At 54.0% G+C, this 56,637-nt stretch carries 55 protein-coding genes and 4 pseudogenes (2 of these 59 running past the window's edge); 36 read left to right on the top strand and 23 right to left on the bottom strand.

The window, feature by feature from the left end; translation table 11 throughout:
• The 12 genes and pseudogenes from KTE_RS39580 to KTE_RS39525 form a co-directional block, all read left to right on the top strand.
• Nucleotides 1–1,122, top strand: the 3' portion of a protein-coding gene (locus KTE_RS39580) for a glycoside hydrolase family 15 protein (RefSeq protein WP_201391692.1). Its footprint begins 735 nt before the window's first position; 1,122 of the gene's 1,857 nt are visible here — the last part of the coding sequence; its start codon lies off the left edge, out of view; its stop codon occupies nucleotides 1,120–1,122.
• A 645-nt stretch (nucleotides 1,123–1,767) separates the two neighbouring features.
• The gene (locus KTE_RS39575; RefSeq protein WP_201391690.1) at nucleotides 1,768–2,058 is read left to right on the top strand and encodes a hypothetical protein; all 291 of its coding nucleotides are present in this window, start codon (nucleotides 1,768–1,770) and stop codon (nucleotides 2,056–2,058) included.
• 11 nt (nucleotides 2,059–2,069) lie between these two features.
• A pseudogene (locus KTE_RS48405) lies at nucleotides 2,070–3,052 on the top strand (pyridoxal-phosphate dependent enzyme).
• 14 nt (nucleotides 3,053–3,066) lie between these two features.
• Nucleotides 3,067–3,564, top strand: a complete 498-nt coding sequence (locus tag KTE_RS39565) for a MerR family transcriptional regulator (RefSeq protein WP_201391688.1) — start codon at nucleotides 3,067–3,069, stop codon at nucleotides 3,562–3,564.
• Nucleotides 3,565–3,593: 29 nt separating this feature from the next.
• On the top strand, nucleotides 3,594–4,574 hold the full coding sequence (locus tag KTE_RS39560) for a zinc-binding dehydrogenase (RefSeq protein ID WP_201391687.1): 981 nt from the start codon (nucleotides 3,594–3,596) through the stop codon (nucleotides 4,572–4,574).
• A 137-nt stretch (nucleotides 4,575–4,711) separates the two neighbouring features.
• Nucleotides 4,712–5,002: a hypothetical protein gene (locus tag KTE_RS39555; RefSeq protein ID WP_201391685.1), complete on the top strand. Its 291-nt coding sequence runs from the start codon at nucleotides 4,712–4,714 to the stop codon at nucleotides 5,000–5,002.
• Nucleotides 5,003–5,052: 50 nt separating this feature from the next.
• Nucleotides 5,053–5,460 carry a hypothetical protein gene (locus tag KTE_RS39550; protein WP_201391683.1) on the top strand — a complete coding sequence of 136 codons (408 nt, stop codon included), beginning with the start codon at nucleotides 5,053–5,055 and terminating at the stop codon, nucleotides 5,458–5,460.
• Between the two features lie 954 nt (nucleotides 5,461–6,414).
• Nucleotides 6,415–7,347, top strand: coding sequence for a YafY family protein (locus tag KTE_RS39545; protein ID WP_201391681.1), 933 nt, complete (start codon nucleotides 6,415–6,417; stop codon nucleotides 7,345–7,347).
• A 74-nt stretch (nucleotides 7,348–7,421) separates the two neighbouring features.
• Nucleotides 7,422–8,324: a patatin-like phospholipase family protein gene (locus tag KTE_RS39540; protein ID WP_236600937.1), complete on the top strand. Its 903-nt coding sequence runs from the start codon at nucleotides 7,422–7,424 to the stop codon at nucleotides 8,322–8,324.
• Between the two features lie 40 nt (nucleotides 8,325–8,364).
• Nucleotides 8,365–8,637, top strand: a complete 273-nt coding sequence (locus KTE_RS39535; RefSeq protein ID WP_201391679.1) for a hypothetical protein — start codon at nucleotides 8,365–8,367, stop codon at nucleotides 8,635–8,637.
• Nucleotides 8,638–8,735: 98 nt separating this feature from the next.
• Nucleotides 8,736–9,611 carry a 5'-3' exonuclease H3TH domain-containing protein gene (locus tag KTE_RS39530; RefSeq protein ID WP_201391677.1) on the top strand — a complete coding sequence of 292 codons (876 nt, stop codon included), beginning with the start codon at nucleotides 8,736–8,738 and terminating at the stop codon, nucleotides 9,609–9,611.
• A 518-nt stretch (nucleotides 9,612–10,129) separates the two neighbouring features.
• A complete protein-coding gene (locus tag KTE_RS39525; protein WP_201391675.1) occupies nucleotides 10,130–11,071 on the top strand; it encodes a TIGR03621 family F420-dependent LLM class oxidoreductase in 942 nt (313 codons plus the stop codon).
• 71 nt (nucleotides 11,072–11,142) lie between these two features.
• Here the strand turns inward: KTE_RS39525 and KTE_RS39520 are convergent, their stop codons facing one another.
• A complete protein-coding gene (locus tag KTE_RS39520; protein ID WP_201391673.1) occupies nucleotides 11,143–11,649 on the bottom strand; it encodes a hypothetical protein in 507 nt (168 codons plus the stop codon).
• A gap of 875 nt (nucleotides 11,650–12,524) precedes the next feature.
• The gene (locus KTE_RS39515; RefSeq protein WP_201391671.1) at nucleotides 12,525–13,157 is read right to left on the bottom strand and encodes an IS4 family transposase; all 633 of its coding nucleotides are present in this window, start codon (nucleotides 13,155–13,157) and stop codon (nucleotides 12,525–12,527) included.
• Here KTE_RS39515 and KTE_RS39510 point away from each other — a divergent pair.
• The 8 genes from KTE_RS39510 to KTE_RS39475 all read left to right on the top strand — a co-directional run bounded on the left by KTE_RS39510 (nucleotide 13,126) and on the right by KTE_RS39475 (nucleotide 22,154).
• On the top strand, nucleotides 13,126–15,750 hold the full coding sequence (locus KTE_RS39510) for a tetratricopeptide repeat protein (RefSeq protein WP_201391669.1): 2,625 nt from the start codon (nucleotides 13,126–13,128) through the stop codon (nucleotides 15,748–15,750). The two genes, KTE_RS39515 and KTE_RS39510, sit on opposite strands and share 32 nt — an antisense overlap.
• A 504-nt stretch (nucleotides 15,751–16,254) precedes the next feature.
• Nucleotides 16,255–16,965 carry an alpha/beta hydrolase gene (locus KTE_RS39505; protein ID WP_201391667.1) on the top strand — a complete coding sequence of 237 codons (711 nt, stop codon included), beginning with the start codon at nucleotides 16,255–16,257 and terminating at the stop codon, nucleotides 16,963–16,965.
• Nucleotides 16,966–17,335: 370 nt separating this feature from the next.
• Nucleotides 17,336–18,163: an alpha/beta fold hydrolase gene (locus KTE_RS39500; protein ID WP_201391666.1), complete on the top strand. Its 828-nt coding sequence runs from the start codon at nucleotides 17,336–17,338 to the stop codon at nucleotides 18,161–18,163.
• Nucleotides 18,164–18,342: 179 nt separating this feature from the next.
• Nucleotides 18,343–18,969, top strand: a complete 627-nt coding sequence (wrbA, locus tag KTE_RS39495; protein WP_201391664.1) for an NAD(P)H:quinone oxidoreductase — start codon at nucleotides 18,343–18,345, stop codon at nucleotides 18,967–18,969.
• A gap of 68 nt (nucleotides 18,970–19,037) precedes the next feature.
• Nucleotides 19,038–19,316: a ubiquitin carboxyl-terminal hydrolase 14 gene (locus KTE_RS39490; RefSeq protein ID WP_201391662.1), complete on the top strand. Its 279-nt coding sequence runs from the start codon at nucleotides 19,038–19,040 to the stop codon at nucleotides 19,314–19,316.
• Between the two features lie 73 nt (nucleotides 19,317–19,389).
• Entirely contained in the window at nucleotides 19,390–20,364 is a 975-nt protein-coding gene (locus KTE_RS39485; RefSeq protein WP_201391661.1) for a ring-cleaving dioxygenase, read from the top strand.
• Nucleotides 20,365–20,385: 21 nt separating this feature from the next.
• Nucleotides 20,386–21,072: an alpha/beta hydrolase gene (locus tag KTE_RS39480; protein ID WP_201391659.1), complete on the top strand. Its 687-nt coding sequence runs from the start codon at nucleotides 20,386–20,388 to the stop codon at nucleotides 21,070–21,072.
• 527 nt (nucleotides 21,073–21,599) lie between these two features.
• Nucleotides 21,600–22,154: a GNAT family N-acetyltransferase gene (locus tag KTE_RS39475; protein WP_201391657.1), complete on the top strand. Its 555-nt coding sequence runs from the start codon at nucleotides 21,600–21,602 to the stop codon at nucleotides 22,152–22,154.
• Between the two features lie 13 nt (nucleotides 22,155–22,167).
• Here the strand turns inward: KTE_RS39475 and KTE_RS39470 are convergent, their stop codons facing one another.
• A complete protein-coding gene (locus tag KTE_RS39470; protein ID WP_201391655.1) occupies nucleotides 22,168–22,728 on the bottom strand; it encodes a TetR/AcrR family transcriptional regulator in 561 nt (186 codons plus the stop codon).
• Nucleotides 22,729–22,894: 166 nt separating this feature from the next.
• Between KTE_RS39470 and KTE_RS39465 the strand changes: the two genes are divergently transcribed.
• Entirely contained in the window at nucleotides 22,895–23,455 is a 561-nt protein-coding gene (locus KTE_RS39465; RefSeq protein WP_201391653.1) for a cupin domain-containing protein, read from the top strand.
• An 8-nt stretch (nucleotides 23,456–23,463) separates the two neighbouring features.
• Here KTE_RS39465 and KTE_RS39460 read toward each other — a convergent pair whose 3' ends face one another.
• A complete protein-coding gene (locus KTE_RS39460) occupies nucleotides 23,464–24,729 on the bottom strand; it encodes an MFS transporter (RefSeq protein ID WP_201391651.1) in 1,266 nt (421 codons plus the stop codon).
• A 189-nt stretch (nucleotides 24,730–24,918) separates the two neighbouring features.
• Nucleotides 24,919–25,686 carry an MBL fold metallo-hydrolase gene (locus tag KTE_RS39455; protein ID WP_201391649.1) on the bottom strand — a complete coding sequence of 256 codons (768 nt, stop codon included), beginning with the start codon at nucleotides 25,684–25,686 and terminating at the stop codon, nucleotides 24,919–24,921.
• A gap of 178 nt (nucleotides 25,687–25,864) precedes the next feature.
• Here KTE_RS39455 and KTE_RS39450 point away from each other — a divergent pair, with 178 nt between their 5' ends.
• Nucleotides 25,865–26,284, top strand: a complete 420-nt coding sequence (locus KTE_RS39450; protein WP_201391647.1) for an Lrp/AsnC family transcriptional regulator — start codon at nucleotides 25,865–25,867, stop codon at nucleotides 26,282–26,284.
• Between the two features lie 132 nt (nucleotides 26,285–26,416).
• Here the strand turns inward: KTE_RS39450 and KTE_RS39445 are convergent, their stop codons facing one another.
• Nucleotides 26,417–26,842, bottom strand: coding sequence for a WD40 repeat domain-containing protein (locus KTE_RS39445; protein WP_201391645.1), 426 nt, complete (start codon nucleotides 26,840–26,842; stop codon nucleotides 26,417–26,419).
• A 140-nt stretch (nucleotides 26,843–26,982) separates the two neighbouring features.
• Between KTE_RS39445 and KTE_RS39440 the strand changes: the two genes are divergently transcribed.
• The 5 genes and pseudogenes from KTE_RS39440 to KTE_RS39420 form a co-directional block, all read left to right on the top strand.
• Nucleotides 26,983–27,414, top strand: coding sequence for a MerR family transcriptional regulator (locus KTE_RS39440; protein WP_201391643.1), 432 nt, complete (start codon nucleotides 26,983–26,985; stop codon nucleotides 27,412–27,414).
• Nucleotides 27,415–27,437: 23 nt separating this feature from the next.
• The gene (locus KTE_RS39435) at nucleotides 27,438–27,950 is read left to right on the top strand and encodes a (2Fe-2S)-binding protein (RefSeq protein WP_201391641.1); all 513 of its coding nucleotides are present in this window, start codon (nucleotides 27,438–27,440) and stop codon (nucleotides 27,948–27,950) included.
• Nucleotides 27,937–28,920: a xanthine dehydrogenase family protein subunit M gene (locus KTE_RS39430; RefSeq protein WP_201391638.1), complete on the top strand. Its 984-nt coding sequence runs from the start codon at nucleotides 27,937–27,939 to the stop codon at nucleotides 28,918–28,920. The genes KTE_RS39435 and KTE_RS39430 overlap by 14 nt, the downstream gene beginning before the upstream one ends.
• Nucleotides 28,917–31,130, top strand: coding sequence for a xanthine dehydrogenase family protein molybdopterin-binding subunit (locus KTE_RS39425; protein WP_201391636.1), 2,214 nt, complete (start codon nucleotides 28,917–28,919; stop codon nucleotides 31,128–31,130). Before KTE_RS39430 ends, KTE_RS39425 begins: the two co-directional genes overlap by 4 nt.
• Before the next feature lie 77 nt (nucleotides 31,131–31,207).
• Nucleotides 31,208–31,495, top strand: a pseudogene (locus tag KTE_RS39420) (SDR family oxidoreductase); the annotation flags it as partial.
• Nucleotides 31,496–31,507: 12 nt separating this feature from the next.
• Here KTE_RS39420 and KTE_RS39415 read toward each other — a convergent pair.
• Complete coding sequence (locus tag KTE_RS39415) at nucleotides 31,508–32,200, bottom strand: hypothetical protein (RefSeq protein WP_201391634.1); 693 nt, start codon at nucleotides 32,198–32,200, stop codon at nucleotides 31,508–31,510.
• 502 nt (nucleotides 32,201–32,702) lie between these two features.
• Here KTE_RS39415 and KTE_RS39410 point away from each other — a divergent pair.
• Complete coding sequence (locus KTE_RS39410) at nucleotides 32,703–33,062, top strand: hypothetical protein (protein ID WP_201391632.1); 360 nt, start codon at nucleotides 32,703–32,705, stop codon at nucleotides 33,060–33,062.
• An 82-nt stretch (nucleotides 33,063–33,144) separates the two neighbouring features.
• Here the strand turns inward: KTE_RS39410 and KTE_RS39405 are convergent, their stop codons facing one another.
• Nucleotides 33,145–33,954 carry a class I SAM-dependent methyltransferase gene (locus KTE_RS39405; RefSeq protein WP_201391630.1) on the bottom strand — a complete coding sequence of 270 codons (810 nt, stop codon included), beginning with the start codon at nucleotides 33,952–33,954 and terminating at the stop codon, nucleotides 33,145–33,147.
• 554 nt (nucleotides 33,955–34,508) lie between these two features.
• On the opposite strand from KTE_RS39405, the gene KTE_RS39400 reads away from it, so the two are divergent.
• The 5 genes from KTE_RS39400 (at nucleotide 34,509) to KTE_RS39380 (ending at nucleotide 41,314) form a co-directional block, all read left to right on the top strand.
• A complete protein-coding gene (locus tag KTE_RS39400) occupies nucleotides 34,509–35,687 on the top strand; it encodes an MFS transporter (protein ID WP_201391628.1) in 1,179 nt (392 codons plus the stop codon).
• A 135-nt stretch (nucleotides 35,688–35,822) separates the two neighbouring features.
• Nucleotides 35,823–36,407, top strand: coding sequence for an IS607 family transposase (locus KTE_RS39395; protein ID WP_201387429.1), 585 nt, complete (start codon nucleotides 35,823–35,825; stop codon nucleotides 36,405–36,407).
• A complete protein-coding gene (locus KTE_RS39390; protein WP_201391626.1) occupies nucleotides 36,394–37,692 on the top strand; it encodes an RNA-guided endonuclease TnpB family protein in 1,299 nt (432 codons plus the stop codon). Before KTE_RS39395 ends, KTE_RS39390 begins: the two co-directional genes overlap by 14 nt.
• A gap of 184 nt (nucleotides 37,693–37,876) precedes the next feature.
• The gene (locus KTE_RS39385; RefSeq protein ID WP_201391624.1) at nucleotides 37,877–40,216 is read left to right on the top strand and encodes an RICIN domain-containing protein; all 2,340 of its coding nucleotides are present in this window, start codon (nucleotides 37,877–37,879) and stop codon (nucleotides 40,214–40,216) included.
• Nucleotides 40,217–40,411: 195 nt separating this feature from the next.
• Nucleotides 40,412–41,314, top strand: coding sequence for an NAD(P)-dependent oxidoreductase (locus KTE_RS39380; protein WP_201391622.1), 903 nt, complete (start codon nucleotides 40,412–40,414; stop codon nucleotides 41,312–41,314).
• On the opposite strand, the gene KTE_RS39375 is transcribed toward KTE_RS39380, so the two are convergent.
• The 4 genes from KTE_RS39375 to KTE_RS39360 form a co-directional block, all read right to left on the bottom strand.
• Nucleotides 41,311–41,910, bottom strand: coding sequence for a GNAT family N-acetyltransferase (locus KTE_RS39375; protein WP_201391620.1), 600 nt, complete (start codon nucleotides 41,908–41,910; stop codon nucleotides 41,311–41,313). The genes KTE_RS39380 and KTE_RS39375 overlap by 4 nt on opposite strands.
• Nucleotides 41,907–42,395 carry an SgcJ/EcaC family oxidoreductase gene (locus tag KTE_RS39370; protein ID WP_201391618.1) on the bottom strand — a complete coding sequence of 163 codons (489 nt, stop codon included), beginning with the start codon at nucleotides 42,393–42,395 and terminating at the stop codon, nucleotides 41,907–41,909. Before KTE_RS39370 ends, KTE_RS39375 begins: the two co-directional genes overlap by 4 nt.
• Before the next feature lie 108 nt (nucleotides 42,396–42,503).
• Nucleotides 42,504–43,046, bottom strand: coding sequence for an NUDIX hydrolase (locus tag KTE_RS39365; RefSeq protein WP_201391609.1), 543 nt, complete (start codon nucleotides 43,044–43,046; stop codon nucleotides 42,504–42,506).
• Nucleotides 43,047–43,104: 58 nt separating this feature from the next.
• Entirely contained in the window at nucleotides 43,105–44,751 is a 1,647-nt protein-coding gene (locus KTE_RS39360; protein ID WP_201391607.1) for a HEAT repeat domain-containing protein, read from the bottom strand.
• Nucleotides 44,752–44,989: 238 nt separating this feature from the next.
• Between KTE_RS39360 and KTE_RS39355 the strand changes: the two genes are divergently transcribed.
• Entirely contained in the window at nucleotides 44,990–46,279 is a 1,290-nt protein-coding gene (locus KTE_RS39355; protein ID WP_201391605.1) for a serine hydrolase, read from the top strand.
• Nucleotides 46,280–46,409: 130 nt separating this feature from the next.
• On the opposite strand, the gene KTE_RS39350 is transcribed toward KTE_RS39355, so the two are convergent.
• The 5 genes and pseudogenes from KTE_RS39350 to KTE_RS39335 all read right to left on the bottom strand — a co-directional run bounded on the left by KTE_RS39350 (nucleotide 46,410) and on the right by KTE_RS39335 (nucleotide 49,212).
• Entirely contained in the window at nucleotides 46,410–46,796 is a 387-nt protein-coding gene (locus KTE_RS39350; protein WP_201391604.1) for a VOC family protein, read from the bottom strand.
• A 110-nt stretch (nucleotides 46,797–46,906) separates the two neighbouring features.
• A complete protein-coding gene (locus KTE_RS39345) occupies nucleotides 46,907–47,287 on the bottom strand; it encodes a helix-turn-helix domain-containing protein (protein WP_201391602.1) in 381 nt (126 codons plus the stop codon).
• A pseudogene (locus tag KTE_RS50220) lies at nucleotides 47,217–47,531 on the bottom strand (DUF6597 domain-containing transcriptional factor); the annotation flags it as partial. The pseudogene KTE_RS50220 and the gene KTE_RS39345, both read right to left, overlap by 71 nt.
• Nucleotides 47,532–47,575: 44 nt before the next feature.
• Nucleotides 47,576–48,888, bottom strand: a pseudogene (locus KTE_RS39340) (RNA-guided endonuclease InsQ/TnpB family protein).
• Between the two features lie 63 nt (nucleotides 48,889–48,951).
• Nucleotides 48,952–49,212 carry a DUF6597 domain-containing transcriptional factor gene (locus tag KTE_RS39335; RefSeq protein ID WP_201391599.1) on the bottom strand — a complete coding sequence of 87 codons (261 nt, stop codon included), beginning with the start codon at nucleotides 49,210–49,212 and terminating at the stop codon, nucleotides 48,952–48,954.
• Between the two features lie 163 nt (nucleotides 49,213–49,375).
• Between KTE_RS39335 and KTE_RS39330 the strand changes: the two genes are divergently transcribed.
• On the top strand, nucleotides 49,376–50,173 hold the full coding sequence (locus tag KTE_RS39330; protein ID WP_201391597.1) for a hypothetical protein: 798 nt from the start codon (nucleotides 49,376–49,378) through the stop codon (nucleotides 50,171–50,173).
• Between the two features lie 64 nt (nucleotides 50,174–50,237).
• On the opposite strand, the gene KTE_RS39325 is transcribed toward KTE_RS39330, so the two are convergent.
• The 5 genes from KTE_RS39325 to KTE_RS39305 all read right to left on the bottom strand — a co-directional run bounded on the left by KTE_RS39325 (nucleotide 50,238) and on the right by KTE_RS39305 (nucleotide 55,128).
• On the bottom strand, nucleotides 50,238–51,032 hold the full coding sequence (locus KTE_RS39325; protein WP_236600935.1) for a D-alanyl-D-alanine carboxypeptidase family protein: 795 nt from the start codon (nucleotides 51,030–51,032) through the stop codon (nucleotides 50,238–50,240).
• A gap of 218 nt (nucleotides 51,033–51,250) precedes the next feature.
• Nucleotides 51,251–52,555 carry a hypothetical protein gene (locus KTE_RS39320; RefSeq protein ID WP_201391593.1) on the bottom strand — a complete coding sequence of 435 codons (1,305 nt, stop codon included), beginning with the start codon at nucleotides 52,553–52,555 and terminating at the stop codon, nucleotides 51,251–51,253.
• Between the two features lie 279 nt (nucleotides 52,556–52,834).
• Nucleotides 52,835–53,968 carry a WD40 repeat domain-containing protein gene (locus tag KTE_RS39315; protein ID WP_201391591.1) on the bottom strand — a complete coding sequence of 378 codons (1,134 nt, stop codon included), beginning with the start codon at nucleotides 53,966–53,968 and terminating at the stop codon, nucleotides 52,835–52,837.
• A gap of 45 nt (nucleotides 53,969–54,013) precedes the next feature.
• Entirely contained in the window at nucleotides 54,014–54,562 is a 549-nt protein-coding gene (locus KTE_RS39310; RefSeq protein ID WP_255553088.1) for a PadR family transcriptional regulator, read from the bottom strand.
• A 212-nt stretch (nucleotides 54,563–54,774) separates the two neighbouring features.
• Nucleotides 54,775–55,128, bottom strand: coding sequence for a hypothetical protein (locus KTE_RS39305; RefSeq protein WP_201391587.1), 354 nt, complete (start codon nucleotides 55,126–55,128; stop codon nucleotides 54,775–54,777).
• 108 nt (nucleotides 55,129–55,236) lie between these two features.
• Here KTE_RS39305 and KTE_RS39300 point away from each other — a divergent pair, with 108 nt between their 5' ends.
• Nucleotides 55,237–56,124, top strand: coding sequence for a haloalkane dehalogenase (locus tag KTE_RS39300; protein ID WP_201391585.1), 888 nt, complete (start codon nucleotides 55,237–55,239; stop codon nucleotides 56,122–56,124).
• Nucleotides 56,125–56,231: 107 nt separating this feature from the next.
• Here the strand turns inward: KTE_RS39300 and KTE_RS39295 are convergent, their stop codons facing one another.
• Nucleotides 56,232–56,637: the 3' end of a YafY family protein gene (locus KTE_RS39295; RefSeq protein ID WP_201391583.1), read on the bottom strand. 545 nt of this gene lie beyond the right edge of the window; 406 of the gene's 951 nt are visible here — the last part of the coding sequence; the start codon falls outside the window, past its right edge; its stop codon occupies nucleotides 56,232–56,234.

Below are 56,637 nucleotides of genomic sequence, written 5' to 3'. Positions count from 1 at the left end.
AAGCTGCTCACCTATGCACCAACTGGTGCGATCGTTGCCGCTCCGACCACCAGTTTGCCTGAAACACTGGGAGGAAGCCGCAACTGGGATTACCGCTATAGCTGGTTACGAGACGCTGCTTTTACGCTTGACAGCCTACTAAAACTGGGCTTTACAGAAGAGGGGGAGGCTTTCACTGGTTGGCTAAACGAACGCTGCCATGAGTTGAAGGAGAATGGGACGCTGCAACCGATGTATGGCATTACTGGAGAGCAGGATTTGAAGGAATCAACGCTCGATCATCTTGCAGGGTATCGAGGCAGCCGCCCGGTGCGCATTGGCAATGGAGCCTACACGCAAAAACAACTGGACATCTACGGTGAGTTGATGGATGCCATTTATATTTACAATAACTATGATGCGATCTCCTACAACCTGTGGCAAAACCTCTGCCGCTTGCTGAATTGGCTCAGCCGGCACTGGAAAGAACCGGACAACGGTATCTGGGAAGTAAGAGGAGGAGAAAAACCATTTCTGCATTCACGCCTGATGTGTTGGGTTGCGTTTGACCGTGCTTTGCGTATAGCGAGAGACTGGGGGTGGCCCGCGCCACTCTCCACCTGGGAACAAATCAGAGCGGAGAGCTATGATCAGATTATGCAAGAGGGCTGGAATGAGCAGAGAAACTGTTTCACGCAGTACTATGGCAGCGACGCAGTGGACGCAAGCGCTCTGTTACTGCTCTTAAAACACTTTACAGGACCACATGAGCCACGAGTTGTTGCGACAATAGAGCACATTAAGGAAGAGCTTACAGTCGGAACAACAACTGTACGGCGTTATGATCAGAAAACTGCAGCAGATGATGGCCTGGGGCGGAGTCCTGAAGGAGCATTCACCGCTTGTTGCTTTTGGATGATAGAAAACCTGGTGCGTATAAATAAATTGGAGGAGGCGCGCATGCGCCTGGAAAAGCTGTTATCAATGAGCAATCATGTGGGGTTGTATGCTGAAGAAATCAGTTCCGGCATAAATGCCGTGGGAAACTTCCCACAGGCTTTTTCTCATCTGGCACTGATTACAGCCTGCTATGCACTGGACGAGACGTTGAATACGCGAAAAGGATGGTATTGGCGAGAGTAGACAATGCAACACTACCCTTGCGCACATATAAACATGTCTCAGAATGCCTAAATGCATGGGGCCACTACAAAGGGGTCCACCTTAGTGCTCCTGCTGAGAAGTGATGAGTTCTTCAAGCATCTTGATGTGCTCCTGCTGCGCTTCAATGGCTTTGATCGCTTGCCTGAGTTCTTCACGTAAGTCGTGTTTTGCTTGACGTAGTTGGCTTCATTCCTCATCCATTCTCATGCATATACTCTAACAGACGCAAGGTGTTTCCCCAACTGCGTGACCCTTCTGAACAGTTACTATTTTGGAGCGTATCCTGGAGAAACCTCAAAAAGGGATGACCATGGATATACGCAGATTTGATGTGCGCTTTTCCAGGCGCAAGGAAGCCGAGAAGCCCAGGAGAAGTCACCTCGGCTGTGCGCTGACTATACTGAACAAAGGCATGTGCGACAGGATCAAGGAGATCCTCAAGAGAGACGAGTGAACGAAGTATCTCAGCGGAAAGTATTGGAAAGCCCATCATAGATTGTTCCTTTCGCTTTGACCGGGGGTCTGAGTATCTTGTCATTAGTATACCTGATAAGATATACTAATGACAAGATACTCAGAACAGGAGAAGCTTTATGACACAAAGCCGATCAACCGAGCTGATGGATGATCTCGTCCAATGGAATTATCGGCATTCTCTCTGAGGAAGAAATGAAGACAGCAGGGATATGGGCGTGGAATCGTTACCTTGCCACTGCCATTGGCCTCTACGTTGCCCATGAGCGGTTCACCTTACAACTCTGGCCTCGTCTGCCAGTGACCTTACAGCAGGAACTGATAACCCAGTTGACCGATCTGAGCAGTCGTATTGCTCTCGCTGGTCTTAGCCCGCAACAACCTTTGCGCCATTTGTTGGAAGAAACCACTCACTCCTTCTTTCGAAAATTTCTCTGTTGAGGAGTAGACTTATGAACTTGGATATTACACTCACTGATTTTCGTCTCGCCCAAGGCATGCTTGCCGGGCAGATCATGACCACGCCAATTGTGGCGACTCCATCGTTGACAACTTCCACAGGACATCCCATTCTGCTCAAAGCCGAGAGCCTCCAGCGTTCGGGATCGTTCAAAATCCGTGGCGCCTCTTATTGCTTAGCAAGACTGACCGATGAGCAACGGTTGCGGGGAGTCATCGCCTATTCCACCGGGAATCATGCCCAGGCGGTGGCATTAGCAGCTCAGCAACAGAGGATTCCAGCGACCATTGTGATGTCTCCAGACGCTCCTGCGCATAAGGTAGAACGAACTCATCGATACGGGCAACCATCGTTTGGGCAGAGTCCACCTCGAAAGCACGACAACTCATGGCGGAAGACCAGGCGAATGAACACGGATTCGTGCTCATTCCTCCCTATGATCACCGCGATATTATCATCGGACAGGGAACAATTGGACTCGAAATCGTGGAGCAGTGTCGCCCTGCCGCTGTCTTTGTCCCCGTGGGCGGCGGCGGGTTGATTGCCGGCATCGCTCTAGCAATCAAATCCACTGATCCCTCCATTCAAATCATTGGCGTGGAGCCCGAGTGGGAAAATGATGCCTGCCAATCCTTCTCTCAAGGAACGTTAGTGACCTTACCAGCCGCAAGTGCCAGTATTGCTGATGCCATTCGCGTCCAGTCTCTGGGTGCGCTTCCCTATGCCATCATTGGCCGCTATGTCGATGAGATGGTAACGGTCAGTGAGACACAAATTGCTGAGGCAATGCTCGACGCATTTGCCGAGACTCATCTGGTGCTTGAACCAGCAGGAGCTGTTGCACTAGCAGCAGCGCAGCGCTATCAGCGAGCGTTTTCTGTGAGCAAACCAGTCGTCGTCATCGCGAGTGGTGGGAATGCAACCCTGGAATCCCTCTGGTCACTTTCCATCTCATCAAAGAAACTGACACGATAATCACGAGATCCCCTTTGCAAGAAACACAAAGCTTTTTAAGACTGATGTCAGAGCATCCACACCTTAACGTACAGTTTTCATCTTTGGATGCGCTGACCCCATCGATGACCATTCAAGAGGTTGCTGAAGCGACCAGGATCTCGGCCTATACAATTCGTTTTTATGAGAAATGTGGCATCTTGCCGCCTATCCAACGCACAGAGAGCGGGATCCTACAGTTTACAAAAGCGGATGTCCATTTTTTGCGTTTCCTGCTGGAACTGAAACAAACCGGCATGTCGCTGGAAGAGATTGCTGAATTCACCGCAGATGGATGTTTGCTTGAACGAATTCGGCGTAACGAGCTCTCTGCTCAGCCTGTCGAGCGGCGTCTGGTTATGCTACGCCAGCACGAGCAGCGACTCTATGAACAGCGCTGCCAGTTGGATATGGTGCTCGATGCGGTTCATCAGAAAATGGAATTTTACGAACACTATCTCAGAGATCAATGTCCAGAAACGGCTGAATCGTAACATATATACTCAACAGAAAGAGCGAGAAAATGCGTGCAATTCGTTTTTCTCGTTATGGCAATCCAGATGTGCTTGAGATGCAAGAACTACCGGAGCCCCAACCTGCCGCGGGGCAGGTGAGTATTCGCGTCAGTTACGCGAGCATCAATTTTGCCGATATCATGGTGCGGCGGGGACAGTATCATGTGGCACAGTTTCCGGCAGTCCCCGGCATGGAGGTATCCGGCGTGATCCACGCGCTTGGCGAAGGCGTGACAGGCTTGCAGGTGGGACAGCCAGTGGCCGCGCTCACCCTGGCAGGAGGTTACGCGGAATTCGCCCTGGCCTCGGCAGAGCTGACGTTTCCGCTAGACGGCTTTGAACGGGCTATCGACCTGGCGCAGGTAGCAGCTCTCCCATTGGTGGGCGTGACAGCCTATCAACTGCTAGTGGATATGGCACGCGTGCGGGCAGGCGAGACGATCTTGATTCATGCGGCAACCGGAGGCGTCGGCAGCCTGGCAGTTCAGATTGCTCGCCATCTGGGGGCGGGTCAGATCATTGGGACCGTTGGCAGCGCGGAGAAAATTGCCCATGCCCGCGCTCTTGGCTACAACCAGGTGGTTCTGCGCGCCGATTTTGTGCGCGAGATCCAGCAGTTCACCGAGGGCCGAGGCGTAGATATCATCCTCGATGCCGCGGGCGAACCCACGCGCAGTCAAAGTCTCCAACTGCTGGCCCCGTTTGGCCGCCTGGTGATCTTCGGCAATGCCAGCAATCAGCCTGATCTGCCGCTGCTCCCCTCAGACTTACTGGCCAACAACTGGGCTGTGCTGGGTTACAGCTTTAGCTCCCTGACCAAACGGGCACCACATGTAACTGCCACAGCGGCTTGCCAAGTCTTCGATCTTCTGGCCAGGGGCATGGTGCGAGTCGAGATGCCGCACGTGCTCCGGCTGGAACAGGCAGCGGAGGCGCATCGACTCATCGAAACAAGCAATACCACAGGGAAGTTGCTCCTCCAGATCTAGCCAGAGGGTGAGGTGTCGCACAGATCTCTCTGTTCTTACACGTAAGGAGGCTTCTGGAGTGCCGGCCCCCCGCGGCCCATCAGGTGACGCTTGACCTGTTTGAGACGACTTGCCGAGCGTGTGGAAGCCAGATGCGCATGGGCCACCACAGTCATCGGACCGTGGCAACGCTCCAGGGAGTCACGCGGCTCACGCTGAAAGTGTATCGTTGTAGCAACATGAAGTGCTCACGCTTCCATCAGCCGACGCGACCGGAAGAGGAAGGCGGATGGGCACTGCCTCACGGGGAGTTTGGGCTGGATGTGATTGCGCTCGTGGGGATGCTGCGCTATCAACAGCAGCGCAGCGTCCCACAGATCCATGAAGAACTGCTCATTAAAATTACTGGTACAGTTCCAGATGCAGACGCTGTAGCTTTTTATTATTAGAGCCTGCTTGGCAATACAAGGCGCGTGCCCTGTGCGGCAAAATGAGCAAGATGGAAGAAGATTCTTCGGGTCCATATGGTATGCTCTCTCAAGAGGCACTGCTCGACGCGCTTTGTGACCCGATGACCAGAGCCACATCCCTGATGCTGAGAGAGGAATATCAGCCAGATGAAACAGGAAAAAGCGATCCGCCGATGAAGTTAACGCAAGCAATCACTGGGACGCAGGACTCGATGTCGTGGTCGAGGGCGATGCCGTCTCACTCACTGACAATGACATGCTCGAACGCCTCGCCGAGGTATGGGGCACCAAATGGGATGGGCGATGGCAATACGAGGGGCGCAACGGGCGGCCTTTACCACAAAAATGGTGGAATGGCCCTCGTGTTCGAGGTCAAGCCCACCAAGATCCTCGCGTTCGCCAAGGGCACCTTCAGCCACACACGTCATCAGTTCTGACTGCTGGCGCGATGTATCCAGCATGGGGCAAACCCTCACCAATCCTGGCTTGGCCGCTATGAAGTGTGTGTCTCAGAAGACGGTGAAAGGCGAGCAGCACGCTTCATCAAAACGTAGAAAGCTCCATCAGGAGAGTGGGGAAAGAACTGGGAAAAGATCTTATTGGTACTACTCTGCTATTGGAAGGGTTGATGTGAGACTTCTGCATCCAGATTGCGCAACGAAGCGCGTCGAAGGAAGCGTTGGCTTCACATCGTCACGCGAACCATCAAGAGAGAGGAAGCCAGGGAAAGAGTCACGGCATCCCTGATGGGAACGCGAGATGGCATCATGGATGGAGCAAAGAAAAAGTGTATTGAGCATTTTAAACTACGCTCTATAAATGAAGCAGAATGAAGGGAAAACAGGCAATGAGCATCTCAGGATTGTCCAAGGCGCGGCTCTTGCGCATGCCTTTGAGGCGCAAGCGTCGGAAATGGTAGAAGACCGTTTGCCAAGGCGGGAAGTCACTTGATAAGTAGCGCCAATCATAGGAATCGACGGTTCAAGACCTGGAGAATCGGCTCCATATCCAACTTTTTCCATCAACATCTTGTAAATTGGCGTCCTTCCGCAGTGGTGAGAAGGAATGCAGAGAAAAGATATGCGTCAGAGCGCGCATGTTTTCTGGCTCATATCCACACTTGGGGGTAAGCTCATAAATAGTAAAAGAGGCAAAAATCGCCATGCCTCTCCAAGCCGATTGAGAAAAAGGTTTCGCCCTTGATAAGCTCATACAGCCCAAATTTGGACATGAGCCAAGTTATTCGACAATCAACAGTCAGCCTCTCATCTGATTAAAAGCAACCACTGCCATAAAAATACGCCTTGCTTTCTCCCCAACGATCAAGTAAGATGGTGAACGCATCGATTTTGCTGAACAGATCGAAAAAGGCCCACAACGAGAGTTTATAGATGAATCGTATTGACCGCCTGACCGCTATCCTTTTGCTCTTACAAACAGGCAAACGCAGCGCCGCAGAGATTGCCCAGCATTTTGAGGTGTCCCGGCGCACCATTCAGCGAGATATCGACGCTCTCTGCGAAATGGGCATTCCCATCGCCGCCGACCTGGGTGTCACTGGCGGCTATAGCTTACCACTGGATTATACCCTGCCCCCGCTCGCTTTGACCTTGCACGAAGCCCTCTTGTTGCGCCTGGCACTGAGCAGTCTCTCTCAACTCAGCGCGACTCCCTTCAAACAGGAGCGCGAATCGCTGCTCGCCAAAATCCAGACCTTGCTGCCCCAACACGAGAGCGAGCATCTTGAACAGCTTACAAACACACTTTCTCTCAACGTCCCCTCTCTGCCCTATCCGACTCCGTTTCTCGATCAGCTTCTGGAAAGTGCACGCAAGCAACAGTGGGTCTGCGTAACCTATCGCTCCGAAAAAGGTGTCTCGCAGCAAACGATCCTGCCGACCTACCTGCGTACTCACGAAGGTCTCTGGTACTGCGATGCCTACTCCCATGAGCGCCAGGCATGGCGCATCTACCGAGTTGACCGTTTTCTGGACGTGAAAACCGCCCCATCGCCTCCACCACCATTGGAACACCCTATCCCAATCCCCACCCGCGAACATCCTTCATTTCCTGAGGTACGTGTCCACCTGACAGCCCGTGGCGTTCTTCGCCTGGAACACAATGCTTATCTGGGTCCCCGCCTACAACGTCAGGACAATGGCGAAGGATTGCTTCGTTTGCACTGGCAACCAGAGGAGTACGATTGGCTTGTGCGAGTCTTATTGAGCCTGGGCACCGACGCTGAAATACTTGCTCCAGAAGAGTTGCGCACTCGTGTTCAGCAAGAGGCTCAAAAAACTGCTCGTCACCACGCGGAATTATGACATAAGGTTGTCGCCATTCTCTTGCTATACTCTCCCATAGATAAGTGATGAAAACATTACTGAGGAGGAAGAGAATGCACAACGATCAGCCCGACTTTGAGCAATTCATAGGGAATACAACGATGACAACATACGCGTTAGTGCTCGGCGGAGGGGGAATAGTAGGAATTGCCTGGGAGACCGGGCTGCTGGTGGGACTGGCGGAAGCCGGGATAGATATTCGTAATGCCGACTTGTTTGTGGGAACTTCGGCAGGTGCCAACGTGTCAGCACAGATTACCAGTGGCCTTGCACTGGATGAACTCTTCCAGCGGCAGGTTGATCCAGCGTTACAGGCTCACGAACTGGTACCGCAGCCGGACTTTGAGAAGATGCTCGCTGAATTCACACGCGCTTTCAAAGCAGGAGGAACCGGTTCAGAGATTCTGCAACGCATCGGCGCTCTGGCGTTAGCAGTTCCTACAGCGCCAGAGGCAGGGCGCCGGGAGGTAATTGTCTCACGGTTGCCGGTGTATAGCTGGCCTCAAAGCCGGTTAGAGATCGTGGCTGTTGATGCGTTCAGCGGCGAACGAATCATTTTCAAAAGGGATTCTGGGGTTGAGCTGGTTGACGCGGTGATGGCTAGCTCCGCGTTACCCTATACGTGGCCTCCTGCTACCATCAATCAGCGTCGCTATATAGATGGCGGGTGCTACTCGATAGCAAATCTGGACCTGGCAGCTGGTTTCGACAAGGTCCTGGTACTCCAGCCCGATCTACCTCCATTCCCTTTCCTGGAAAGCCTGGATGAGCAGAGAGAGCGTTTGCAGCGTGAGGGAGCGCAGATAGAGGTGATCACGCCCGATGAGGCAATGAAGGCTGCCCTGGCCTCCGTTGGAGGCAACGCGCTCGATCCCTCCCTGCGAGGAATCGCCGCCGATTTGGGACGAGAGCAGGGCAGGCACGAGGCTGCTCGTGTGGCTGCTCTGTGGCAATAAATTGCAATCAAGTGAAAGTCGCATTGGGATGTGCCTCAGGATGCTAACCTATCAGGCAATCGCTGATGAACGAACAAAAAGAAAAAGCCTCGAACAGAAATTGTTCGGGGCTTTTTCTTTTTGTCAAACCTGCGAGCAGGCCCTTCCCTATTACCTTATGCAGATTTCACCCGCTCAATGTTGGGATTTACAACGTGAAGATGATGGTAGCCAGAGCGGCGCACCTCGTCCAGATGAGAACAACGGATGTGTCTTTCGTGATAAGATAAACGACGAAGACAGCAATGTATGCATCGATCATCCAGATCGTTAAAAGTATACAGATGACATCATTTATCTTGCCCTATGGTGATGTCTATTTTCGCAGAGGCTGGACAATTCTGAAATTATGGGAGGAGCACCAGATAATCTATGAAGATCTACCTAGTGGATGGTACCTATGAGCTGTTTCGCAGCCACTTTGGCGCGCCGCCGCGCAAGGCACCAGATGGGCGCGAGGTCGGCGCAACGCTGGGCCTTTTACGCAGCCTGTTGATGCTCTTGACTACGCCTGGCATCACCCACGTGGCCTGCGCGTTCGATCACGTGATCGAGTCCTTCCGTAACGACCAGTACCCCAGCTACAAGACAGGCGCGGGCGTTGACCCCAACCTGATAGCCCAGTTCCCGCTGGCCGAAGAGGCTGTTTCCGCGCTTGGGCTGGTGGTCTGGTCGATGGTGGAGTTCGAGGCCGACGATGCCCTGTCCAGCGCGACCGCCCGTTTCAAGAACGAAGCTGGGGTCGAACAGATCGTGATCTGCTCGCCGGATAAGGATCTGGCCCAGCTGGTCTCTGGAAGCCGCATCGTTGGCTGGGACCGCCGCCGCGATATTCTCATCGATGAGGCGGGCGTGGTGGAGAAATTTGGCGTGCGCCCGCAGTCGATCCCCGACTGGCTTGGGCTGGTGGGCGATGCGGCCGACGGATTCCCCGGCATCCCGGGCTGGGGTGAAAAATCCGCAGCGGCCGTGCTTGCAAAATACGAGCACCTCGAGGCGATCCCTGCAGATCCGCAAACCTGGGGGTTGAGCGCCAGCCGCGCGGCGCGCCTGGCTGAGAGCCTGGCACAGCACTGGGCTGAGGCGCTGCTTTTCCGCAAACTGGCTACGCTGCGCGAGGATGTGCCATTGAAGGAAACGCTCGCCGATCTGGAATGGCAGGGCGCCTACGAGCGGCTGAAAGATGTCTGCCACCGGCTGGGCGATGAAAAGTTCCCCGGGCGTGTTCCGAGGTGGCGCGAGAGATGAATTTGGCACCTTCGAGCAGGGGTAGCGCTACGCTGGCTTTTTAACCATTTGCGTGGGAAACGCGCCCACATTCGGCCGCGAGCGCTCGTATCTACAAACTACCAGCGCATAGCCATGCCCGGCCTTCCGCTCCGCGCTGTGGAACTGGCCTCCCTCTGGGAGCGAGATCCCTAAGCACTGGCAGGCTGTGTGCAGTGATTGAGAGCGGTAGTCGTAGAGACCACGTGGCTCGCCATGGACGACGGCGTATTAATGTTCCCTTACTATAGCATGGCTGCTCAAGCCTGACAAATTGACACCGTTCCGACAGATTCTTTACCACAAAGCGTAGAAGAGAAAGCCGTACTGGAAATGATCGAGGCTGAACCCAACCCATTTAACGAGACGAAAAACGGGACACAAGCTGAACCTGAGATAGAGACTGTTCTGGCAAACAGCCATGATGTATGACAAAATTTTAACAGGCCGACAAAATTGTCTGTGAACATAGCCGTATCAAAGGAATCAGGAGAAGATACATGCCACACGTACGACCGTTTCGCTTTGGCATCATTACAGATGGCGCCCCTACCCGCGAAGAATGGATCACACGGGCACGAGAGGCCGAAGATCTGGGCTACTCTACCCTCTTGCAGCCAGATCACTTTACCAACGATTTTTTCCCTCTGGCCTCCCTCATGGCAGCCGCGGACGCGACGAAAACCTTGAGAATTGGCACACTGGTCTATAACAACGATCTTCGTCACCCGGTCCTTCTCGCGAAAGAGGTGGCGGCGCTGGATATGCTCTCCGGTGGACGTTTTGAACTGGGCATTGGAGCGGGCTGGAATCGACCGGAATACGACCAGGTTGGTGTGCCCTTTGAACGTGCCGGACTACGCATTGAACGCCTGGAAGAAGCCTTAAAGATTATTAAACAAAGCTCCAGCGATGAACCCGTCAATTTCACCGGCAAACACTATACCGTGACCGATCTCAACGTGACGCCAAAACCCATTCAGCGTCCTCACCCGCCGATCGTCATGGGTGGTGGTGGCAAAAAACTCCTGAGCCTGGCTGCGCGCGAAGCCAATGTTATTGGTCTGCACGTCAAGGTGAATGATAATGGCACAGTCGATGCCACAGAAAATATTGAGGATACCCTGACCGAAAAAGTCGGGTGGATTCGCGAGGCCGCGGGCGAGCGTTTTTCGTCCATCGAGTTGAATATTCTTATCTCCGGCTTCGCCCTGGCACACAATCAGCAGGAGGCCGCGGAACAATATATCCGCGAAAGAGAACTGACAGACGCCACGGTTGAGCAGGTGCTTGCCAATCCGTACGTCATGCTCGGAACCACCGAACAAATGGTCGAGCGTATCCAGCTCTGGCGCGAGCGCCTGGGCGTCTCATATCTTGTTATCCGCGCCGAGTATATGCGTGCCTTCGCGCCGGTTGTGGCCCAACTGGCAGGGAAGTAAACGGGCGGAAAGAGTGAGAGGAAGCGTCGGAAGGCGCTGCAGTCGGCTTGCCCCATGGGGCAAGCGACGACTCAAATGCTTCCTTCTCGCTCTTCTGTGCTCCAGGGGAGAGGGACGTCAGGGAGATGGTGCGGTTGATAGCGGGTGGGGAGATGGCTGATGGAGAGGTCAAAGGTGGTGTGGGCGTCGTCATTCTCGATGGCCCGGCAGATCAGGTCATGGGGGTGGACTTGTCCCGGAAGGACCTGGAAGTAGCAGGTGTCACCCTCCTCGACATCCTCATCCGGGGAGGAGGGGGCAGGGCTGACACTGATGACGAGGATATCGCCTGGAGCCACCACCTCCTGGAGGTAGAGACGGTGGGCGGCGGGTGGCTCGAGGTCCAGGAGGCGTTTGCCTTGCCCGGTTGGGCTGAGCCAATCCAGGCTGAGGGTGCATGGGAAATGGCAGACCAGATGGACAGTGACAAAGACGTGTTGTCCAGATTCCATCTCGGCGAGTTGGGCCGTGATGGCGACCCGACGCTCGCCATCAGTGGCTGGTGCTCCTGGCGATGGAGGGGTGGAGGCGTGGTCCATATGGCATGCTCCTTTCATGGTGCATTGGTTGCGTCTACATAGAAGCTGTTGCCTCTGCTCCTACGTTTCCCTACTGCGAGAACACCAGGGGGGGCGGCTGAGGAACCTGAGGCGATGCTTCGCGCCGAGTTGCTCTCCTCGTATTGTTTGGCCCCATGTGGTGAGCCTGGTCCTGCCCGAGGATGGTTCTGCATGAGCAGCAGCACATGATGAGGGTACCAGAGGTGCGAGGGCGGTGTCAAGAGACGGTGGGAAATACCGTGCATTCCCAGTGTGTTCTCCCCTCCACCAGTGAAAGCGCGAAAAGGGGGGATCTCACCGTCTTTTTCTTGTGCCCGGCCTGCCCCAGCGAGGGGTGATGTGCCTCCATATTCCTATAGTCGTGCATATTCTCGACGGGTGGTTTGGGGTGGGTGAGGAATTAGGAGTTTAGTGACGACTCCCCACGCATAAATGCGGGGGCTTCTCAGGAGGCCGAAGCTTCCTGAAGGCTCCGTCCGAGCCTATAGTGTATTACTCTCTTGTGTGAAAGGCGGCTTGTGGGCTCTTAAAGACCTTTCGAGAGGTACAGGGACACGTGTACGCAAGCATTTTTGCGCAAGGACGCGAATTTACCTTGCAACCCAGGAAACACTTTTGGGTTGTGTATGTACAAAAACACTTGTTCTAGTATAGAAGGAAAGGTGGAGAGTGTCAAGAGGGAAATATTCCCCTCCACTCTATCCACCACAAAAGGACTCGCTTCTATCCCCATGCCTGAAGGCCTGATTCTTACCCACATCTACAAATAGAGGTGAAGAGCGAGATGCGCGCCCTCAAGAAGCGTTTGCAAGGAGAGCCAGCCTTTCCAGATGGTTCGCCATCCAGGAGGACCATCATGACGGCGCGAAAGACGAGCCACCCAGACGTGCGACTTCCACCCAGAAGGTGCCCAGTGTCATGGTGGCAGGCAAGTGAGCAGAGCGCTGAGCCAACACCGCAAGCATCAAAGGCTCGATCACCTCAGAAGCTGGGCGTTGTGGTTCTTCACGAGCGTAGGCACGCACCTGCAACAAGCGCACGGCAAGTGGAGACAACACCCCCAACAAGCGCATCAGAGCGTCAACCGTTTGCAATTGCCGTTCCTCGATGCGACACCCGCTTTTGAGGCATTGGTGATACTCCTCGACCAGCCAGCGATGCCGATACCAGTCCACACGCTCCCATGCTTGTTCGAGCGTCGTGGTGGGAACCGAGGTCAACAAGACCCACTCCAACGGTTTTTCATCTTCGGGAGCCAGTTCTTCCCAGACGCGGATGACCCAGACGGTCAAGGGTTCGTTGCTCGCTTGCGGCTCATTGCGTGGGGGCAAGAGGGTCATGTGTCCGAAGGCAAGCTGAACCTGGGTCGAACGCGCTTTGTGTCCATGCCGAGCTGGCACCTCAAGCGGACGGCTCTGCTGACTTGGAAAGGCGCGGGCGCGATCCAGAGAATGCTTGATCACCATCCAGCGCTGGGAGCGAGGCATCCAGCAACCCAGTGCCTACTACCGTGTCAAGCTCTGTGCCCTCTTTGGCCTGAGCGCCCAGGAACTGGGACTTGTGGAAGAGGATATATCGACGTCGGAGCCGGAGCCCACTGAGATCACACCCTCAGAGGTCGAGCCTGTCCAAAAACTGGCGCTCTGGATCGTCCCCTATGCTCGCAATCCTCATTTCACCGGGCGCGCTGCTACCCTCGAACACGTGCATCAACGGTTCGCGCCTGCTGATGCAGAGGCAACAATGAGCCTTCGCCAGGTAGCCCTGACGCAGGCCCAGGCTATTAAGGGATTGGGGGGAATCGGCAAGACGCAGATCGCGGTAGAATATGCCTATCGAGCACATGAACAGGGACGCTATACGCATACGCTCTGGATCGCGTCCGCCAGTGAAGAGGCGCTGCTCAGCAGCTTTGCCGCCATCGCGGACCAGGTGCCAGCCTTGCGCGCCACAGCCGGTGAAATAGATCAACGCAAGCGAGCGCATGCTTGCATCGGCTGGCTGGAGAGCTGTGAGGAGCCGTGGCTGCTCATTTTCGACAATGCGGATGATTTGACCTTTCTTCCCGCCTATCTCCCCCAGGGTGGCAACGGAGATATCCTGCTTACAACACGTGTCCATGCGGTAGGCGCGCTGGCTCTATCCATTGAACTCGACACGATGGGAGTAGCTGAGGGGACACACCTCCTCCTTCGGCGGGCGCAACGCGAAGCTCTGGCCGCGGCTGAAGAGATCGATGATGCGACCAATCTGGCAATAGCTCTGGGGCTGTTCCCGCTGGCGCTCGACCAGGCAGGAGCGTATATCGAAGAGACGGGATCGAGTGTGAGGGAGTATCTCCAGCTCTATCAGCACCATCGTCATGCCTTGCTCGCACAGCGTGGCTGGCAGATCACACATTATCCCGACTCGGTCGCCACCACCTGGGATCTCGCCTTTCAACAGGTCGAGCAGGCGAATCCGGCCGCCGCAGAGCTGCTGCAACTCTGCGCCTTTCTGGCCCCGGATCACATCCCTGAGGAACTACTGTCCCAGGGCGCTGCGCATTGGCCCCCTGCGCTCCAGCAGGCGGTCTCCAATTACTTCACATTCAGTCAGATGCTCAAACTCTTGCTGGCATATTCCCTGGTCAAGCGTTTCCCCGAGGAGCGCCTGTTGAGTATCCATCGGCTGGTACAGGTGGTGCAGGTGGAGCGTCTTGCTGGGCAGGAGCGGCGTCAGTGGGCCGAGGGCCTGGTGCGGGCGCTGCATGCAGCCTTCCCCGCCGATCCAACCGATCCGATAGCTTCCTGGCCGCAGTGCCAGCGCTATCTGGAGCACGCCCAGGCCTGCGATCACCTCATCCAGGAGTATCACCTCCAGTTTCCTGAGGCTGCGGAGCTTCTTGATCGCACGGCGACCTACCTGCAGGAACGCGCCTTGTACACACTTGCTGAGCCACTCTATCAACGCGCCTTGCGTCTTCGTGAAGAGCTGTTGGGAACTGAGCATCCCGACACGGCGAGGACTATGAACAATCTGGCAGTCCTCTACAGTAAACAGGGAAGATATGCGGAAGCCGAACCCCTCTACCTACAAGCCTTTCGTATCCTGGAGGAGCAGCTTGGCCCTGAGCATGTTGATACGGCAAGGACCCTGAACAATCTGGCTGTCCTCTACAGTGACCAGGGAAGATATGCGGAAGCCGAACCCCTCAACTTGCGCGCAATCCATCTTCTAGAACAGCAGTTCGGATCCGAGCATGCCCAGGTCGCTGCTCCGCTGAATGCGTTAGCCAACCTCTACACCAATCAAGGCAAGTATGGGGAAGCCGAACCGCTCTACCTGCGCTCAATTCATATCCTTGAGCAGACGTTGGGATCCGAATCTTTACAGGTTGCAAAATCATTAAACGGTTTGTCTTACATTTATACCTTACAGGAGAAGTATACGCAGGCCGAAGCTCTCTATCAACGGGCGTTGCACATCATGGAACAGCAGTTAGGGCTTGAGCATCCTCGCGTGGCATTTCCACTCATTGGCCTTGCTTATGTCAATGTGCAACAGGGAAAGTATGAGCAAGCCGAGCCGCTCTATCTGCGAGCCTTGCGTATCCGTGAACAGCAGTTGGGTCCTGAGCATCTTGATGTCGCTATGGCTCTCTACGAATTGGCAAATCTTTATCAAAAGCAAGGCAGATATGCAGAGGCGGAGCCAGTCTACTTGCGAGCCTTGCGTATTCGTGAACAGCAAGTAGGTTCTGAGCATCTATCGGTGAGCGATACATTGCGCGGGTTGGCGAATCTCTACACCGTACTGGAGGACTATGAGCGTGCCAAGCCGCTCTACCTACGGGCATTGAGTATTCGTGAACAACACCTGGGTCCTGAGAGTGATGGAGCCGCTGAAATACTGCATGATTTCGCCGGTTTCTGGCAGGCGCAGGGCCAACTCCAGGAGGCAGTGACCTTGTATCAACGGGCCTTGCATATCCGTGAGAAGGCGCTTGGTACAGACCATCCCATGACTGTCGCGACACATGATCGCCTCCAGGAGGTACTGCTCGCGCTGGATCAGGTGGAGAATGCAGCCCTGCAGTAAACCTTCTATTCTTCCGCTTGCGCTATCACTGGCTTCCCGTCCAACTTAAACCCGAATGGCCTGCAGGTGCTCTCGCGTCTCGCGCGTGTAGGGGATGCTCTACGCCAAACACATGCTCACATGTATCTGCAAGGCTTACTGGTAGAACTCGCCCGCTTCTTCTGAGTGGCCTTGTGCCTGCCGGAAACAAGCGAGATCATGTAGCATTTCAGCTGCTTTAAAATTATTCATGTGAAAATCTCTTGCAACCCACAAAAGTATATGAATAGATCCTCTTAGAATAAAAACAGTTAAATAAGAAATAATAACTTTTGCTGCATTAAGGATTATAAAAGCAGGGCGACGCCTGATCACCCCCAAACGATCGCGAGACGATAGGTAACGATCTTTAAGAAAGGAACACCTCAAGGTATGCTCTCTATAGTGAGAGAAGGCCGTTCGGAATCATGCTAAGAACCGAAAGGGCAATTCTCCTGAGAAAGAGAGAAAGGAAAAAAATCTTCTATGAGTGATACAACTGGAACGGGCATCAATATCTTACTTGTACATGGTGCCTTTGTGGATGCATCGAGTTGGAGCAAGGTGATCCCGCTACTTCAGGGCAAGGGGGTTCATGTGCTCGCCGTGCAAAATCCCCTTACCTCATTACAGGATGACATCGATACGACTACTCAGGCGCTTGCCACCCTGTCTGGTCCAACGATCCTGGTAGGGCATTCTTATGGGGGAACTGTGATCTCCAACATTGGAGTGCAGGCGTCCAACGTAGTAGGCCTGGTCTATATCTCAGCGTATGCACCAGAGCAGGGGGAAAGTGTGCTCGACCTCAATGGGAAGTTCCCAGCCTCCCCAGCAGCCGCACACTTTGTGCCGTCCTATCGAGAAGGATTTGTATGGATTGATCCGCCAGCTTTTGGAGCGAACTTTGTGCAGGATATCCCTAGCATCGAGTCCAATGGGCTTGCTGCGGCAGAAAATCCTACAGCACTTATCTGCTTTGAGGTTCCATCCGGAGCACCAGCCTGGAAGCGGCTTCCCTCCTGGTACATGGTCTCGGCCAACGATCGCACCATCCAGCCAGATGCCGAGCGCTTCATGGCCAAAAGAATTGGGGCCACAACCCGCGAGATCCCATCGAGCCATGCGTCCCCAGTTTCGCATCCTTATGAAGTGTCCGAACTGATCCTGGAGGCAACCCAGAGCATTCGCCACTAGAGATGCTTTGTGTTCTGAATGTCACGATATCGCCACGGCCAGTATCCTGGAGAATGCGCTAGATGAGACGGAGAAACGGCGCTGATTCCTTGCAGCGTTGACGAAACAGTAATCTGCATATAAAAAGCGTGTAAAGTGTATTGTGAGAAATGACGCCTGAATTGTATTATCATAGTACAACCCAGGTAGTCTTCAATGAAGACATTGATACAAGTGCGGCCATTTGATCCACTGCGATCCCGCCATCGATCATGCTCAAGAAGCTGAGCACGCCATTGGCGGTCGTTGGACATTACGACTTGGATGAAGAAACGACTTCGCAATGGAGAGGAATGGCAACTTAATGAAAAAAGAAGGAACAATTCAAATTATGAGTACAAGCACTATTACCACAAAAGATGGCACACATATCTTTTACAAGGATTGGGGTACGGGCCAGCCCGTCGTCTTTAGTCATGGCTGGCCTCTGAACGCCGATGCCTGGGACGACCAGCTGCTCTTCGTGGCCTCCCATGGCTATCGCGCCATCGCCCATGATCGTCGCGGCCATGGACGCTCCAGTCAGCCCTGGGATGGCAATAACATGGATACCTACGCTGACGACCTGGCCGAGCTCATAGAGACGCTCGATCTCAAAGACGTGGCGCTGGTCGGGCATTCCACCGGTGGTGGCGAGATCACTCACTACGTTGGTCGGCATGGCACCTCGCGTGTCGCCAAGGTCGTGCTTGTTGGCGCGGTACCGCCACTGATGCTCAAGACAGAAGCCAATCCAGGTGGCCTGCCCATCGAAGTGTTTAATCAAATTCGCACTGGCGTCGTCACGGACCGCTCACAATTCTACAAGGATCTCAGCGCAGCCTTCTATGGAGCCAATCGATCAGGCTCCCAGGTTTCGCAGGGTGTGCGCGATATGTTCTGGCTCTGGTCGATGCAGGTTGGCCTCAAGGCAGCATTTGACTGCATCAAGGCTTTCTCCGAAACAGATCTCACGGAGGACCTCAAGAAGATCGACGTTCCGACCCTGATCATTCACGGGGATGATGACCAGATCGTGCCAATCGCAGACTCTGCTCTTCTCTCCTCAAAGCTTGTCAAGGGCGCAACCCTTAAGGTCTATCCTGGCGCGAGTCATGGTCTTACCACCACGCATAAAGAGAAATTCAATACCGACCTGCTAGGCTTCTTGAAGTCCTAAGTAAAGATAGGGGTATGCTGGTTGATTGCTAACCGGCATGCCCCTGGTGCTTGTATCTCACATGAGCACCTCAAGGATGCGAAAACCCATCTGAGTTCAACGATGGTATGAACCAATCAAACAAGCTGACCAATACAACATGCTCTTGCATTTCGCATACAGCAAGGAGGAAAATGTCCATGTCAACAGAGGTCAAGGTAGCGATCATTTACTATAGTGCGACCGGGTCAACCTACCAGTTGGCTCTGGCTGTGGAAGAAGGCGCAAAAGGCGCAGGCGCTCACACACGTCTACGAGAAGTCGAGGAACTGGCTCCGAAAGAGGCGATTGCAACAAACCAGGGCTGGGCCGCACATCGAAAAATGACGCAGCATATCGCGACGGCAACGCTTGCGGATCTCGAGTGGGCAGATGCCATCATATTTGGCACGCCAACCCGTTTTGGTCTGCCTGCCGCTCAGTTGAAACAGTTTATCGATCGCACAGGTAAGCTCTGGTCACAGGGCAAACTCGCTAACAAGATCGCGTCGAGCTTCAGTAGTTCAGGCACCGCGCATGGTGGACAGGAAACAACCATTACCGCCCTGAATAATGTTTTCTACCACTGGGGTGCGATTATCGTTTCTCCCGGCTATCTTGATCCTGTGCAGTTCCAGGTTGGCAATCCCTATGGGGTCTCATATACCTCGAATAATGGCTCAGTACCACCTGATGAAATAGCGCTAGCGGCCGCCCGCTTCCAGGGCCGGCGCGTTGCTGAGGTCACGGCGCGTTTTGCAAGTGGCCTAGCTCCAGTTGCTCACTGAGAAAGCGGAGGGTATCTAAAATCGTCCTTTTTAGCATCGCTGAAAAATGAACTGAAGAAGGCAAGCATATGGCAAAGCAGTGTACACATTTGGAGCAAATACAGGAAGTCACACCGAGTGCAAATGGATGTGAGGAGTGTTTGAAAACGGGAGATACGTGGGTGCATCTGCGCCTCTGCCTTTCGTGCGGACATGTAGGTTGCTGTGATTCCTCAAAAAATAAACATGCGATCAGGCACTTTCACACCACAACCCATCCACTCATTGCGTCGCTCGAACCGGGAGAGAATTGGGGTTGGTGTTATGTCGACGAGGTGGTTTTCGAATTCGCGGACGCAGAAGAATAATCAGACATAACATCATGAAGAGCAGAGCTCTCAGTTACCTGATGTCAGGTAGCAGGGCATTTGGGAGGAACATATGGGACACAACGTTTTGACAGGCATTCACCATCTCACAGCCATCGTGGGAGATCCCCAGGCAAATGTGGATTTTTATACTCATGTGCTGGGGCAACGCCTGGTCAAGCAAACGGTGAATTTTGACGATCCGGGAACGTATCATCTCTACTATGGAGATGATACAGGAACGCCTGGCACGATTCTGACGTTCTTTCCCTGGCCGGAAGCGCCGCGAGGACGCAGAGGGACTGGCCAGATTGTGGACATTTCCCTGTCTATCCCGGCAGATGCGCTCGACTATTGGATCGACCGTTTATCTCACCACGGGGTGACGATCACGGGGCAGGTCGCCCGTTTCCAAGAGCAGGTGATTTCCTTCCTTGATCCACATGGCCTCTCCCTGGAGTTGGTAGCCTCCCGTGAGGCGGACCTTCGCCGCGGTTGGAGACATGGACCCGTTCCACAAGCGTATGCCATTCGAGGCTTCGCCAGTATTACACTGGCAGAGGCCCATCACGAGCCAACAGCCACTCTGCTTACTGAAACGCTCGGTTTTCGTCTCTTGCAACAAGAAGGGAACCGCTTCAGATACGAAGTCGGCTCAGGCGGCCCAGGCACCCGCGTCGATGTGTTGGAGTTGTCCAATCAGCCACGCGGGAGGATAGCAGTGGGCACCGTGCATCATGTGGCCTGGCGCACCGAGGATGACGCCCATCAACTCGCCTGGAGAGAGCATCTGTTAGGTCAGGACGGCGATGTGACGCCAGTGTTGGACCGCCAGTACTTCCGCTCGATCTACTTTCACGAACCAGGGGGAGTTCTGTTTGAAATTGCGACTGATCCTCCCGGCTTTGCCATTGATGAGCCGGTCGAGCAGCTCGGAACGCGCCTCAAGCTTCCCCTCTGGCTAGAGTCAAGTCGCTCACAGATCGAGAATGTATTGCCCCCGCTTCATGTGCCAGTGGATAATGCTGGCAGGAGCAATAACGAGTAATCGGGTGGAAGGAGATATCGGATGGAGCAGCTTCATCATTTGAATAACGTGACCCGGCCACACCAGGGGCAGCCTGTACTTGCTGCGGGTTCGCCGCTTAAGCAGGCAAAAGCAGTTATGATCATGCTCCATGGACGTGGTGCATCAGCAGAAGATATCCTGAGTCTGACGAGCGAGCTACACCAGCCTGGTTTTACCTATCTTGCACCGCAGGCCGCTGATTATTCGTGGTATCCCAATAGTTTTCTTGCACCTCTTGCTAGCAATGAGCCTAGTCTTACTTCCGCCCTGGCAGTCATTGCATCTCTGCTGACTCAAATAGCGGATGCAGGCATTAAACCTGAACGGACCATCCTCTTAGGTTTTTCACAAGGTGCCTGTCTGGCCCTTGAGTTTGCGGCCCGTAATGCCAGGCGCTATGGTGGTGTGGTGGGCTTGAGTGGTGGACTCATCGGGCCGGATGGCGCACCGCGAAACTATCTCGGCTCGTTCGATGGGACCCCCATGTTTCTCGGCTGTAGTGATAAGGATTTCCATATTCCCAAAGAACGGGTTGAATATTCCGCTCAAGTGCTCCAACGGATGGGAGGGCAGGTAACGGCACACTTGTATCCTAACATGGGCCATACCATCAACCAGGATGAGATACATGTTGTGCAAGCCATGATGGCGGCAATGTGGGAAAAGGAGAAGGGAAGAGACTCATGAAGATGCGATTGCCCTTGTCCTGTAATGGTATGCTTGAGAGTAGTATGATGTGCCTGGACAGCCTCAGGCTGTCCAGGCACATCATACTACTCACCAGGGCGAGCGCCGCAGGTGTGAGGAGTCAAGCAAACACGCTGCTCATGGCCTAGCTATATAGGTGACGACTCCCCACGCATAAATGCGGGGGCTTCTCAGGAGGCCGAAGCTTCCTGAAGGCTCCGTCCGAGCCTATAGTGTATTACTCTCTTGTGTGAAAGGCGGCTTGTGGGCTCTTAAAGACCTTTCGAGAGGTACAGGGACACGTGTACGCAAGCATTTTTACGCAAGGACGCGAATTTACCTTGCAACCCAGGAAACACTTTTTTGTTGTGTATGTACAAAAAACACTTGTTCTAGTATAGGAGGAAAGGTGAAGAGTGTCAAGAGGGAAATATTCCTCTCCACCCTATCCACCACAAAAGGACTCGCTTCTATCCCCATGCCTGAAGGCAGGGGTCTTACGCTCGGTTTGATAAAAAGGAAAAAGAATGAGTAAACTCTCTCTCTGTATTCGTGTGGATGATGAAATCGAGTTACGCTTGAATGAGCAGCGGTATGTGGATGAGTATCATGCCCTGGTGGTGCGCAACATCGAGCACTTGCGGGAGTGGATGTCCTGGGCGGCCTTCAAGCAGACGCCTGAAGTTATAAGTTCATATATGCGAGGCAGTATGCAGCAGTTCGCGGGTGGAGTAGGGCTGCCAACCAATCTCTGGTATAGGGGGCAAATGGTTGGTTCAATCGGTTTCCCCAGGATGAGCTGGGAGACGCGCGTGGCGGAGATTGGCTACTGGCTGGATAAAGATATGCAGGGCAAGGGAATTATCACCAGGGCTGCGAAGGCGCTTACCACCTATGCCTTCGAGGAGTATGGTCTCAACAAGGTTGAAATTCATGCCGCCGCTGGTAACAAGAAGAGCCGGGCCGTGCCAGAGAGGCTTGGTTTCACGCAGGAGGGAATCTTGCGCCAGGCCGAATGGCTTAATGGCAAGGCTCATGACATGATCGTGTATGGCATGCTCGTGGACGCGTGGAAGTATTAAGAAAGAGGTGTGATTAGCGTCCCAGGCCTTGAGCGAGGCAAGTTAGCCCAAGCGTAAAGCCTTCGGCCGGGAGGCAGCGCTGCATGTGTCCCGTCAGTTCAAGTGTGACGAAGCCGTGGATAAAGGCCCAGACGGCCTGCGTCGCGGCCTCTGCCTGGTCTTCTCCTACCAACTGGGCTGTGGCTGCGAGCATAGGCGCGAAGGTCGCAGCCGCAGAGGGAGGGGCATCGACCTCCAGGGGTGGCGCGCCCATAAATAGCAGAGTGTAAATGTGAGAATGTTGAAGCGCCCACTCGCGATAGGTCAGCCCCATGGCTTCTATTTGATGGCGCGGGTTCGGGCGTGCGAGGGCGGAGGCATGCTCCAACTTCTCAGCCAAGCGATAGAGTCCCCTTTCCGCCACCTCAGCCAGGAGTGCCGACTTATTGGCAAAGTGGTTATAGAGCGAGGAGGCCTGTACGTCCAATATCTGAGCCAGGCGGCGCATTGAGAGCGCCTCAACACCCTCCTGCTCCACCAGCTTGCACGCACAGGTCACCAGCTCTTGATGATCGATCTTCTTTGTATATGCCATAACTAACAGTGTACATTTTTGTACATGGCCTGTCAAGCTTTTTCCTATCTCATATAACTAACAGTGTACACCTTGACAAGGAAGCATTGATGGATGTATATTGCTTGTGTAAGGTGAACAGCGTTCGTGTTGGTTGTCATAGTTGAGAGAAAGGAAGCGTATAGATATGGTTCATGTGGGGGAAATGATTTTTGACCCTATTCGCAAACAAAAAATTATATTTCGCAAGACGGCGAAGGAGACGCGAGGTGAACTGGTTGAGGTAGAGGCTGTCTATCACCCGTCTTCAACAAAGCCTGCAACCCATGTTCATCCCCAACAGGAGGAGCGCTTTGAGGTCCTGGAAGGGAGCATCAACACGATCATTGCTGGCGAAAAGAAAACCTATCAAGCTGGCGAGATCTTTCATGTTCCCGCAGGTACCACCCATGAGATGTGGAATGGTGGCACGAGCGGGACTCGCGTGATCTGGCAAACGAGGCCAGCACTGCACACAGATGAATTTCTCGAAATTACTCTGGGTCTTGCCCAGGATGGCAAGACCAACCCGGAGGGGATACCCAATCTTTTACAGGCAGCCGTGATTATGTGGCAATATCGTCGCGAGTTTCACTTCGTCAAGCCGCCACTCATCGTGCAGAGAATACTCTTTGGGCTCCTGGCCTTTATTGGGCGTTTGTGTGGCTATCATGGCGTCTATACCCCGGCAACGCATGAGCGCGATTGAGAGTTATATTATCCAGCTTGCGTGTCTTCTTCCAGGGTCATCTCTGTCTCGCTTAGGGAGCCTGCCTGGCGAATATCTTTGTTCAGAGTCGTTAGCAAGGCGAGCACGAATAAGTAAGCTGAGAAGCTATAGACGGTGTTAATGGGTCCAAGCAACTGGAGCATGATGCCCGCGATGGCTGCTCCCAGCGACATGGCACCAACCGTCAGCAGGCGGATGCTGCTGGTGACACGGCCGAAAATATTGTCGGGAATGATCGAGGCCCGATAGCTCAACTGCGTGACATCGAAAATGACGAGGGCGAAGCTCATCAGGGCGCCGATGAGTCCTAACAAAAAGATATTGGGGGCGAGCGCGTAGAGCGGAAAGAGGAGTGCTGCAACCCACCCAAGGCCGATAGTGATGTGGGTAAAGCTCAGGCGTCGTTGTAGAGGTTCGATCAAGAAGGAGGCCGCGATCCCTCCCAGGGCATCAATGGTAAAGATAATGCCGATCTCAAAGGCAGAGGCATGTAAGTTCTGTGCGAGCACAATCAGGATAAGCGTGCTCCCTCCATAGGCGATATTGCCCGCGCTGACGCGAAAGGCCAGGAAGCGTACCAGCGGTTGCCGCCAGATCCAGGCCACGCCCTCCTGAATTTCCTGGCGGAAGTTGCGCTGCGTCGTCTGCCGTACCTGTTGAAACTGTGTCCTGATCGCGGAGAGCGAGAGAACGGAAATAAGGTAGGAGAGGGCATTCAGCAGAAAGGGCAGGGCCGCGTAGAATGCGTAGAGCAGGCCACCCAGGGGCGCGCCGATGATGCCTGTGACAATGGAGGTTGCGTAATTTTGTCCCATAGCAGCAGGCAATTGCTCTTTGCTAACAACGTTGGGCAGCGAGGCCGTTTCGGCCAGGGTGAAGAAGGTTGCCAGGGCGCCACAGACCAGGGCCATAAGATAGATATGGGGCATGCTCAGGTGTCCCAGCCAGTAGGCCAGGAAGACGCTTCCCGTTGCCAGCGCCCGTCCGATATCACAAATGACCATCACGCGCTTACGATCCCAGCGGTCAATCAGCACGCCAGCAGGCAGGCTCAGAAAAGGAAAAGGGAGCTTTTGCAGCGTCGCCACGATGCCAGCCTGAGCGGGCGAGTGCGTCAGCGCCAGGATGAGCAAAGGGAGAGGGACGTCTTGCAGCACGTCCCCCAGAGATGACAGGCCCTGCCCACTCCACAGCAAGAGGTAGTCGCGGTTCCGCCAGAGGGCTGCGCGTTTCTTTGGCATGTTTAATGGCATCTGAGCATCCTTTCTGTAGGCCGACGCTACTGGCGTACGCGTCTACTGCCAGCACAGTAGACGCGTACGCCAGTAGCGTCGGCCTAGTCCGCAAGATTGTCGTCTCCTTCTCAGGCATCAATCTTGCGGCGCACCGCTATAATACCCACTTTACATGCCAAATGCAAATTTGCGAAGAATTGAATGTATTTAGAAGGTAAGGATCTCTCCGTCCTGAGGAATGGAGACATGTTTCTCTAGCTCTTCTGCCTCTAGCTTGTCTCTCAATGCGGCACGCGTGAGGCGACAGTGATTGATTGTTTCCATGTGTACCACTACGATGTTTGCCTCGGGAATGCTGCGGCATACCTGGCACACATCGTTCTCGTCCATGGTGATGGGGCCGCCGCCAGTGACAAAGGTTGGAGCACCGGCGTTGAGCATGACCACATCTGGTTTGTGCTGTGTGAGGGCCTGTTCAACGTCTGAGCACCAGATTGTATCGCCCGCGATATAGAGTGCTGGCTCCCCCTCGGCCTTCAATACAAAGCCAGAGACAGGACCCATCATTTTACCTAGCTCGCCTGTTCCGTGCTGCCCTCCAGTGCGGTCGATCTCAAGCCCACGCCACGTCAAGCGTTCACTTATCGGCAGAACCTGGGTGAAGCCTGCCTGCTCTAGCTTAGCCTGGTCTGCTGGCTGACAGAGTAGAGGTAAGTCTTTGGGGAGTAAGTCCTGTGCGGCTGGGTCCCAGTGGTCACGATGCGTATGAGTTATTAAAACAGCGTCCAGGTTGTTGATTACCTGCTGTAACTCCTCATCGGAGAGTGGTAGCGGCACCATCGGGTTGCGTATCTGGTTGCCTGCGTTGGGAATGGGATCTATGGCTCCCTGAGGGCTGAGCATTGGATCGACCAGGATCTTGAGATTATGAATGGTCAGTACCAGGGTAGCGTGGCGCAGAAAGTGGATTTGCATTATGTTCCTCTTCTTCAGATTAATCTACCTAACGAATCTATCGTTTAGCTGCTCTTGTGATAAAATAATAGGATATTTCAAGCCCTCTGTACACAAAATATGGAAAGTAAGCGGACCTTTTGCTTTTCCTTTGTAAGGAAAGAGAGCATGGTTGCTAAACAGTTGTTATGGGATGATTATGGATACAACAGATATTGCTATTGTTCAGGCTTTGCGAGAAGATAGCCGCCTATCTATGCGTAAGCTTGCTGCGGTGGTTCATATGAGCGCGCCAGCCGTGGCTGAGCGTGTGCGTCGCCTGGAAGAAGAAGGAGTAATTACCGGCTACACTATTCGTGTGGATGAGCAAAAAATCGCTCCCAGGATGCTAGCATATGTAAATGTGCACATGAAAACGAATCATCACCGTAGCTTTCTCCAGCTTATTGAGGGCAGGAAAGAGGTACGTGAGTGCCATCGTATTGCTGGCGGGAATGTCTGTTATCTGTTGAAACTGGAAGTGATCGATCAGGGCACGCTCAATGAATTTTTAGATATCCTACTCCCCTATGCCAATTATAGTCTCAATGTTGTTATTGCCTCGACCATCAAACCATAGCGGTGACTCTACCTCCCTCTAGTACAGTTGGACAAAGATATCTCAATGGTCAAAAGAAGATCAATGACGAGAAAATGACGGAGGTCATGAGGCGAATTCTTCTATAGAAAAACAAGGTCCAAGCAATGGGGGTTATGGGATCGCCCAGAATCGTACAGTGGAATCACTGCTGCCGGAAGCGATAAGCTTGCCATCAGGAGACCAGGCCACGGATTTGATCACGGCGAAATAGTTAGTGAGATCGTTTGTAGAGGTGAAGACAGTCTTTTTTGTCGTTGCGTCCCAGATCTGCATGGTACGATCATCGCTGCCCGACGCGATGTACTTGCCATCAGGAGACCAGGCCACAGCGTTGACCCGGTCGGCATGGCCTTGATAGGTCACGCTCCTGTTTCCGCTGGCGACATCCCAGACCTGCACCGTATGATCATTGCTACCCGACGCGATGTACTTGCCATTGGGGGACCAGGCCACTGTGTTGATCTGGTCAGTATGACCGCTATACGTCAGGTATTTGTGGCTATTGATGGCATCCCAGACCTGTACAGTATGATCCATGTTTCCTCTGTCTTCTCATACAGATATTGTTGCTTGCTTAGCGGGAAAAACGCAGGGGGGAATGTTGGGACCCCTCCTGGACAGAAAAAGTCACTCCAACCTCTTGACCTGGAGTTCACTCCAGGTTGTATAGTTGGGGCATGGAAACAAATTTTTCGATTCAACAGGTTGCTCAGCAGACCGGACTGAGCAGCGATACGCTGCGCTACTATGAACGCATCGGGCTGATTGAGCCGGTACAGAGAGCGCCAAACGGCCATCGCCGTTATAGTCAGCAAGATATCTCCTGGCTCCAGACGCTGATTCGCCTGCGCGAGACGGATATGCCGCTGGCGCAGATGATTCATTTTGCAGCGCTGCGTCGCCAGGGTGATGCCACTGCGACCGAGCGCCGGTTGATCCTGGAAGAACACCAACGCGCTCTGGAAGAACATATGCACAAGTTAGAGCAGCATATGGCCGCGCTGCAACGGAAGATCACGCACATGCGCGAGGTTGAAGAACGCAATAACGCGGCAGTCGCCCAGGTCTACGCGACACTTCAAGATGAACCCACGGATACCGTTATTTAACGATAGAATCGATAGGAAAAGATATGGCTACTTCTACAGAGACATCCCTAGATGCTCAACTGATTGCTGTGACGTTGCGTGTCAATGGCACAAAGCACGCGCTGCTCCTGGATACACGCGTGACACTGCTTGACGCGCTGAGCGAACATCTTGAACTGACGGGCACAAAAAAGGGCTGTGACCACGGAGCCTGCGGCGCTTGCACGGTCCTGGCCGATAACCAGCGTGTTCTCTCCTGCCTCACCCTCGCTGCGATGTGCGACGGACGAGAGATTACGACGATTGAAGGCCTGGCCAATGGAGAAGAGCTTCACCCCATGCAGGCGGCCTTTATCGCTCACGATGGCTTTCAGTGCGGCTATTGCACTTCGGGACAGATTATGTCCGCCGTGGCTCTGCTCAACGAGGGGCACACGACTTCTCAGGAAGAGATCCGCGAGTTTATGAGTGGCAATCTCTGCCGCTGTGGCGCTTACTCCAATATTGTGGCCGCGATCTGGAGCGTGGTAGAGGGAGAAAAAGATGCGACCTTTTAGCTACTGGCGCGCCGAAAACGAGGCGGGCGCCATTGCGCGCCTGACAGCCCACCCCGGGGCAGCGTACATCGCTGGCGGCACGACGCTGCTGGACCTGATGAAGGATGATGTGCTCCATCCCGATCTGCTGGTAGATATTACACACCTCCCTCTGCGGGGCATTGAAGTCACCGAAGACGCGATATTGATTGGCGCGCTGACTACCATGAGCGAGGCGGTGCATAACGCGCTGCTCCGCGAGCGCTATCCGCTGATCACACAAGCGCTGCTGGCCAGTGCGTCACAACAACTACGCAATATGGCAACGCTCGGTGGCAATCTGCTCCAGCGCACGCGCTGCTCCTACTTCCGCGATCCCGTCTTTGCCTGCAATAAACGCGTGCCTGGCTCCGGCTGTGCCGCGCTGGTTGGCGAAAACCGCGTGCACGCCATTTTCGGTACCAGCGAGAACTGTATCACAACCCACGGCTCTGATCTCGCCGTGGCCCTGATAGCGCTGGATGCTGCGCTGGAGGTACACGGACCAAACGGCTCGCGGCGCATTCCGCTGGCCCATTTTTATCTCCTGCCTGGCACAACGCCGGAACGTGAGCATGTTCTCAAACCCGGTGAGCTGATTGCCGCGCTGGAAATTCCGACGACGTTCAATGCCTCTCGCTCAACCTATCTCAAGGTGCGCGATCGTGCCTCCTACGAGTTCGCCCTGGTTTCAGCCGCCGTGGCCCTGGAACTGGACGGTTCAACTGTCTGCGCGGCGCGGATCGCGCTGGGTGGAGTGGGAACAATCCCCTGGCGGGTACGCGCCGCGGAAGCACTGCTCCAGAATGCGCCTCTCGCCAGAGAAACCTGCGCCGCCGCCGCGGAAGCGGCCCTGACAGGGGCTATCCCCCAACGCGATAACGCGTTCAAGATTGAACTCACCCGGCGTACACTGATACGCGCCCTGACCACGGTAGGAGGCATCGCATGATTCAAAGCGCTCCACAAACATCCTCGCCCAGCGTGGGCCAGCCGGTTGACCGCGTCGATGGGCTGCTCAAGGTAACAGGCCAGGCCCGCTATCCCGCGGAATTTCCCTTTGAGCGCATGGCACATGCGGTTATTGTGCAGAGCACCATCGCGCGCGGTAGCATTAAAACGATCGAGACAGCTGCGGCGGAAGCAGCTCCAGGTGTGCTCGCGGTGCTGACGCATCTCAACGCGCCGCGCTTGCACTCCAGCCCCCCCAGCTTTGTGGTGGGGGCAGCGCCGCCGCCGCCTCTCCAAGACCAACACATCTCTTATCATGGCCAGCATATCGCTGTGGTAGTAGCAGAAACGCTTGAGCAAGCCACTTTTGCCGCGACTTTGATCACGGTCGATTACCAGGAGGAAACGCCGCTGCTCCGACTCGATGATCCGCACGCGCAGGTGCTCGACAACGCTTTTCCCGACGTAGTGCGTGGCGAGCCCGAAGCTGTTCTAGCCAGGGCTCCGGTACGCGTGGAAGCAACTTATACTACTCCGACGCAGCACCACAATCCGCTGGCGCCGGCTGCGACTATCGCCAGTTGGGATGACGAGACGTTAACGCTCCACGATTCGACGCAGGGAGTCTACAATACCCGCGCTCAACTGGCAATGATGCTCGGCCTGGAGATAACGCAGGTACGCGTGCTGGCTCCCTTCATCGGCGGCGCGTTCGGCAGCGGACTGCGCCCCTGGCCACACGTGGTTCTGGCCGCTATCTCGGCCCGTCAGGTAGGCCGCCCGGTCAAACTGGTGCTCACCCGCGAGCAGATGTACACAACCACTGGCTACCGCCCGCGCAGTGTACAGCGTGTAGCCCTCGGCGCAACTCGCAAGGGCCAGCTTCTCGCTACAATCCACGAGGGCACCGAGCCAGTGGCAATGAATGACGACTTTCGCGAAGGCCTGACGCGCGCGACCGCTCTGCTTTACGCCAGCCCTCACCTGCGCACTGCCTATCGTCAGGTGCGTCTCAACGTCGCTGTACCCACCTGGATGCGTGGCCCTGGTGAATCGACCGGCCTTTTCGCGCTTGAAAGCGCGTTGGACGAACTGGCGTACGCCCTGGACATTGATCCGCTTGAACTGCGCCTGCGCAATGACACGCCGGTCCATCCCCAGAGCGGCCAACCGTGGTCAAGCCGGAAGCTGCGCGAATGCTTTGAACTGGGCGCTCAAGCCTTTGGCTGGGAACGTCGCCCACGCGCTCCGCGCTCTTTGCGCGACGGTCATGAACTGATCGGCTGGGGCGTGTCTGGCAGCTACTATCCCTACAACCGCCAGCCGGCAGAAGCCCGTGTGCGCTTGCTGGCCGATGGCAGCGTGCTGATCCAGACCAGCGCGACCGACATCGGCCCCGGCACCGCTACCATTCTGGCTCAGATTGCCTCGGATGCGCTCGGCCTGCCCCTGGCAAGGATTCGCTGCGAGCTGGGCGACAGCAACTCTCCCGTCTCGCCCAACCAGGGCGGCTCTATGCTCGCCGCCAGCGCCGGCTCGGCGGTCCACGCGACCGCTGCCACGCTGCTGGAACAGGCACTCGCGCTCGTTCAGGAAGACGAGTGTTCGCCATTGCGCGGGGCAAGCCGGAAGATGATACTAACCGGAGACGGATATATCGCGCTCAAAAGCGATCCCACACGCCGCGAGAGCTATACCGCCATTCTCCAACGCCATGGCCTGGATCTGCTTGAGGCCACAGGCCGAGCTGCCCCTGGCGACGAGGCCCAGCGGTTTGGCACGGGCATCTTCGGAGCAAAATTTGTCGAGGTGCGCGTAGACGCCGAGCTGGGCAGGATTCGTGTGAGTAGAGTGCTCTCGGTCATCGCGGCTGGCCGTATTCTCAACCCGAAAACTGCGCGCAGTCAGGTTATCGGTGGTACCGTTGGGGGCATTGGCATGGCCCTGCTGGAACAGACCCGCATGGACGAGACAACAGGCCGCATCGTCAACGCCAACTTTGCCGACTACGCCATCCCGGTCCACGCGGATATTCCCCCGCTCGAAGTGCTCTTTGTCGAAGAGCCCGACCTGGAACTCAATCCGCTCGGCGTCAAGGGCGTCGGCGAAGTCGCCATCGTCGGTATTGCGCCGGCCATCGCCAACGCTATCTACCATGCCACAGGCCGCCGTGTGCGCGACCTGCCGATTACCATGGACAACCTTTTATAGAAGTTGAGAGAACAAGGGCCGAGGGCTTGTAAATGACAAAATTCGCAGAGCGATCTCATTTACAACCAGATCATCGCCTGGCCGAGATCGCCAAAGGCACAAATGTGACGGTTAATAGCGTTTTGCCGGGACCAACGAGGACCGAGGGGGGTAGTGAATTTATTCAGTCACTGTTCCCTGGCGAGAAGCCAGAGGTGGCCGAGCGCAAATTTATGCAGGAGAATCGCCCTACCTCTTTGATCGAGCGCCTGATTCAGCCTGAAGAAGTGGCGGCGCTGGTTACCCTGATCTGTAGCCCGCTTGCTGGGGTCGTCGATGGAGCTGCGCTACGCGCGGAAGGAGGTCTGGTACGTAGTGTTTTCTAAGTTTCGGATCGGCTACTCTTTTGTTCGCCTAAAGTATTCGATGAGATATGGATCGAAGTGTCTCTCGACCAGTTCCGTCATTTCCTCGCTGGAGTGACCTCCGTCTACCTCAACGACTGAAAGCGAGAGGGTTTCCGCCTGCTGCTTGACATAGCGAGCAAGCTGGCAGTCGCGGGCGATGAGGTTACGCAGGCGTTGCTCAGGGTTGCTGCCCTCGTTATAGACGCCATGCCGTTTCTGGCGTCTGACCAGTTCAGCCTGCTTGCGGCGTCGAGCCTGGTCGCAGAAGGTATCAGTGGGAACCAGCCAGATTGCTTGCTGGGGGCTGGAGAGATAGGGGGCGACACACTCTGGAAAGAAGTTCCCCTCGGCGACAATAAAGTTTTCTCTGGGCAGAGCCAGGAGATCCTCGATGACCAGCGCAAAGTTCCTGGTCCACGATTCAATGGTTTCTTGAAACACTTCTTCAACTGGGCGCTGTATCCAGCGCTGGTCCATGCTCATACTTAGAAATTTCTGTGCCTCAACGTCGCCAGCGGCTATACGTCGCGCAAAATGATGACTTGCAAGCGCGTCGACATGATAATCGAGGAAGACATAGATCCGGGTGATGGTATGGCTGATCGTGGATTTTCCTGAGCAGGGGGAACCGGCAATCCATAGAACATGTGAGAGCGCTTGCGCAATGTCGCTTTGTGTTGGCATCAGATATTTCCTTCCAAGCTAGCTGTCTATAGCGTTTGTTGAGAGTATACATAAGTATTTGTGCAAAAACATTGTCCAAATGGCGGATGTATATTCTTGACGTATCTTGTACAATAAGGAAGGATAAACCAAAAGCCCGGCGCGTACATCAGTAGCGCCGGGCTTGTTTGTGTTTTTGTAAAATCTCCAGAAATCCCGCTTGACTTAGAGCGCGCTCTAAGATGTAGACTATTGTCTATGAATATGGAAGATAGTCTCTCTGGTTCTGTATTCTCCTCCGGCAAAGAAGCTTTTTTAGATAGAAGTACACGCTATGGCTCCCTTACATTGCCACAGCCTTTTGCCTCCTTGCTTCGTCGTATTATTGGACAACTTTCCACTTTTTTTGAATCTGGGAAGTAATCAGCGCCCAAAGAGGTTATAGAGGGTGTAGAACTATTCGTACCTTTGGCTCCATAGTGTTATCTATCTCTGGTTGGTAAGTTTGAAAGTGAGGTTTTGCATGTCTTTTTCATCATCTCTCCAGTCACATACATCCTCAGTATCAGCCGATGCGCTGCAAGCCTTTCCGCGCTCCCTGGCCCAGGTCGCGCCAACAATATTGCTTACTCAGTTACAGGAAGAGCGACTCATCGCTGAAGCGCAAGAAGGGCGTGTTACCTTGAAGCTTACGACAGATGTGAGCGTTGGGCTTTTGGGAACAGACGCGCCAATCTTAAGTCAGAGCTTATTTCTGGCGACAGGAACGGTCGAGGTGCTAGCAAGCTTCTGCGGACAGTTCCTTGAGTTTCGCTACAACCGCCTCTCAGGTTCAGGCGAGGAGTATCCTATGCGCCTGCTTCTGCATGGAGCCGCGCTTTAAGATAGAAGTTTATGATGCATGATGCCAGGTTAGCAAAACTAACCTGGCATCATGGTATCAAGATCTGATGAGTCCCGCTGTGTTACCTGCTTGGAAGCTTACGTGCGCGTAGCCCCATAAACAGGGGAATTTCCTGGTAGGCCCTGTTCTCGGCCCTGGCATGTGGCCCGCTGGATGTCTTATAGGTACACAACTCGCGCATCTGGTCAAGCACGAGGCCACTGGAGGCGAGATCATTAATGTATTGTTGCAGGGGGCGATGAAAGCAGAGGCTCTGCCCCTGGCGCCCATTGGCGTATTCCTTCATGGGAACTGCTAGCGGGGTCAGGTAGCGATCAATGCGCCGATATTGGAGTTGGCGTTCCTCCTGCCAGCCCCAGCCACTTTGACGCGGCACACGAAAACAGGGGTGAATCATCACGATCACGAGCCTCCCACCGCCGCGTAAAGCCCAAGCCGCTCCCTCTAGTACTGAACTCAGAGGGTCCATATCCTGAATACTGAGCAGAAAGACTATGCCATCAAAGGTTGCTTGTTCTATCCCTGAAATCAGGTCAAGGCGACTGGCATCTCCTTGCAGGAAGGTGCCTATGCGTCCATGATGGGCGCGGGCGCGCTGGAGTAGCCTTGTGCTGGCATCAATGCCGACATAGGAGGCACCCGCGCGTGTGATATGAGGTGCCAGGACGCCCTGGCCCGCGCCAATATCCAGGATACGCTCACCGCGCCGGGGGGCCAGCAATTCCAAGGTGGCGGGGATCGCCAGCTCACGATGCAGTGTGCTGCCATCCTTGCCGACCCAGCCATCATACCATTCGGTATGCGCATCCCAACTAGTTCGCACTCTCTGCCCAGGCGATGTGCCTCTGGCTGCTATTTGTCTATATCGCACCGCTCTTTTCCTTTCGCTTGAAACCTGGGTTTCGCAAAAGAAGATAGATGTAACCACGGGGTTAGAGCACGGTGCTACGGGACAGGAGAAACGGGGAAGAGCTATCAGGCAGATGGTGGAAGCGGTGTGCGTAGAGACGAGATGTGTGTCGACCCAGGCGAATAGCGTACCACCTCAGACAGCTCTATCGGCTGCTGAGCCTGGTCCCGCTCTCCTTCGCTGGAAAGTGTCAAGCGATGTGAGGAAAAAGAGAAGAGGAACGTGATTGGAGATGTTGATGTGCAATCACTACAGGCTCATAACAGCAGAAGCGCTTCTTCTTGGCCTGCAGCATGTGTTTCCCACGATGGACATCTCCCCTTTACTAACGAAACAATCTTTTATGGGGTGTAGTATAACATAGTGCTTGCTTGAAAAACAAGAGGTCGGGCGAGCATGCGAGCATGCGAGCATGCTCTTGAAATAGGGCAGGTTCGCGTGGTACAGTTGCCAGAAGTCTCTGGCTTCTTGCCCTGCGGAAAGGGAGGCCATTACCAATATGAAGGAGTCGTCTTTTGTCCACACAGCCGATGGCGTTGCGAACGGCACGTTATGCTATTTCTCTTATGTTTTTCGCCAATGGGATGCTCCTGGCAAGTTGGGCGGCGCGCATCCCTACGATACAACAGCAGTTGCAGTTAGATCCAGGCCCTCTGGGTATTGCCCTCTGGGGGTTGGCGGTGGGGTCGCTCGTGGCCTTTTCCTACGTGGGATGGCTCATTGTTCACCTGGGAAGTCGTTTGACCACGACCATTGCGGCTATTGTGTGCTGTTGTAGTCTGGTGCTTCCGGCTCTCGCGCCTAACCTGCCACTCTTATGGCTCTCACTTATGCTGTTAGGTATGGGCAATAGTGTCATGGATGTGTCGATGAATGCCCAGGCCGCCTCTTTGGAAGAGAGCTATCGCAGACCAATTATGTCATCTTTTCACGGGCTCTGGAGCGTTGGCGCCCTGGTTGGGGCCAGTGGTGGCAGCCTTATGGCCTGGCTCAATATTATGCCTTTGTTCCATTTCCTGCTTGTTTCTGGGCTGCTCCTTCTGGTGGTCTTGCTTGCCAGTCGCTGGCTCTTGCCAACTACAGCCAAGCCCAGCGAGAAAACACCAGTCTTCGCGCGCCCGACAAAGGCCTTGCTGGGGCTAGGCATCATTGGCTTCTGCTCCTTTATGAGTGAAGGCGCGATGGCGGATTGGAGCGGCGTCTACCTGCATCGCTCGCTGGGTACCAGTGCGGGATTGGCCGCGCTGGCTTTTGCCGTTTACTCGCTCGCTATGACTGTTGCGCGTCTGCTGGGTGATTCTATTGCAAAACGCATTGGACCAGTGCTCCATGTGCGTCTGGGTGGTTTGCTGGCAGCCCTGGGTCTGGGCCTGGCTCTGCTTTTCCAACAGCCCATTCTTGCGCTTGTGGGCTTGGCCTGTGTGGGAGCAGGGCTTGCCTGTATGGCTCCGCTTGTCTTTAGCACTGCGAGCCGTACGCCTAACCTGGCTCCTGGTCTCGCCCTGGCCGCTGTGGCGACAATGTCCTACACTGGTTCGCTGGTTGGTCCTCCTGTGATTGGCCAGATCGCGGAACTCATATCTTTGCCTTATGCGCTTGGCCTGTTGGCGCTTCTCGGCCTGGTCATTGTATTGCTGGCCCCCACGCTCGCGCGTGCTCCCCAGCTGGAGAGTAAGGCTGCGGAAGTGGCCTGACGCTGCTAAAGCACGCGTCGGTCAGTCTCTACAAACTTCTTAAAAGTATGCTACTATGATAAAGAGTATTGAAACAGATCATTGAAGATATAGCGAATCCTTGACAATCACTGAGAATCCTGGTACACTTTTCCTATGAAACTCAGTGATTACGCAAAACAACAAGGGGTCCGCTATGAGACGGCCTGGCGCTGGTTCCGAGACGGCAAGATTCAGGGTCGACGCGTGGGAGCGCACACGATCCTGATCGATGAACCTGCAAGATCCGCCAGCCCGGTAAAAGCTGTGACGGTGGTGTACACCCGCGTCTCCTCAGCCGAGAACAAGGCGAACCTGGACAGTCAGGCGGAGCGGCTCGTGGCGTACTGTGCGGCTCGTGGCTATCAGGTGAGCAAGGTGGTCAAAGAAATTGGTTCGGGGGTCAACGACAATCGGCCCAAGTTTCTGGCGCTCCTGGCTGATCCCAACGTCGGGCGGATTGTCATTGAACACAAAGACCGGGGGACGCGCTTTGGCTTTCGCTATATTGAGACGCTCCTCACCGCTTGCGGGCGGGAAATCGAGGTGGTCAATCAGGCCGAAAATGAGACCGAAGATCTGCTCACCGACCTGACGAGCATCATTTATAGCTTCTGTGCCAGACGCTATGGGCAGCGTCGAGCGAAACGAAAGACCGAGCGCATTGTCCAGGAATTGGAGGCGCAAGATGCACCTGGTTGAAAAGCATGTGATTGCGCAGACCGATCCGCGCTTTGCCTGCGTGGATGCAGCCTGTTTTGCCTCCAAGAATCTCTACAATGCCGCCCTCTATGCGTTGCGTCAAACGTTCTTTTTGACCAACACCAGCCTCTCCTATCCTGCGCTGGATAAGCGGATGCAAGAGCACGAGGCATACCGGGCGTTGCCTGCCAAAGTCGCGCAACAGGTGCTCAAGCAGGTCTGCACCGCCTGGTCGAGTTTCTGGGCGGCGCTTCTGGTGTATCGAGAGATCCCGGCAACGTTCGTGGGGCGTCCTCACCTCCCAACGTACTTGCCCAAGGCGAAGGGGCGTAACCTGCTCGTCTATACCATGCAAGCGGTGAGCCGGGGCAAACGGACCCTGGATCGGGGGATCATCCAGCCCTCGCAACTGGGCATCCAGGTGAAAACCCGGCAAGACCCCAAAGCCATCGCGCAGGTGCGCGTGGTTCCCAAAGTGGGCTATGTCGTGGTCGAAGTCATCTCTGAACACGAACCCACCATCACGGCGGTTGATCCTGATCTGCTCGCCGGACTCGATCCGGGTATGGATAATCTGGCCACGCTAACTTCAAACAAACCAGGCTTTGTACCGGTGATTGTTAACGGGCGCGGCATCAAGTCCTGTAACCAGTATTATAACAAACAACGAGCAGTGCTCCAGAAATCCCTGGGACATCCTGGCCGAAGTCGGCGCGTGGAACAGTTGACGACTCGACGCAACCGGCGGATCGAGCACGACCTGCATACGGCCAGCCGCTTCCTGATTGATCTTTTGGTCGCCGAGGGGATCGGGACGTTGATCATCGGCAAGAATCCGTTGCAAAAACAAGCGATCCGCCTAGGGAAGCGCACCAATCAGCACTTTGTGCAGATCCCGCATGCGCGCTTCATTGAGATGCTGCAGTATAAAGCGGAACTGGTCGGCATTGGCGTGATCCTCACCGAAGAGTCGTACACGAGCAAAGCCAGCTTGCTTGATCTCGACCCCCTGCCCGTGTATCGCAAAGGCGAGCAGGTGGCCTACCAGTTTAGCGGCAAGCGCATCGAGCGGGGACTGTATCGAGCAGCCGATGGGCGAGTCATCCATGCTGATGTCAATGGCGCAGGGAATATTATCCGCAAAGTAGCTCCTGGAGCTTTCGAGCGCAAGGGAGTAGAGGATGGGGAGTGCAGGGTCCATCTGCCGGTAGTCCATCCGGTGAGGAAGTCATTCCCTCACAAACCCGCTCGCGAGAAAATCCTGGCTCCTGTCAGGATTCGCTAGTCGCGACGGAACTATTACCTATGTTACCCCCTCTTCTATGCAAGAGTGAATTGTTCCTTGAACGGTTCATTCTAGAGGCGTCAAATGGTCATTGGTGACCAGGGATGGTAGTTATTTGACTACCATCCCTGAAAAGCGCGAGAAGACACTATGAAGGTGTCTGTGTCTCAAGGAGGACCCTCTTATGCTTCGTCGTTTTAGTCTCCACTTTGCTCCTCGTCTCATCGCACTTTGTATGTTTGTTCTGTTCGCCTTCCTGGCGGAGGGACCCTTTGATGTGGCCCGTGCGGCCTCTACGGTCACTATTAACCCTTCTCAGCAGTATCAAACGCTTCAAGGTTGGGGATCTAGCATGGCCTGGTGGGCTAACTGGGCGGGCGGCTTGAGCGATAGCCAGCGCAATGCCCTGGCCGATGCTCTCTTTGATCCCAATAAGGGTATTGGCCTCAATGTCTTGCGCTACAACTTTGGGGCCGATGGTCCGGGTAATGTCTGCCATAACTCCATTGCCTCAGGCAAAGCAGGGATTTACACCAATATCCCTACCTATGAGCCATCTGCCGGTACTTATGATTGGACGCAGGATGCGAACCAACGCTGGGTCCTCCAGGCTGCTCAGAATCGGGGTGCCAATCTCTTCGAGGGATTTGTGAACTCTCCTCCTGCCTGGATGCTTACGAATAGTTGTACCTCGGGAGCGAGCGGCAATGCCGAGAATCTGAGTAGCGCGCACTATGATGATTATGCCAGCTACCTGGCGACTATTGCTCAGCATTTTCATGATAGTTGGGGCTTGACGCTCCAGACGCTTGAACCATTTAACGAGCCGACTCCTGGCTACTGGAATTATCAAGGGGATCAGGAAGGCACCAATGTCTCTACCGCTACCCAGAATACAATCGTCAATAAAGTCGGTGCCAGGCTTGATACGACTGGTGTCTCGGCCTACTCGGTGGTCTCGGCTCCTGACGATACGGCGGTGAACCGGTCAAACACGGACTACAATGCTTACGATAGCACGGCCAAAGGCTATGTCGTACAATATAATACGCATACCTATGGTGGCAGCGATAGCGACCGGGATTATGCCTATAGCACCATTGGGCAGGGCGGCAACAAGCGCCTGTGGATGTCAGAATGGGGCGCGGGCTCGCAGGGAAGTCAGATTGCCTCGGCTATTACTCTGTCCCAGCATATCCTGGATGATGAACAACACCTGCATCCAGCTGCGTGGGTGATCTGGCAGGCGGCCGACAATTACTTTGGGGCCGGAGGATCTGGCAACGCTGGTGCCAACGATGATCTCTGGGGCCTGGCCAGTACAGACAGCAATGGCAATATCATCTACCCATCGCGTTACTATGGTTTTGGGAACTACACCAAGTTTATTCGCCCCGGGTATAAGATGATAGGTAATAGTGATGGTAGCACGTTTAGTGCCTATGATGCTGGATCGCATACCCTTGTGCTTGTAGCTACCAATAGCGGCTCCAGTAGCAATGCTGTTACGTACAACCTCTCAAATTTCACCAGTGTAGGTGGAACTGCGACCCCCTATCAGACGACGGCGAGCGCGAACCTGGCTCAACTAGCGAATATGAGCATCTCAAACAAGTCATTTACTGCATCGCTCCCTGGCCAATCGATTACAACGTTTGTCATTCCTAATGTGAGCTATACTGGCACAAACGCCGTGACCGAGATTGACGACTCCGTTCAGGGTAGTGGGACCAACCAGTTCAATTATCAGGGCAGTGGTTGGGGGCATTGTACCAATTGTGGCAGCAATCTCTACAATGGCAGTGATAGCTGGGATGGACAGGCCGGCGACTCTGTCAGCCTGCAATTTACTGGCTCGCGCATCCGCCTCTATGGTGTCAAGGATACCAATGAGGGGATTGGCCTGGTCTCTATCGATAATGGGCCAACGCATGAAGTCGATTTCTATGCGTCACAGCGAGCTGGCAATCAGTTTATGTGGGAAAGTCCTGCGCTCAGCTCTGGTACTCATACCTTCAAACTGAGTGTAACCGGGCGTAAAAATCCCCAGAGCACGAATGTCTGGCCCGCACTTGATCGTGTAGAGATAGATCCAGTGACCACTGGTTACGTGAAGATTGTGAACCGCAATAGTGGGAAGGCTCTCGACGTGACTGGCCAATCCACAAGTGATGGTGCGCTATTGGAGCAGTGGGATTACTGGGGTGGTGCTAATCAGCAGTGGCAACTGGTGGATGCTGGTGGTGGTTATGTCAAGGTCGTGAGTCGCAATAGCGGCAAGCTCGTAGATGTCTCTCAAGGCTCTACCGCTGATGGTGCATCAGTCATCCAGTACACGGACAGCGGCGGGACCAATCAGCAATGGCAACTGGTAGATGTTGGTGGAGGGTATGTCAAGATCGTCAACCGCAACAGCGGGAAGGTGCTTGATGTAAGCGGCCAATCCACCAGCAATGGTGGCTCAGTCATCCAGTATACATATAATGGTGGCGCTAATCAGCAATGGCAGGTATTGTCGATTTGACGATCTGAGTAGGTTGGTAATGTCGTGAGACGGATGCATTCTTCGTATCCGTCTCACTTTACTACTTCACCGAAAACCCTGAGCGCGAAGCGCTAGACACGCCAGTGGCGTTGGGGTTCGGAATAAGATCTTAGCGGAGAGTCCAGGCAAGCATGGACCCTTGATTTGGTGAAGGTCTAGAAGCGAGGAGATGAAGTGGAGATTCGCACTGTTGCTATCTTGAGTCCAGGTGATATGGGGCATGCGATCGGCGCGGTCCTTCACCGGCATGGCCTGCGCGTCATTACCAGCCTGCGTGACCGTAGTGCGCGAACACAGGCCCTGGCGAAGGCCGCTGGAATGCAGGATGTTCCTGATGATGAGACCCTTGTGCGCGAGGCTGATATCCTGCTCTCGATCATGCCACCAGCCAGAGCATACTCCTTCGGAGAGCGTATTGCTTCAACTCTGAGTCATGTGAAGACCGAGCTGCTTTTTGTAGATTGTAACGCCATTGCTCCGCGCACGGCACTGGCTCTCGATCAGTTATTGACGGAGGCGGGAGCGGGCTTTGTGGATGCCGGCATTATTGGAGGTCCGCCTCGGCCTGGCGAAGAGGGACCGCATATATATGTCTCTGGCGCACGAGCGGCGGATGTCGCCCGCTTGAGCGAGTACGGCCTGGATGTGCGCGTAGTAGGCGCGCAGAGCGGCCAGGCATCTGGCCTCAAGATGTGCTATGCCTCGGTCACGAAAGGCCTGACGGCCCTGGCGACAGAAGCCCTGACCGCCGGTCGCGCCCTGGGCCTACAGGACACGCTGATTAACGAATTACAGGATTTGCCTGCCTTTCGCTCCATCAAGCGCTCGGTACCTGGCATGCCGCCCAAAGCCTATCGCTGGGTGGGCGAGATGCAAGAAATCGCACGCACCTTTGCGGATCTGGGGCTTCCTCCACAGATGCTTGAGGGAGCCGCAGCCCTTTATCACTTCGTCGAAGGCACCGAATTAGGCCTTGAGAAGCCGGAGCAACGCCAGCGCGGCCAGACGCTGGAAGAGGTGACCGAGATTCTGGCAGCCGCCTTGCCGAAGCAGATCAAGCCCGAGCAAGATAATTAACGTTTCTCGATAAGCGGGAGGCCAAAGAGGACTGCTCCAGTCAGCGCTCGCCCTTTGTTCTCTTTTGTGGTGAGCAGTCCCAGGCCTCCTGTGTCTAAGAAGTGGACCGCGCTGGTAAGCTGGAAGCCTGCGCGTTCGATGCCCCGTTGCGATGCCATGTTGGCTGCCTGGTGAATGATCCAGAAGCGCTCATTTGTGGCGCATTCATGGCGCAGGATATATTGAAGCAAGCGAGGATAAATACCGTGACCTCGCCATGCTGGAAGCGTGATAAAGTAGTACAGGTAGCGGTTTTGTGAGGGAACCTGAAAGGTGACGAGTCCGCCGCCAAAGGCTGCCTTGCCAGTGGCGGACCACCCAACGGCGACGGCGTGCGCACCCATGCGCGCAAGATAAGGCTCATGGCCTGCTTGCATCAGTTTCAAGACCTCATCTTGAGCAGTCTCCATCACGAGTGCCAGTTCCTCAAGATTTGCGGCTCTCTCCACCGAAAAATCAGGCAGTGGTGGCAAGACAGGCAGTACATCGCCCTTCCACCATGTCCATAGGAGACCCGCCCGGTCTCCTATGCTATACGTTCCTTGATTGGTGGTCATTGCGCGCGCTCGCTTACTTCTCGCAGTTCTTCTGTCATCTGCTGGACCAGTTCGGGTCTTCCATGCAGTTGGGCTGGGGTGTTCTGGAGGGAAGAAATGCTCCACTCGCCATTGCGCTTGATCGCCACGATAGTCTGAATAGAATTGAGTGAGGGATCTATCTCAGCCTTACCAGGCGGGACCATGCCAACGATAGCGCGGAGGGTGGCGACATCAGGCTGTAGGAAACGCACATTTTTGATTTTGTAGATGTAGGGTGGCGTGGGATGATGGCCAAAAATAGTTTTTAGCGTTGAGAAGATCTCTGCTTGCCCTATAAGCTGACTTCCATCGAAGCCGATGGACTCGCCGTCTTCATTGAAGAGTGCAGCGAAAGCTTTGGCATCGCGCTTATCCCAGCTCTCCAATAATTTGCTGTAGAGTTCTCTGACTTCACGCTCATTGGTGGCCTGTTCGTCTGGTGTTTGAAACATTCTTTTATTCATATGGGTTTGCTCCTTGAATTTTATACTAAATACCCTCTCTTCTGCTTCCAAATGTGGAGCGCGAAAGCGGAACTGACATTGGTGCGTACGCCAGTACGCCAGTAGTACCTACGCGCTTTCGAGTTCATATATAGCCTTCAGGAAGGCCTGGTCTGAGGCTGAGAGCTTCAGGGTAGCCAGCTCGGCGCGTGGGCGGAAGACGGCCTCTAGCTCGTAGCCATCCTGCTCGCGTGCCTCGGGATTAAAGGCCTCGGGAGTGGCGTGATAGATGACCTGGAGGAAATCGGGATAGGTTCGAAACGTCTCCAGGCGGGGTCCCAGGTAGCGGAAGTGCTTGAAACCCAGCAGGCGTGTGCTCGCCAGGGACCAGCCGGTCTCCTCTAGCAGTTCACGCCGCAGGGTCTGCATCAGAGTCTCGCCATCCTGGCGCTGTCCACCAGGGAGGAGATGATGGTTCAAGGGATCGCGAATGACCAGCACCTGATCTTCCAGCGTCACCAACGCGCGAACCGAGGTAATTAGCTCCAGTGGCGGCAACTCCTGGCTGAGATAGCTCTTAAGTTTCAGAGGGATTGTTCCCTCGCCCCATAACGCGTCCTCTTCGGCCACAAGAGTGGCGCTCTGAAGCGCCTGTGCCAATTCTATGCTCATCTGAGCCTCCCTGCTATATGCTTTTATGTATAGCCCCATTATAATTTCCCGTCATTTGTTATTTGAGAAAGTCAGTAAAGGTATTTTGTATCATTTGGTTGAGCAATGCATAGAGGATACTCCCTGCGGTGCCGCTAGTCAACAACGCTCCTAGAAAGGCCCAGGGAGGAAATATAGGGGCATACCCCTGAAGTTTTTTCTCCATTTCTACATATTTTCCTCCTGTATACTGCGCCAAAATTTTTGTGTGAAGCAGATATTGACCAACAGCATAAGGAAGTTCGCAGAATATCAGTGTGGCAAAGAGAAGGCTTACAATCAGCCATTTTATATCTATCGGAAAAAGCCAAACCTTCATCACGATGAGGAGAAAGGCGACAAGCAAGATCGTATTATGGAGTGCATCATACTTATATACCATACGTAATCCGTTAACATCACAAGCTAAATCAATGTAGTGTTGATCTAATGTCTCTTGTGATGCCTGTGCGGTCTTGGCTTTCCCCCTGCCCTTCTGCCTGGATTTAGTTAATGCTGGCAAGAATTTGGGAATTGTCTTGAACAGAGGATCAGCCATACGCAGAAAACCAACGATGAGAAAATAAAGGAGGACGAAGGAGGAAAGCAACAGAACGATTTGCAGACAAAGCGCAATGGCTTGTACCGTAGTCTGACGGAGAATCAGTCCTATTATTGTGCCAAGGGCAAGTCCAACAGGAACAGGTAAATATAGTATTACTTCATCTTGCTTCATCTGTTCAAGCGCTTTGACATCGATTTCAATAGATTGATATAATGCTGCATTTCTGATGCGCTTAAGCGTATTATCCTTATACCACTCAATGTAGTGACTGCCAATATCGATCAAGAGGACCAAAGCAATTGCATAGAAGAGCCAGGTCCCGAGTGCATTTGCACCAAGAAACCAGAAAGCAAAACCCAGGAAGATGACAATATAGGCAACGATCTCTATAAGCAAAGATACTATGCGCCCGTTTCTATAGAAGAAGAACGCCACAAGAGTGGGCGTAAAACAGACAGTGATTGTTAACAGTATCATTTGACAGACAAACAGGAGTACATTCCACGGGCCAGCAGTAGGTGGTAAATGCTCAGCTCGTGTGGTCTTTATGACGATTGTAGCAACTATAGAAGCCAGGAGGACAAGAATTGGAAATGTAATAATGAACGCTAGCCACTTTCTAAGGGGAAGGGCAGAAGGATTTTCTAGCTTCGGAGGAGGCCTCATCCCCCCTGAATGCGTTCTAGGAGCATAGGGATCAAAAATTAATTTGGGCGGGACAGATCCTCCCGGATCGGATATTTCCGAGAGAAAGAAAGTAGGGGGGATAGGTGCTTGCACTGAGTTATCTGAAAATTTACGTTCGAGGATCGCGTCTATACCTCGGCGATCACCAATCTTCTCTAGTACTCTAGCTGCGGACTCGCTTACATCAGAATCGCTGTCCCGGAGCACAGCGATCAGCGATTCTACTGCGGCCGAGCCTAAGCTGGCCACCCTGTCCCAATCTTGCTGGGCAATTGCCAGCAATACAGATTGTGTCTCATTCACTGGCTGCCAGCCAAGCTGATTTAAAGCCTCTGCGACTTGCTTGCGTACCGCACTATCCTTATCTCTCAGTGCCTCGATCAGCATCTCTATGTCTTGAGCGCTTCCCTTTTCCTGGTCTTTGTTGTGCTGCATCGATGAGTCCTTTCAATCGCGAGCGATACGATCTCTGGCGCCACTCCTCAAAAAATTGGCTTGGTAGAGTATACACTTATTCCTACTTGAGAGTAAATAGATGGATGAGGCCTAAAATATAGTAATTGTTAAGGCCTGCCTCGAATGCTATTGCACGGCCACGGACCAAGGTGTAATGCCTGTTTAGTGGTATCATAGCATAAAACTCTGTAAGCGCCGGAATGAAAGGGAATTTGAAATGCTAAGCGAGATAGATCAGATTGTACATGAGGAGATTGATCTTCATGGACCTGGGGTTGCTATTGCTGTCGTGAAGGATGGCAAAATGATCCATAGCGCTGGCTACGGATTTGCTAACCTGGAGTGGAGCTGTCCTATTGAGCTTGATACCGTCTTTCGATTGGCCTCTGTTACCAAGCAGTTTACGGCAGTGGCGATTATGCTGTTGGAGAAGCAGGGGAAGCTACGCCTCGATGACTCAATCACCACCTATTTGCCTGATTATCCAACGCATGGTCGGACGATTACGATTACGCATTTGCTGAATCACACCTCGGGCATCAAAAGCTATACCGCATTAGATAAATTCTTTCAGGAAATCTCAAAGAAAGATATGTTGCCTGGTGACGTAGTTGCTTATTTCAAAGATCTGCCGCTTGAGTTTGAGCCTGGAACGCGCTACGCATACAATAACTCAGGCTATCACCTGCTCGGCCTGGTTATTGAGAAGATAACAGGTATGGGCTATGAGCAGTTTATCCAGCAACATATCTTTCAACCGCTGGAGATGAACCGCTCCTATTATATGCATAACGAGACAATCGTTCCACGCCGGGCTAGCGGCTATGAGAGGGTTGGTGAGGTATACCGGCATGCAGAATATCTCAGTATGAGTATTCCCTACGCGGCAGGTGCACTTGGTTCAACGGTTGAGGACCTTGTACGTTGGGATGCCGCGTTACGCGAGGAACGCCTGCTAGATACAGCCACGCTAGAACGGATGTATACGCCGACGCGGCTGGCCGATGGACGGCTTGAGGAGTACGGTCTGGGCTTCCGCGTCACCGAATATGCGGGAAATCGTCTCATCGGACATGGTGGTGGCATTCCTGGCTTCCATACCTTTATCGCGCGCTTTGTCGATGACCAGGCCATGATCGTTGTGCTGGCGAACGCCCCAGAGATAAATGTGGAGCGCATCACGCGCAAGATAGCCCGTCATATCTTTGAACTTCCTCCTGTAGAACGCATACCTGTGACGCTGAGTGAGGCTATGCTCGATAAAGCGGTGGGGGCATACATTGGCGAGAATGGCTTCTCGCTAGAAGTGAGGCGAGATGGGGAGAGGCTCACCATACAAGGTTTTATTAAGGACAGCTTGCTACCTATGAGCGAGGAGACGTATTATACCAGCGAGGACAACGAGTTCGAGCTCCACTTCTCTGAGGAACAGGCGGGCGTCTACAATACGCTGACCCTGCGTATTCCCGTCTACCGCACCTTTGCTGCCAGCAGAAAGCAAGGATAACCTTTTCACGTGACAGGAGGTGTGGTGCGTTCTGGCAACCGCAGGTTGCCAGAACGCACCACACCTCCTGTCACGTGCGAGCGCCGCAGGCGCGGGGTGTCACGCCAAAAAAAGCGCATCGCTGGCTTCTTTAGTTCGAGCCTGTATAAGTGGCAAACCACCAGGTATTGCCAAAGCTATCTTTGATGCCCGCCCCCCGTTCTTGATAGGGCTTATCTCCTGGTTCGTCTACTGAGGTGGCGCCCGTCTGGAGTGCTTGCTGGTAGGTCGCATCTACATCCTGCACATAGATATAGACCTGGGAACGAGGCGCTGTAGCCTCAAACTCACCAATTTCCAGGACGACAACGGAGTCGCCGATCTTCACCTCTATATGGAATCCGCCTCTTGTTTGGTTTCGTTCCAGTTCCTCCGCCTTGAATGTCCCTCGTACAAAATCCAGGACGGCAGAATTGCCATAGAGATATGGACGCACTGTGCCAAAGCCATGCCTGGTGTAAGTGTTTAAGCTACTCATTGATATTATTCTGTTCTTATGCTCCTTCAAAAGATGTAATTTAGATGTGAATTCGCTTACAAGGAGAATATACCAGGAAGGAGGACATTTGTATTGTAAAAAATCACACTTTAATTGTGTAGGGGGATATGGTTACGGTACTCGCCACGCTGTGCCTGGTAGGAGCGTGGCGAGAGACCGCCAAAATCCTGGAAATCGTGGATAAAATGAGCCTGATCGTAGTAGCCACAGTCCATGGCAAGCTTGCTCAGACGTTCTGGTGGCTCTTGTTCTAGACGACGGAGTGCCTCCTGGAAACGCAGGATACGATAAAATTGCTTTGGTGTCAGGCCTACAGCCTCGCGAAAGACCTGGAGGAAGCGTGTTTGACTGATGCCAATCTGCTCAATAATGGAAGAGATTGTTTGTCCAGATGATATGTCATGCATAGCCTGTGTGGCAAATGTAACAACAGGATGCGCCTCTCGTCCACCAATTAGTCTGGATAACAAAAAACTGCTCCAGGAGAGAGAACTGGTGTTGTGGTGTCCCAGCTTCTAATAGATGTTCTCGCAGTGAGAGCGCTTCTGGACCCCATATCATCTCTAGCGAGATGACCTGGTTATACAACTCGCTGGCAGGCAGCGGGAGAAAAGGTAAGGCACCACCCGCTTTGAAATCAACCCCAATTACTGAAGTGAGGCTGAGTGTATCGATGAGCACAAATTCTGAATGGGCGCCACTGATAACACCGCCACGATAATCTTGAAATTGGTTAGGATTATGTCAGTACCCTACGGCTAAAGCCGAGGGCTTGGAGTTGTGTCTGAACTCCACCGCAATTCAGCATACCTTTTCAGGCGTGCTGCTTTGGCTTCATCGTCCGACACATCAGGGCGTACTGACAAGAGGCCCGTTCCTATCCAGTCTTGCCGGATAAGAAGCGTTCGCATCGCAATATTCCTCGCGCCAACCAGATCGGCATGGAGCGTGTACTGACAATTCTGACAGACGAAGAGCAGGCCCTTGTGTGGACGATTCTCTTTGCAGGTATGCCCACATTTGGGGCAGGCCTGCGAGGTAAAGTTGGCATCCACCTTGATCGCCATACTTCGATGCAAGAGCGCTTTATAGGCGATCATACTGTGCAACTCACCAAAAGCCCATTTGGAGAAGGTACGATTGGCTTTTCGCTGTTTGGTACTGGCTCGCTTGCCTTTCCGTCGTTTGGTATGCTCGCGAATGTCTGTCAGATGCTCCAGTCCAATCAAGCTTTGAGGATATTGCTTCACAATCCGTTTACTCACGACATGATTGCAGTTTGCTTTCAACCGTCTCTCTCGTCCACTGATGGCAACGAGCTTTCTCGTTGCAGAACGAGTGCCTTTCTTTTGCAGACGCTTTCTCAGTCGTGCATAGTGATGGGATCTAGCAACAATGGAGGGGTCAGCATGGAAGGTGCAATCGCCTTGCATCGTCGCCGTGACGGCAAGGTATCGCATCCCCACATCCACGCCAACGACTTGCTTGTGTGTTTCGGGGTAGGATCAGCCATCTCAACTTCCAGGGAGACAAGGAGGTAAAATTGCTTCTTGGCTTTGTCATACCAGAGTTTCGATGCGCCGATCTCCGTACCACGCTGGATCAATGCCACATGCTTATTGTAGCCAGTATAGGGCACAACGATACGTCCATCGAGCGTGAGAAGGCTCACGTGCTGCTCTTTCTTGAACGTGTAGTCCTTCTTATACTGGTAGGTCAACGTGGGAGAGAGAAACGTAGGAGCCTTATCAAGCCCTTTATAACGTTTCTTGGTGATACCTGCCTTACGATGAGCAGCATTGTTCTTCACCTTTGTCCATAAGCCTTTATAGGTGGCACCAACTTGGCGAGGAACAGAACAGGCCATTTGCGAAGGGAGATGAAAACGGAGGCGGATCTCATCGTAGGTGGCATCTTGCAAACGAAGAGCATTACTCAACTTGCCATTCGCAAAGGCGTACTGGCTCACATAGTTGAGTGAATCACGATACGCCAGTTGCGTTGTACGTAAAGCCTTGAATTGCTCGGGCGTTGTATTCAATTTGAGTTTCGCTGTTAATACCGTTTTCATAGTCTGAATTATATCATAGTTTTCATCCGCCTGTCAATAATACATGAGCAGATGAAAGCATGTCTACGGCGTATTCCACCCAAGCCACCGACAAAGGAACGTCGCATTCCTCCCCATGCCTGAAAGGGCAGGGGCATCCTGCGGCGTGTTCGGTGAATCATAGATCCGCGTCAGGTCTTCGTGGAGATTGATAACCAGGGATACTGATCCATCTGGCAAGCGGCGCTCCCTGGTATGTGATGGTCGCTCACCCTGGTAAGACCAGAAGCCTTTTATGAACGCTGAGAGTGGTGGCCGGGGATAAAAGGTGTGATGGGTAACCAAAAGCAGTCTCCCTGAACAAACAGGCGAGCGTATCCTCAAACGCCAAACCATAGTCATGTAGAAAGCGTACTCCATGCTTATGCTAAAAGCAAGGCCTTTGGTGCCTATAGTGCTTCACACCCAACATACCCTCTTCCGATGTGAGCTTACGAGCGAGGAGGAGATGCTTTCCCTACTTGCAGTGGGGCAGAGGAAGAAGTACGATAGAGGCGGACATATTTTAAACAGCATCGATGATGGTGCTAGAAGGGTAGGCAAGATGCAGGAGGCCGTAAAGTGGCGTTCATTTATTCCTGGTCAAATCACCGGACCAGACGAGGCGATTACGTTTGTGGAGGGATGCGGCTTTTGTACCTGGGGACCGTTGCCGCGCCTGCCATTTCCTAATCTGGCCGAGGCCATGGGGGAGACCGCGACCTCAGTTCTGGACCGCACCTGGTTCTGGAAGGATGATCTGCATTTCTCGCGACAGCTCTACTATGGCAAGATTATCCAGGGCCAGCCCAGCTTTATCGCGCCTGAGTATCTCCCCGATTTTATTGCGGCCCTGGCTGGGCGTGGCCAGGAGCAGGAGCGAGATGTGAATCGGCTCTATTTCGCTGGTCGGCTCTCTGGGGAAGCGAAGACGATCTATGAATATCTGGACGAGCATGGCGCGCACCCATCGCGCGAGCTGAGGCGCGGCGCCAGGCTGGGAGAGAAATCCATGAAGTTGGCGACCGAGCGCGCACTTGTAGAACTGCAACGCCGCTTCCTGATCTGCAAAGTCGACCTGACGGGGCGCACACGCGGCACTTACTCATATGTCTGGGATCTCGCGGAGCGCTTCTGCCCCGAGGCCTTTGCCGATGCGCGCCAGACCTCGCCCATGGCTGCCCGCAGCAATATTCGCGGACAACTCCGCGAGTTCGGCATCGAACCAGCTTCCCAACTAGAGAATCGCCTCTTCCTTTGGACATAGAGCAAAAAGTAGCCTGACGCGTGCCAAAGCGCGCGTCGGGCAGCTTAAATTCTTTCACGGGTAGCTAATAAGCTGGCAGCATAGGCAGGCCAAAGCCCCATTCGAGGAGCGTTTTGGCGTCGCGAAAGCGCTGATTGGTATCCGTGTCGGAGCTAAAGAGCACGGTGCCGATCAGGTGATGGTGATTACGTGTCGCGGAGAAGACCAGGCAGTAGCCTGCCTCGTTGGTGAAACCGGTCTTGACGCCTGTGGTTGCTGGATACAGGTTGAACAGGTCGTTGGTATTCGACCAATGGTAGGCTCCATGTTTTGACGACCATGCAAGGTCATACTGCCTGGTGCTGACAATTTTGGCGAAGAGGGGATTGCTCAAGGCATACGCTGTGAGGCGCGCTAAATCACGTGCGCTTGAATAGTGTCCGGGGAGGGGATTGCCACTTGCATCGTAGTATGTCAATCCATCGGGGTTGATAAAGTGTGTCTGGAAAAGGTGATGGCGCAGGGCAAAGCGGTTCATCATCCCGACAAAGGCGTCTGAGCTTCCCGCGACAGCGCGAGCCAGGACGATGGCGGCATCATCACCAGACGGCAACATCAAGGCGTATAACAGGTCATTGATCGTCAGGGTATCTCCAGGCACCAGTTTGGCATTACTGCCATTATGCTGCAAGACATATTGAGGTATGTCTGGAGAAACCGTGGCCTCCTTTTTGAGATTTGCGGCTTCAATGACGACCAGGGCCGTCATGATTTTGGTCGTGCTAGCCATGGGCAAGGGCTGCTCCGCGTTCTGATCATCCAGTACATTGCCAGTATCAGTATCAAGAAGGTAGGCCGCTTTGGCGTCAATTGGTGGCACGCCTCCTATCACTGTCAGGACAGACGGAGGTATGGGCGTAGGCTCTAGCGTTGGGCTGGGCGTCACCGTCCCTGGCGCTGTATGTGTATTGGTTGCGCCCAAGGGGATTACTCTGATGGATATGCAGGCAAAGAGTATTATACTCAGCGTTATCAATCCATATAGGATGGCAAAAGCAAGTGCCAGCAGGCGTTGTCTGGTCGAAGCTCTCTTCTCTCTCATTCTTCTGTCCAGCCTATCATTTCCAGTGTTCCTCCCTCTGCTATATTTGCGAACTGGGCGGGTATGCCTCCGCCTAAGACACCGTAGTAAAGCTTCTCCCCCTGTCCCTCATTGGATGTTGTGTGCAGCACATACATAGTGCCGTCGCGCGAAATATTTGACCAGGGATCGCGTAAAGGTCCCGCAAAGGTGCTATATTCTCCATACATGTTTGTGACCGCAATTGTGATATCTTCTCCAGAAGTCGAGATCATCCAGAGCCCGTTGAGTTCAGTGGGAACCTGCATTCCTGGAGCACTGTTCCCAATGATGGCTAGCAGTTGCTTGTCACTCTTCGCTGCAAAGCGCAGGGCTGTAATGGCCATAGTGTTAGAGCGCCAGATCTCTTCTGTCTTGTTGCTTGCAAGATGGAGCGCACTGATGGTGCTGGGTCCCCGATAAATACTATTTCCGCCAGCGCACTCACTTATGTACAGTGTCTTTCCATCGCTGCTTGCTACATAGTCCCAACATAGGGGTGTCTGGGGCTGAAATATCTGCCGAAGCCCTAGAAGCGGCTTTTTTGTGATATCCAACACATAGAGTGCCTGTGATGATCCATCCTTTAAGCTGTCCTTTACAAGGAGTTGCCCTGCATTGAGCCAGCCTCCAGGCTGATATCCTTTATCACGAGTTGCCTGCGCGACCCTCGTGATCTGCCCGCTGTGAAGATTGAGCAGGTAGAGATCTGGAAGCCTATCAGTCGCAGAGACCAGACTCCAGGCGATGTAGCTTTGATCAGGCGACCATTGTACGCTCTCCAGTTGTGCGCCATTGGGCGAACAATACAGGGTCTGCTCGTCTTTCCCATCAAGGCGTAGGAGATGGACCTCATCATGTCCATTACTGTGAACAAGCGTAAGTAACCATGTTCCATTTGCGGAGACAAGGCTCTCCTTGATTTCCCCACGCGTTATTTCAGAGCTATCATTGTGTAGTACATCAAAATCGATCACACTTGAGGGGCCATTCAATATGTCGTTTGTTTGCAGGTAGAGAATATGTGGTAGCTGTCCATGAGCTAATGGTGCAACAACGGCGCTTCGTGCTTGCCCCTCTGGGGGGCAGCCGTTCAGGGTTGTATGCCTACTGGGAGGAGTGAATCTCTTCGTTGTTCTCTGTTGATCTGCCTGGGCTGCGAAGGAGTGTTGTGTCGGCGTAACGCGAGCATATATCGTTATTTCAATGATTAACCCAAGTAAGGCAATACACATGAGCGCAACAATGACGGAGCAGTGCGGCTCCCATCGGAGTTTGTGCATATAGCTTCTCTTTCTAGCGATAGCAAAAGCGCAGCGATTGGCACCTGGCTGTCACTTATGGTGTCGCTAGAGGAGCGGTTCTATAACATTGCATACGGGCCTGGTATACCAAAGTACCAGGCTTGTGGTGAAATAGGTGTATTTGTCGCGTTTCTTAGCCCTCTTTCTTCAGAGAGGCATAGACCAGGAGGAAATGTGGTAGCTCCTCCAACTGTGAATAAGGTATTCTTTTTCGTAAACCCAGTGTTTCACCTGCTTGAGCAGTGCCAGATAAGGGCTTTACCGCGTAACTCCCCAGAGGCGAACCGTTGCATCATCGCTGCCAGTAGCAATAATGGTACCCGAAGGCGACCAGCTTCCTGTAAATACACCTGCGTTGTGTCCCTGAATGGCAACCAGCTCTTGCCCGCTTTGTACTTCCCAGAGTTGTACCAGGCCATAGGCGCGTGCGGTGGCCAGGAGAGAGTTATCGGGCGACCACATGACGGGATAAGCCCAGCCCGCGTCTGTATGACCGGTTAGAACACGTACACGTTTGCCTTGTGCGTCCCAGATCTGGACAGTTCCAGCGTCGTTTGATGTAGCAACAAACTGTCCATTTGGCGAGTAAGCAACGCCATTGGGCTGGTCCTGGGGTGGGAGCTGGTGGGTAATCTTGCTACTTCGGGTATCCCACATAAATGTGTATTTATCATAGCGGTTCGAGACGATATGGAGCCCATCAGGGGACCAGGCCACGCCCCAGACCGCGTAAGGATAGCGTCCGCCTGAGCTTACATACTGGCCGGGTCCCTCCCAAAGCCCAAGATTTTTCCCGTTTGTGGTATCCCAGAGAAGAAGCGCGCCATCTGCATTCCCCGCCACCAGTCGCTTCGATGTAGGCGACCATGCCACGCTCAATAATTCTGGTCGAGGATGTGTCGATGTTGTTTGCCAGTTCAATAGTCTCTGGGTCTGCCAGTTGGTGGTTTGCCAGATCTGCACTATGCCTTTGTCGCCAGCAGTTGCCAGAGAGGTGCCATCGGATGACCAGGCCATCCCATTGATGCTACCTGTTTTTCCTTGTAATGTGGCAACCTGTTTCAAGGAGGCGCTCTGCCAGATCTGAATGTGTTCGCCTGGAGCCACGGCCAGGAAGCTTCCATCAGGCGACCAGCAGAGGCCGCGCACCTTGTCCTGCATATTCTCCAGGACGCCGATTTGTGCCAGGTTGTGTGCATTGGAGGCGATGATAGGCTTGAGCGTTGAGCGTGGTGTCGGCGTCGCGGGAATTTGCACAGGCGCGGGGGACTGGCAAGCGGCGACGAGGACGCTCATCGTTGCCAGAGAGCAGAAGTGGCGTCTGGAATATATTGGCAAGAAGAAGGGCTTTGCTCTTCTTGAGTGCATGTGAAGGAAACCATCCTGTTTCATAAAAAAGAACCTCCCTGTATGCTCGTTAGGTGAGTAAGTACGTGGTTATCCTTGCTCTGCTTCCTGTCGAGAATGGTTTGTCAATTGCTCTACCATCCAACGGCACCAGGCGACTGAGGCTTGCTCCGCGTACACGCCCGCATGGAGAGTCGCATAATTGCCAAAATCGGGCAGCGTAATATCCAGTTGCTCGCCATGCTCGTGCTCGATTCGGGCCAGGATGTGTTCATACTCAGCCAGGCGTGCAGCGTGTAACTCCTGCTGTTGCCGAAACAACGCGATAGCCTGCGCGGGGTCAGCTAGCCAGATCGCGTAAGCTTTGAGCACAAGCTCGTCGCGCGGTGGAGATGGCTCAATGGGTGAGGTCACCCATGTGCGTAATGCTGCGAGACCACTCTCTGTCACGGAGAACAGCCTCTTGGCCGGGCGAGTAGGTTGTGTGACCACTTGCGCGGTAATAAATCCTACCTCTTCCAGGCGGGCCAACTCGCTGTAGATGTGGCTGGAATGAGCTGTCCAGAAGAAGCCAAGAGGTCGTTTAAGGCGTTGAGCCAGGTCATAGCCAGAGGACTCCTGGCGAGCGAGAAGTGCCAGAAGAGCGTAGTCTAGAGTCGTGATAATCTTTTCTCCTCCAATATGCTATTATTCCAATATTGGAATAATAGCATATTGGAGGAGAAAAGAGAAGCGGGAAGACAGAAGGACCGAGTAACCGCGAACGGTTTACCCGGTCCTTCGCAACTAGCGACCTTATTTATCATTAGGTTTGAGCTTTTTTAACAGCTTGTCTTTAGCACTCTAGCAGGCTAGGCGCTCTCTAGATAACTGCCCCGTGGGCTGATGTAGGCGCAGAGGTAGTCGCCGCGCTGGCAGCGGGGGAGTCCGTTCTTGAGACCGCTGGAGATACGTAGCGAGTTCCCGCTGGCCTGATCATTCCATTCGGCGATGACCTCGTAGCGCCAGCGACCGACCGCCGCTGGCACATTATAGAGAGGAATACCCTGCGCCTGTTTCGTGATTTGATAGTAGTTGACCTGGACAACCCTGGCCAGGACGCGCCTGCCTGTACGCCTAATGCGGTAGCGCTTTCCATAGTTGGCGAGTAGCAGGCAGGCACCCAGTATGCCTACCATGATGAGGAGTAGGAGTGTATCAGGCATTGCAGTATCCCTCCAGACACAACTTTGTGTCCCTTTTCTTCGTGCGCGAGAAGTGCTACATTTGGTAGAAGATAGTATACCACTTATCGCACGAAGAAAGAAGGAACTATGGAAGTACTTCGCACGCCGGACGAGCGCTTCGTCAACCTGCCTGATTATCCCTTTGAGCCGCACTACCTGGAGGTGGATGGCCTGCGCGTTCACTATATCGATGAGGGGCCGCGAGAGGCCGCGCCGGTTCTGCTGCTGCATGGCGAACCCTCCTGGTCATATTTGTATCGTGGGATGATTCCCTTGCTGGTCGCCGCAGGGCACCGCGTTATCGCCCCCGACCTCGTCGGCTTTGGTCGCTCGGATAAGCCCACGCAGCGCGAGGACTATACCTATAAGCGCCATGTTGACTGGATGCATGGTGTCCTGAATGCACTCGACCTGCGGCAGATAACGCTCTTCTGCCAGGACTGGGGTGGGCTGATTGGCCTGCGCCTCGTGGGAGAGCAACCGGAGCGCTTCGCCCGCGTCATCGCCGCCAATACCTTCCTGCCCACAGGCGACCAGCCGCCCAACAAAGCTTTCCTGCACTGGCAGCGCATGTCGCAGACCTTCCAGGGCTTTCAGGCGAGCCGTGTTGTTAAGGGTGGTTGCGTGACGCCTCTCACGCCTGAGGAGGTTGCCGCCTACGACGCCCCCTTCCCCGATGAGCGCTATCTCGCTGGGGCGCTCCAGTTCCCGCTGCTCGTGCCTACAAGGCCTGATGATCCTGCCAGCGAGGCCAATCGCGCCGCCTGGGAGGTCCTGTGCCGCTGGGAGAAACCCTTCTTGACAGCTTTTAGCGATAGCGATCCCATCACACGTGGCGGAGACGCGGTCTTGCAGGCCCTCATCCCCGGCGCCAAGGGTCAGCCTCATACCACTATTACCAGCGCAGGCCACTTCCTTCAAGAGGACAAAGGTCCCGACCTCGCCCGCATCATTAACGAGTTTATTGCCGGATAAAGATGTAATAGAGGTGAGATGCGCTACTGACGTACGCACCTACGCTCCCCAGTCCATGTGCGTGCGCCCAGCGTAGACGCGTACGTCAGTAGCGTACCTCACACACATTACTCTGTGTAGCTAACTAGCTTGTGGGCATGCTGGCGCAGGACCTCGCATAACTCAGGTGGGTGCTGGACGGTGAAGGGCATATCCAGGCTTGCTAGCAGGCGAGCCATCCAGGGCAGATCCTCGACCTCGACGCGTAAGAGAACTCCGCCCGCTACCTCTGTAAAGAAGGCTTTTGGGATGTGTGTCTGCCGTTGGGCCTCATATAGCGTCGCCTCCAGCTTTACCTCGATCTGCCATACTCTCGGCACTGAGGCGAGTGCCTGTTGCACCGCTTCTAGGGCGGGAAAGTTGATCCGTGGGGGAAAGGTTTCAGCAGTCATCTCGATATGCTCGATCCGGTCCAGGCGAAAGAGGCGTTCACCTTCACGCAAGTGGCAGTAGCCGATGGTGTACCAGAAGCCT

The sequence above is a fragment of the Ktedonobacter sp. SOSP1-85 genome, from assembly GCF_016587415.1.
Lineage (GTDB): Bacteria > Chloroflexota > Ktedonobacteria > Ktedonobacterales > Ktedonobacteraceae > Ktedonobacter.
The sequence above is the reverse complement of the archived record's forward strand: the minus strand, read 5'-3'. Positions and strand labels throughout refer to the sequence as shown.

Excerpts from the sequence above, each read along its gene's own strand:
- KTE_RS39575 (WP_201391690.1), top strand. The coding sequence starts at position 1,768 with ATGATCTCGTCCAATGGAATTATCGGCATTCTCTCTGAGGAAGAAATG.
- KTE_RS39560 (WP_201391687.1), top strand. The coding sequence starts at position 3,594 with ATGCGTGCAATTCGTTTTTCTCGTTATGGCAATCCAGATGTGCTTGAG.
- KTE_RS39555 (WP_201391685.1), top strand. The coding sequence starts at position 4,712 with ATGGGCCACCACAGTCATCGGACCGTGGCAACGCTCCAGGGAGTCACG.
- KTE_RS39550 (WP_201391683.1), top strand. The coding sequence starts at position 5,053 with ATGGAAGAAGATTCTTCGGGTCCATATGGTATGCTCTCTCAAGAGGCA.
- KTE_RS39545 (WP_201391681.1), top strand. The coding sequence starts at position 6,415 with ATGAATCGTATTGACCGCCTGACCGCTATCCTTTTGCTCTTACAAACA.
- KTE_RS39540 (WP_236600937.1), top strand. The coding sequence starts at position 7,422 with ATGCACAACGATCAGCCCGACTTTGAGCAATTCATAGGGAATACAACG.
- KTE_RS39535 (WP_201391679.1), top strand. The coding sequence starts at position 8,365 with ATGCTAACCTATCAGGCAATCGCTGATGAACGAACAAAAAGAAAAAGC.
- KTE_RS39530 (WP_201391677.1), top strand. The coding sequence starts at position 8,736 with ATGAAGATCTACCTAGTGGATGGTACCTATGAGCTGTTTCGCAGCCAC.
- KTE_RS39525 (WP_201391675.1), top strand. The coding sequence starts at position 10,130 with ATGCCACACGTACGACCGTTTCGCTTTGGCATCATTACAGATGGCGCC.
- KTE_RS39520 (WP_201391673.1), bottom strand. The coding sequence starts at position 11,649 with ATGGACCACGCCTCCACCCCTCCATCGCCAGGAGCACCAGCCACTGAT.
- KTE_RS39515 (WP_201391671.1), bottom strand. The coding sequence starts at position 13,157 with ATGCCTCGCTCCCAGCGCTGGATGGTGATCAAGCATTCTCTGGATCGC.
- KTE_RS39505 (WP_201391667.1), top strand. The coding sequence starts at position 16,255 with ATGAGTGATACAACTGGAACGGGCATCAATATCTTACTTGTACATGGT.
- KTE_RS39500 (WP_201391666.1), top strand. The coding sequence starts at position 17,336 with ATGAGTACAAGCACTATTACCACAAAAGATGGCACACATATCTTTTAC.
- wrbA (WP_201391664.1), top strand. The coding sequence starts at position 18,343 with ATGTCAACAGAGGTCAAGGTAGCGATCATTTACTATAGTGCGACCGGG.
- KTE_RS39490 (WP_201391662.1), top strand. The coding sequence starts at position 19,038 with ATGGCAAAGCAGTGTACACATTTGGAGCAAATACAGGAAGTCACACCG.
- KTE_RS39485 (WP_201391661.1), top strand. The coding sequence starts at position 19,390 with ATGGGACACAACGTTTTGACAGGCATTCACCATCTCACAGCCATCGTG.
- KTE_RS39480 (WP_201391659.1), top strand. The coding sequence starts at position 20,386 with ATGGAGCAGCTTCATCATTTGAATAACGTGACCCGGCCACACCAGGGG.
- KTE_RS39475 (WP_201391657.1), top strand. The coding sequence starts at position 21,600 with ATGAGTAAACTCTCTCTCTGTATTCGTGTGGATGATGAAATCGAGTTA.
- KTE_RS39470 (WP_201391655.1), bottom strand. The coding sequence starts at position 22,728 with ATGGCATATACAAAGAAGATCGATCATCAAGAGCTGGTGACCTGTGCG.
- KTE_RS39465 (WP_201391653.1), top strand. The coding sequence starts at position 22,895 with ATGGTTCATGTGGGGGAAATGATTTTTGACCCTATTCGCAAACAAAAA.
- KTE_RS39460 (WP_201391651.1), bottom strand. The coding sequence starts at position 24,729 with ATGCCATTAAACATGCCAAAGAAACGCGCAGCCCTCTGGCGGAACCGC.
- KTE_RS39455 (WP_201391649.1), bottom strand. The coding sequence starts at position 25,686 with ATGCAAATCCACTTTCTGCGCCACGCTACCCTGGTACTGACCATTCAT.
- KTE_RS39450 (WP_201391647.1), top strand. The coding sequence starts at position 25,865 with ATGGATACAACAGATATTGCTATTGTTCAGGCTTTGCGAGAAGATAGC.
- KTE_RS39445 (WP_201391645.1), bottom strand. The coding sequence starts at position 26,842 with ATGGATCATACTGTACAGGTCTGGGATGCCATCAATAGCCACAAATAC.
- KTE_RS39440 (WP_201391643.1), top strand. The coding sequence starts at position 26,983 with ATGGAAACAAATTTTTCGATTCAACAGGTTGCTCAGCAGACCGGACTG.
- KTE_RS39435 (WP_201391641.1), top strand. The coding sequence starts at position 27,438 with ATGGCTACTTCTACAGAGACATCCCTAGATGCTCAACTGATTGCTGTG.
- KTE_RS39430 (WP_201391638.1), top strand. The coding sequence starts at position 27,937 with ATGCGACCTTTTAGCTACTGGCGCGCCGAAAACGAGGCGGGCGCCATT.
- KTE_RS39425 (WP_201391636.1), top strand. The coding sequence starts at position 28,917 with ATGATTCAAAGCGCTCCACAAACATCCTCGCCCAGCGTGGGCCAGCCG.
- KTE_RS39415 (WP_201391634.1), bottom strand. The coding sequence starts at position 32,200 with ATGCCAACACAAAGCGACATTGCGCAAGCGCTCTCACATGTTCTATGG.
- KTE_RS39410 (WP_201391632.1), top strand. The coding sequence starts at position 32,703 with ATGTCTTTTTCATCATCTCTCCAGTCACATACATCCTCAGTATCAGCC.
- KTE_RS39395 (WP_201387429.1), top strand. The coding sequence starts at position 35,823 with ATGAAACTCAGTGATTACGCAAAACAACAAGGGGTCCGCTATGAGACG.
- KTE_RS39390 (WP_201391626.1), top strand. The coding sequence starts at position 36,394 with ATGCACCTGGTTGAAAAGCATGTGATTGCGCAGACCGATCCGCGCTTT.
- KTE_RS39385 (WP_201391624.1), top strand. The coding sequence starts at position 37,877 with ATGCTTCGTCGTTTTAGTCTCCACTTTGCTCCTCGTCTCATCGCACTT.
- KTE_RS39375 (WP_201391620.1), bottom strand. The coding sequence starts at position 41,910 with ATGACCACCAATCAAGGAACGTATAGCATAGGAGACCGGGCGGGTCTC.
- KTE_RS39370 (WP_201391618.1), bottom strand. The coding sequence starts at position 42,395 with ATGAATAAAAGAATGTTTCAAACACCAGACGAACAGGCCACCAATGAG.
- KTE_RS39365 (WP_201391609.1), bottom strand. The coding sequence starts at position 43,046 with ATGAGCATAGAATTGGCACAGGCGCTTCAGAGCGCCACTCTTGTGGCC.
- KTE_RS39360 (WP_201391607.1), bottom strand. The coding sequence starts at position 44,751 with ATGCAGCACAACAAAGACCAGGAAAAGGGAAGCGCTCAAGACATAGAG.
- KTE_RS39355 (WP_201391605.1), top strand. The coding sequence starts at position 44,990 with ATGCTAAGCGAGATAGATCAGATTGTACATGAGGAGATTGATCTTCAT.
- KTE_RS39350 (WP_201391604.1), bottom strand. The coding sequence starts at position 46,796 with ATGAGTAGCTTAAACACTTACACCAGGCATGGCTTTGGCACAGTGCGT.
- KTE_RS39330 (WP_201391597.1), top strand. The coding sequence starts at position 49,376 with ATGCTTTCCCTACTTGCAGTGGGGCAGAGGAAGAAGTACGATAGAGGC.
- KTE_RS39320 (WP_201391593.1), bottom strand. The coding sequence starts at position 52,555 with ATGCACAAACTCCGATGGGAGCCGCACTGCTCCGTCATTGTTGCGCTC.
- KTE_RS39315 (WP_201391591.1), bottom strand. The coding sequence starts at position 53,968 with ATGAAACAGGATGGTTTCCTTCACATGCACTCAAGAAGAGCAAAGCCC.
- KTE_RS39305 (WP_201391587.1), bottom strand. The coding sequence starts at position 55,128 with ATGCCTGATACACTCCTACTCCTCATCATGGTAGGCATACTGGGTGCC.
- KTE_RS39300 (WP_201391585.1), top strand. The coding sequence starts at position 55,237 with ATGGAAGTACTTCGCACGCCGGACGAGCGCTTCGTCAACCTGCCTGAT.